A 54333-nucleotide genomic window follows, 5' to 3' on the forward strand; every position below is an offset into this window, starting at 1 on the left:
TACCCCACGTCGCGCCCGGCCAGCTGGCGATCCAGCCAGTCCGGGTCCATCTCCGGCACCGAGGCCAGCAAGCGCGCCGTGTATTCGTGGTGTGGCGGCGCGAACACCGCATCGCGCGGACCCTGCTCGACGATGCGCCCCTGGTGCATCACCACTACCTGATCGGCCACGCTGCGCACCGTGGCCAGGTCGTGGGTGATGAACAGGTAAGCCAGGCCCATGTCGCGCTGCAGGCGCTCCAGCAATTGCAGGATGCCCTTGGCCACCACCTGGTCGAGGGCCGAAGTCACCTCGTCGCAGATGATCAGCCGCGGCTCGGCGGCCAGCGCGCGGGCGATGCAGATGCGCTGCTTCTGCCCGCCGGACAGCTCACCGGGCAGGCGGTCCAGGTACTGCGCCGGGGGCAGCTCGATCTGCTCCAGCAGCTCGCACAGCCGCGCGTCGCGCGCCTCGCCCCTCAGCCCCAGGTAGAAACCGAGGGCCCGGCCGAGGATCTCGCGCACCCGCTGGCGCGGGTTCAGCGCGGTGTCCGGCATCTGGTAGACCATCTGGATGTGGCGCAGGGTCTCGCGGCTGCGCTGGCGATAGTCCGGCGCCAGGCGCTCGCCCTGGAAGCGCAGCTCGCCCCGGCTGGCCGGCAGCAGGCCGGTGAGCACGCGGGCCAGGGTCGACTTGCCCGAACCGGACTCGCCGACCACCGCCACCGTGCTGCCGCGCGGCACCACCAGGTCGATGCCCTGCAGCACCTTGAGCGGCCCGTAGCCGGCGTCGACCCCGGCCAGGCTCACCACCGGCGTCTCGCTCGACGGCGCGCGCGGCTCGTGGCGCAGCGAACGTACCGACCACAGGGTGCGGGTGTACTCCTGCTGCGGCGCGGCGAGCATGCGCCGGGTCGGCGCCTCCTCCACCGCCTGGCCATGGCGCAGCACCAGGATGCGGTCGGCCATCTGCGCCACCACCGCCAGGTCGTGGGTGATGTAGATGGCCGCGGTGCCGAACTGGCGCACCAGCTCGCGGATGGTCGCCAGCACTTCCAGCTGGGTGGTCACGTCCAGCGCCGTGGTCGGTTCGTCGAAGACGATCAGGTCCGGCCGGCAGGCCATCGCCATGGCGGTCATGGCCCGCTGCAGCTGGCCGCCGGAAACCTGGTGCGGGTAGCGCAGGCCGATGCTTTCCGGCTCCGGCAGGCGCATGCGTCCGTACATCTGCACGGCGTCCCGGCGCGCCTGTTCGACGCTCGCCACGCGGTGCAGGCGCGGCCCCTCGACGTACTGGTCGAGCAGGCGCTGCGCCGGGTTGAAGGACGCCGCCGCCGACTGCGCGACATAAGCCAGGCGCGAGCCCCAGAGGTGGCGCTTGCGCGCCTCGGGCAGGCGCGCCAGGTCCTGGCCGTCGAACGCCACGCTGCCGGCGCTGATCCGGCAACCCGGGCGCTCGTAGCCCATGGCCGCCAGGCCCAGGGTCGACTTGCCGGCGCCGGACTCGCCGATCAGCCCGAGGACTTCGCCGCGATGCAGGTCCAGGTCGATGCCCTTGACGATCTCCTGCCAGCCCTCGTCGCCCTGCGCCTCGATGCGCAGCCCACGGATGCGCAGCAGCGGCGCCGCGTCTCGCTGTTCTCGTTCAATGCTCATCGCGCAGTCCACTCGTCAGGTGCAGGAACCAGTCCACCACGAAGTTCACCCCGATGGTCAGCAAGGCGATAGCTGCCGCCGGCAGCAGCGGGGTGGCGTCGCCGTAGGTAATCAGCGTGGCGTTGTCGCGCACCATCGAGCCCCAGTCGGCGGTGGGCGGCTGGATGCCCAGGCCGAGGAAGCTCAGCGCGCTGATGAACAGGAAGGTGAAGCAGAAGCGCAGGCCGAACTCGGCCACCAGCGGCGGCAGGATGTTCGGCAGCACCTCACGGAACATGATCCAGGCCGTGCCTTCGCCGCGCAGGCGCGCCGCCTCGACGAAGTCCAGGGCCACCACGCCGCTGGCCACCGCGCGGGTCAGGCGGAACACCCGGGTGGAGTCGAGCACGGCGATGATGGCGATCAGCATGGGGATGCTGGTGCCGAAGAAAGTCAGCAGCAGGAGCGCGAAGATCAGCTGCGGGATGGCCATCAGCACATCCACCAGGCGCGACAGCAGCTGGTCGGTCCAGCCGCCGCGCACCGCCGCGAGCAGGCCGGCGACGCCGCCCAGGACGAACGCCAGGCAGGTTGCCAGCAGCACGATGCCGAGGGTGTTGCGGCCGCCGTAGAGCAAGCGCGTGAGCATGTCGCGGCCGAGGTTGTCGGTGCCCAGCAGGAAGCTGGCGCCCCAGGGCTCGAACTCGCTGCCGACGATCTGCGATTCGCCGTAGGGCGCGAGCCAGGGCGCGAAGAGCGCCGCCAGGCCGAACGCCACTATCACCAGCAGGCCGAAGCGGGCGCTCCAGGGCGCCTTGCGCAGGCCGTGCCAGAGACGCCGGCAGAGGCCGGAGCGGCGCCGCGCGGGCAGAGTGCGCGAGGCTTCCAGGGTCAGGCTCGAATCGCTCATCGTGGGTGCCTCAGGCGCGGGTTGCTGAGCACCGACAGCAGGTCGGCGGTGAGGTTGAGCAGGATGTAGGTGGCGGCGAACACCAGGCTGCAGGCCTGCACCACCGGCAGGTCGCGTTTCTTCACCGAGTCGACCATCAACTGGCCCATGCCCGGGTAGACGAACACCGCCTCGACCACCACCACGCCCACCACCAGGTAGGCCAGGTTGATCACCACCACGTTGATGATCGGCGCCCAGGCGTTGGGCAGCGCGTGGCGCAGGATCACCCGCCAGCGCGGAACGCCCTTGAGCCGGGCCATCTCGATGTAGGGGCTGGCCAGCAGGTTGATCAGCGCGGCGCGGGTCATGCGCATCATGTGCGCCACCACCACCAGGGTCAGGGTCAGCGCCGGCAGGGCCATCTGCAACAGCCGCTCGGACAGCGGCTGCGCGGGGTCGACGCTGGCCAGGCTGGGCAGCCAGCCGGCCTTCACCGAGAACGCCAGGATCAGCAGGTAGGCGAGGAAGAACTCCGGGAAGGAAATGAAGCTCAGGGTCAGCACGTTGATGCAGCGGTCGAACACCCCGTTGCGCCAGATCGCCGCCAGGAAGCCCAGGCCCAGCGCCAGCGGCACCGCCACCACGGCGGCCAGCGCCGCCAGCCAGAGGGTGTTCGGCAGGCGCACGGAGAGCAGCTCGGCGATCGCCCGGCCGTTGGCCAGGGACTGGCCGAAATCGCCATGCAGCAGCGCCGCCAACCAGTGGAAGTAACGCAGGTAGAGCGGCTGATCGAGCCCCAGGGACTCGCGCAGAGCCGCCACCGCCTGGGGCGTGGCCGACTGGCCGAGGATCTCGGTGGCGATGTCCCCCGGCAGGAAGGACACGCCCAGGAGGATGATCAGCGACACCGCCAGCAGGCTCAGGCCGCCGAGGGCCAGGCGTTGCAGGAGCATCTTGGTCAGGGTCTGTTGCATCGCGAGCTACCTCCGCGGCGACGTCAGGCGAACCACCAGCGTTCGGCGGCGCGCAGGCCGTCCAGGTCCCAGTTGTTGCCCAGCTTGTCGTGGCCGATCTGGGTGGAGATACCGTCGACGTAGTTGGCGAACAGCGGGATCAGCGCGCCGCCTTCGTCGCGCAGCAGGCCCTGCATCTCGCCGTACATCTGCCTGCGCTTGGCCTCGTCCAGTTCCGAGCGCGCGCCGAGCAGCAGCTGGTTGAAGCGCGGGTTGTCCCAGAAGGTCTCGTTCCAGCTGGCGCCCTTGCCGTAGACCAGGGAGAAGGCCCAGTCCTCGGTGGGCTTGCCGCCCCAGTAGTCCATGCACCAAGGCTTCTTCATCCATACGTTCTTCCAGTAGCCGTCGTTGGGCTCGCGCACCACGTTGACCTCGATACCGGCCTTGGCCGCGTGCTCCCTGACCAGCACGGCGGTGTCCACCGCGCCGGCGAAGGCGGCGTCGGCGGCGCTGAGATCGACCTTGAGGCTGCTCAGGCCGGCCTGCTTGAGGTAGAAGCGGGCCTTGTCCGGGTCGTACTCGCGCTGCGGCAGGTCGGCGGCGAAGAAGCGGTAGCCGGGGCTGATCGGGTGGTCGTTGGCCACCTCGCCGTGGCCACGCAAAATGGTCTGCAGCAGGGCCTTGCGGTCCACCGCGTGCTTCAGCGCCAGGCGCACGTTGTTGTCGCGGAACAGCTCGGCGCGGGTGTCCATCGGCAGGCTGTAGTGCTGGCCGCCCTTGATCGAGGAAATCTCCAGCCGGGGGTTGCGCTTGAGCAGGTGCAGGGTCTTCAGGTCGCAGCCGTTCATGGCATGAATCTCGCCGGTGTTCAGCGCGTTGGTGCGCGCGCCGACGTCGGCGATGACCAGGAACTCCACCGAGTCGAACCAGCCGCGGTCGCGCTTCCAATAGTTCGGGTTGCGCTTGACCACGGTCTTCACTCCCGGGTCGAAGCTCTCGCGGATGTAGGCGCCGCAGCCGACGCCGGAGGTCGCGTCGACCTTGCCATCCTGCGAGGGCATCACCGGCAGGTGGTAGTCGGAGACCAGGTAGGGGAAGTCGGCGTTGCCGCCGTTGAGGGTGACGACCACGGTGTCCTTGCCGTCGGCGCGGATGTCCGCGATGGGGGCCAGGATGCTGCTGGCGGCGGACTTCGAGTCAGGCCCGCGATGGTGGTTGAGCGAGGCCACCACGTCGGCGGCTTCCAGGCTCTTGCCGTTGTGGAAGGTCACGCCCTGGCGCAGCTTGAAGGTCCACACCCGCGCGTCCGGCGAGGGTTCCCAGCTCTCGGCCAGCTCACCGACCAGCTCGCCGCTGTTGCTCACCTCGGTGAGGAAGTTGTGCACCGAGTGGCCGACCGACTGCATGTAGTTGTCGCCGTAGGTGCCGGGATCGAAGGAGTCGGTGGTCGAGCCGCTGGCGATGCCCAGCTTGAAGTGCCCGCCGCGCTTGGGCGCCGCCAGCGGCGTGCCGTCGGCGGCGAGGACGCGGCCGGCGTAGCTGCCGGCCAGGGCGGCGGAAGCGCCGACGGCGAGCATGCCGAACATGAATCCGCGGCGGTCGATGCGACCCTGGCGCAGTTGCTCCAGGAGCTTGTCGATGTCTTTGCTCATGAGGTTCCCCGTTATTGGAAGTCTTATCAGGTGGTGTCTCAGAACAGCGGCGCGCAGCCTCGCCGCGCGCCGGTACGCTGGTGCTCTCCCTCGCCGCTCAGAGGCGCGCGGTCACCGCCTTGACGCTGCAGTAGGCGCGCAGTCCCTCCAGTCCCTTTTCCCGGCCGAAGCCGGAGAGTCGGTTGCCGCCGAAGGGGGTTTCCACCCCGCCGGCGAAGTATTCGTTGATGTAGACCTGGCCGGCGACCAGATCGCGGGCCAAGCCTAAGGCCTTGCGCACATCCTGGGTATAGAGGCCCGCGGCCAGCCCGAAGGGCGTGGCGTTGGCCAGTTCCAGGGCCTGCTCGGGCGAGTCGGCGACCTGCACCGCCAGCACCGGGCCGAAGATTTCCTCCTGCACCAGGCGGTCGTCCGGCGCCAGGTCGTCCACCAGGGTCGGCTGGAAGAACCAGCCGGCGCCGCCGTGCGGATCGCCGACCACCGATCCGCCGGCCAGCACGCGACAGCCACGGGCGTTGGCGTCGTCGACGAAGGCGTGGATCTTCAGCAACTGCTCCATCGAGGTGATCGCGCCCACCTGCGGATTGCGCAGGCCGTGGCCCAGGCGCAACTGCCCGGCGCGTTCGGCCAGGCGCTCGACGAAGCGCGCATGGATCGAGCGCTCGATCACCAGCCGCGAACCGGCCGAGCAGATCTGCCCGGCGTTGGAATAGATGGCCCAGAGCACGTCTTCCAGGGTGGCCTCGAAGTCGCAGTCGGCGAGCACCACGGCCGGCGACTTGCCGCCCAGCTCCAGGGTCACGCTGGTAACGTTGCGCGCCGCCGCCTGCATCACCCGGCAGCCGGTGGCCACCGAGCCGGTGAAGGTCACGTGGCGCACCTTCGGGTGCGCTACCAGTGGCGCGCCAGCCTCCGCGCCGGTGCCGTTGAGCACGTTGCACACCCCCGCCGGCAGGCCCGCACGGTGCAGGATCTCGGCCAGCAGCAAGGCGCTCAGCGGGGTCTGCTCGGCGGCCTTGAGCACCGCCGTGCAGCCAGCCGCCAGGGCCGGCGCCAGGCTGCGCGCGGCGGTGGAGATCGGGTAGTTCCAGGGCACCACGTGGGCGGTCACCCCGACCGGCTCCAGGCAGGTGTAGGACACGTAGTCCGGCCCCAGCGGGATGCTCTCGCCCTGCAGCTTGTCGGCCGCCCCGGCGTAGTACTCGAACAGCCGCGCGGCGCTGCGCACGTCGGCCTGGGCCTCGGCCAGGGCCTTGCCGTTGTCCAGGGTCTCGATCACCGCCAGGCGCTCGGCGTTGGCGCGGATGCCCTCGGCGGCGCGCAGCAGGATGCGCCCGCGCTCGGCCGGCAGGCTGCGCCGCCATTCGCCACGCATGGCCGCGTCGGCGGCGCGCACGGCGAGTTCGACATCCTCGGCGTCGGCGGCGGCGACCCGGGCGAAGGGCTGGCCAAGGCCGGGGTCGAAGGTTTCCAGTTCGCTGCCATTGACCGAGGCGCGCCAGGCGCCGTCGATGAAGTGCCGCGACGGTAGCCCGGCCAGGGTGCCGCTGGCGAAGTATTCCTCGACCAGGCGTTGGGTCAGCTCGCTCATGCCGGCACCTCGCTGACCTGGTAGCGCGACTTCTCCAGCCACTGCGGGGCGATCTCCACGCCCCAGCCGGGCGCGTCGGAAACCCACAGGCGACCGTCCTCGATGCGGTACGGCGACTCCACGAACAGGCCGTCCTGCCAGGGGTAGTAGTCCGGTCCCTCGATGGAGAATTCCAGGTACTTGCCGGCGTTGGGCAGGGCCTTGAGGAAGTGCATAGTGAACAGCGTCACCAGCGACAGGTTGGCGCTGTGCGGGGTGCACGGCAGGCCGGCGTCGGCGGCCATGCGCGCGACGCGCAGCGAACGGCAGATGCCGCCGAGGTAGAGCAGGTCGGGTTGCACCACGTCCACCGCGCGCATCTCGATCATCCGCTTCCAGGTGCCCAGGTCGCAGTCCTGCTCGCCGCCGGTGACGTCGAGATCCAGCGCGCGGGTGACCTCGCGGGTCTGCTCCAGCTCCCAGTACGGGCAGGGTTCCTCGAAGTGCTCGACGCCGTGCTGCTCCAGCATGCGCCCGACCTCGATGGCCCGCGCCGGCGAATAGCAGGAGTTGCCGTCCACCAGCAGCGCCACGTCCTCGCCCAGGGCGCGGCGCATACAGGGCACTATTTCCTCGGTGCGCCCCGGCCACTCGTCGCGGTCGTGGCCGCATTCGCTGCCGACGCGGAACTTGAAGGCGTCGAAGCCGAATTCGTCGCGCAGCCGCGCCAGGCGCGAGGCCTCGCCCTGCGGGGTGATGTCGCGGCGCATCGACGAGGCGTAGGCGCGCAACCAGCCGGACTGGCCACCGAGCAGCTCGACCACCGGCTTGCCTTCCAGCTTGCCGCGCAGGTCCCAGAGGGCGGTGTCCAGGCCGGCGATGGCGCGGCACAGGTAGCTGCCGGGAAACTTGTGCTCGCGCTCGGGGATCAGCCTCACCAGCGCCTCGATGTCCAGGGCGTCGGCGCCCAGCGCCCAGGGCGCCACCTGGCGGTGGAAGATTTCCGCGGTGATGTCCGCGTGGTAGGTGGACAGCTGCCCCCAGCCCACCGCGCCGCTGTCGCTGGTCACCCGGACGAAACCGACGAACCCGTTGCAGAACGTCTCCAGTCGCTTGATGCGCATCATGCCCCTACCTTTGCTTGGTGGTCCGCCAGGATCATGTCCGCGGCCTTCTGCGCGACCATGATGGTCGGCGCGTTGGTGTTGCCCGAGGTGATGCTCGGGAAGATCGACGCATCCACCACCCGCAGCCCCTGCAGGCCGTGCACCCGTAGCCGTGGATCGACCACCGCGTGGCGCGAGTCGGGCCCCATGGCGCAGGTGCCGACCGGGTGGAACACCGAGCCGCAGCGCAGGCGGAAGTCGTCGAGGATCTGCGCGTCGTCCATGCCGTCCAGGTCCGGGGCGATCGCCTCGCGCACCAACGCGCGCAGGGCCCGGGTGCGCATCAGACGCTGGATCAGGCGGCCGCCGGCGACCACCGCGGCAAGGTCCTCGGCGGTAGCCAGGTAGTTGGGCTCGATGCGCGGCGGCTGGCGCGGGTCGGCCGATTGGATGGCGATGCGCCCGCGGCTGCTCGGCCGGCATGGCTGGAAGGAGATGATGAAACCGGAGAACGGGTCCGGGTTCATCAGCGGCCGCTTGCCCTCGGGCGCGGTGGAATAGGTCACCGGGTTGAAATACAGCTGCATGTCCGGCGCGGCGCTGTCCGCGCACGCGCGCACGAAACCGCCGGACTGGTTGACGCTCACGCTCAGCGGGCCGCGCCGGGTCAGCACGTAGCGCAGGCCGGCGGCGAGCTTGCCATGCAGCGGGTGCAGCAGGTCGTTCAGAGTCGGCTCGTTGGAGCGGTAGAAGTAGTTGATGCCGAGGTGGTCCTGCAGCTGCGCGCCGACCATTTCCTGCTCCAGCACCGGGGCGATGCCCAGGTCGGCCAACAGCCGCGCCGGGCCGACGCCGGAGAGTTGCAGCAACTGCGGCGAATTCACCGCGCCGGCGCTGAGGATCACCTCGCGGCGGGCGCGGGCACTGAGCAGCTGACCGCCCTTCTCGAACTCCACGCCCACCGCGCGGCGTCCTTCGAACTGCACCTTGCGCACCAGCGCGTGGGTCAGCAAGCGCAGGTTGCGCCGTTGCAGCGCCGGGCGCAGGAATGCGTCGGCCGCCGAGCAGCGTACGCCGTTGCGCGTGTTGATCTGGTAGACCCCGACACCTTCCGGGTTCGGCCCGTTGAAGTCGTCGCTGTAGGGCAGCCCGGCTTCCTCGGCGGCGGCGAAGAAGTGCTGGCGCAGCGGATGCAGTTCGGCGCTGACGTCGGACACGTAGAGCGGGCCGCCGGCCGCGGCGCGGCCCTCGGCGTCCACCCGGCGCTCGGAACGGCGGAAGTACGGCTGCACGTCGTCCCAGCCCCAGCCGGCGTTGCCACGCTCGCGCCAGCCGTCGAAGTCCACCGGCAGTCCGCGGCAGTAGACCATGGCGTTGATCGAACTGGAGCCGCCGATCACCTTGCCGCGCGGCCAGTAGCTGCGCCGCGAGGCGGTGGCCCGGTCGGGTTCGGTCTGGTATTTCCAGTTGACCCGCTCGTCGAAGAAGGTGCGGCCGTAGCCGATCGGCATGCGAATCCAGAAACGCCGGTCGCTGCCGCCGGCCTCCAGGACCAGGACGCTGGCCTGGCCGTCGGCGGAGAGGCGGTCGGCGAGAACCGAACCGGCCGAGCCACTGCCGACGATGATGTAGTCGAACTCCCCCAACAGCGCCATCTGCCACGCTCCGTAGCCGGTTGTGGAGTGCGACCTTTCGCCGCCCCCTTGTGCGTGGTCAAGATTCCGGTAACCCTTCCTTCAATACAAACAACAAAAACCGCGCCTTTGGGGCGAAAAAACTTAAGGCTTGAACATGGGCTACCACCTCCCCCACCTGCCCTGGCTGCGCGCATTCGAAGCCGCCGCCCGGCACCTGAATTTCTCCGCAGCGGCCCACGAACTGCACCTCACCCCGGCGGCGATCAGCCAGCAGATCCGCGCCCTGGAGCACTACCTGGGGTTCCAGCTGTTCGAACGCCTGGCGCGCGGCGTGCGCCTCACCGACATGGGCAAGGCCTACCTGCCGTCGGTGCGCAAGGCCTTCGACGACCTGTCGATGTCCACCGTCGGGCTGTTCGGCAATCGCGGCGACCGCGCCCTCACCGTGCGCTCCACCGCCGCCTTCGCGGTGCTCTGGCTGGCGCCGCGCCTGCAGGGTTTCCTCGACGCCCAGCCGCACATCGAAGTGCGCCTGCTCGCCGACATCTGGGCCGACGCCCTGGGCGCCGACCAGAACGCCATCGACATCCGCTTCGGCGACGGCCAGTGGGAGGGCTTCGATGTCGAACGAATCCGCAAGGAAGGCTCCATCCCGCTGTGCAGCCCGCAGTGGCTGGACCGCGCCGCCTCGCCGGAAGCCCTGGCGCGCCTGGCCCAGGACAACCCGATCCACATCATGGGCTGCGAGGACCTCTGGAGCCGCTGGTTCCGCGCCGCCGGGCACAGCGACTTCCGCGCCGGCAAGGGCATCCAGGTGGACACTTCGCTCACCGCCCTGGAACTGGCCAGTGCCGGTTCCGGCTTCGCCCTGGTGCTGCGCAGCCTGGCCCAGCCGTACCTGGACAGTGGGCGCCTGGTGGCGGCCTTCCCCGGCGAGCTGCCGATCGACCAGGCGCACTACCTCCTGCTGCCGCGCGGCGGCAAGCCGCCGAGCCCGGAGGTGCTGCTGTTCCGCCAGTGGCTGCTGGCCACGGCCAACGCCTGAGACGCCTCAGGAAGGCTGCAGCGCGCGGCGCGTCCGGTCTTCCGCTTGCGCCTCGGAACCCGGCTGCCGCACCCAGTGCGACGTGCGCAGGCCGATGTCGGCGGACACGAAGGGCGCGCCGCCGGTGGCGCGGTAGTGCGCCAGCGCCTTGTACACCCAGGGCCCGCCCAGCAACAGGATCGGCACGTTGAGCAGCACCATCACGATGTTCGACAGGTCCGACAGGCTCCACAGGTTGCCCAGCTCCAGCCCGGCGAGCACGGTGAGCGTGCCGAAGGGCACGAATACCAGGGCGCCGAGCGCGCGCACGGCGAAGATGAAGCGCGGCGAGCGGGAGATGAAGTTGGCGGATATCTCGGCGAACGACAGCATGCCCAGCAGCGTGGTGAAGGCGAACAGGCCGTAGCACAGGCACATCAGCACCCGCACCGCGTCGGCCAACGCCGCCGGCACCAGGCTGTGCACCGAGCCCAGGTAGAGGTTGATCTTCGAGGCGCGCAGCGAATCCCAGGCGGCGCCGTCGGTGGCGCCGGTCCACAGGTGCGCCATGACCACGATGAAACCGGTCAGGGTGCAGATCACCATGGTGTCGAAGAACACCCCCAGGCTCTGCACGAAGCCCTGCTCGCAGGGGTGGCGGTTATCGGCCACGGCGGCGGCCATGGTGATGGTGCCCTGCCCTGCCTCGTTGGACATCAGCCCGCGCTTGACCCCCTGGGCCAGCGCCGTGCCCATCGCCCCGCCGAACAGCGCGTGGGGCGCGAAGGCGCCGACCAGCACCTCGTGGAAGAAATACGGAACCAGCGGCAGGTTGATCAGGATGATCAGCAGCGACAGGCCGCAGAACAGCGCCGCCTTGAGCGGCACCAGCACGTCGGCGTAGGCCGCCACCCGGCGGATGCCGCCGAAGCAGATGAAGGCGCAGGCAGCCACCAGGCACACGGCGATGCCGTAGTACAGCGGCGACTGCCGCGGCGCCGGCGCGCCGTTCAGGGTGTCGGCGATGGTGCCGATGGCGGTGAACACGTTGAAGGTCTGCGGCGGCACGTTGAACAGCGCGTAGGTGATGAACGCCAGCGACAGCAGGATGCCGATCCAGCGGCGGTCGCCGAGCACGCGACGGCCGTAGAACGGCAGGCCGCCGACGAACTCGGTGCCCTTCTGCTCCTTGAACAGCTGCGCCAGCACCGACTCGACGAAGGCCGTGGCCATGCCGAAGAACGCCGCCACCCACATCCAGAACAGCGCCCCCGGCCCGCCCACGGCGATGGCCCCGGTGATACCGACGATGTTGCCGGGCCCGGCGCGCATGGCCAGGCCGAGCATGAACGCGGTCAGCGCGCTGACCCCGCCGCGGCGCTCCTGCTGGCGCAGCATCAGCCCGACGATGCGCCGCGGGCTCGCGCCCTGGATGAAGCCGGTGCGCAAAGTGAAGTAGATACCCACGCCCACCAGCAGCAACACCGCGAAGGAAATCTGCCCGAGCAGCGGAATACCGTTGTAGAACGCGAACTGGGTCGGAAAGGCCCAGAAGAAGTCGGCCACCGGGCCGAGGAAAGCGAAGAACGCATTGATCGACTGCAACAGCGCCTGCATGGAGCCGCACTCCCGTCTGAATGGTTCCTTACCCTCGCCCCGCCCGGGCACGCGGACAATTGCCCGAAAGCGTGAGCGGGGTATGTCATACCCCGCCCACTACGGCTCACTGCAGCACGGTGAACTCGATGCGCCGATTGCGCGCCTTGCCTTCCTCGGTGGCGTTGTCGGCGACCGGACGGCTGCGCCCGTAGCCCTTGGCGAGCAGTTGCGCGGGGTCCACGCCCAGCTCCTGCAGGCGTGCCACCACCGCGTCGGCGCGCGCCTGGGAGACCTGCTGGTTGGTCCGCTCGTCGCCGCTGTCGTCGGTGTGCCCGCCCACTTCCACGCGGGTACCGGCCGGCGCATGGCGGATCGCCTCGGCGGCCTGCGCCAGCACCTCGTCGCTGTCGCGGCTGATGCTGTTGGAGTTAGTGTCGAAGGTGATCCCCAGCTGGTTCAGCGCGCCCACCAGCTGGCCCCCGGTAAAACCCGGCTTGAGCTCGGCCAGGGCGGCCAGGGCGCGGTTCCACAGCCCGAGGAACTCGAAGCCACCGAAGCTGGCGCGGAGCTTTTCCGAGATGTCGATGCGCTGCGAATCGGTCAGCGCGGTGCTGTCCACGCGGATGCGCTCGCCGTTGAAACCCAGCTTGAGGCCGTCGACCTTGAGCTGCGGCAGCAACGCGAGCAGGCCGTCGAGCCAGGCGGCTGGCGAGGTGCCACCCTTCACGCTGACGTCACCGCTGATGTTCTCGGCGCCGTAGGCGGCCTTCAGGCCCTCCAGCAGGCGGGCACGCTCGTCGATGCTGGCGAGCTGGCCATTGATGACGACCTTGCCGGCACGGTTGTCGAGCATCAGCCGCGGCAGCTCCTTGGCCACCTCCGCCGGCGCTTCGTTCTTGACCGGCGGGGCCGCCACCACCTCGGCAGGCTGATGATTGCCGATGCACTGGCGCAGCAGCAGCGAAGCCGCCACCAGCAACAACAGCAGCAGCAACCACCACCAGCGCCTGGCCCCGGACTTGCGGGCGGCAACGACCGGCGCCGACGCGCCGCGCAGGGTCGGCAGCAGCGCGCTGACACCGGCCATCGTGCCCAGCAGGCCGGCCGGTGCGGCGTCGATCAGGCTGCCGTTCGCGTTGAAGCCGGCGAACAGTTTCGGCAGCAGGCTGCCGATGGCCGCGGCGGGCTTGCCGGCCGGCAGATCGAGTACCCGTCCGATGGCGTCCAGCGTGCCGGAGCCCAGCACACGCTCGACCTGGGCGCCGTCCAGTTCCTGGCGGCTGTCGCCGCTGAGCCAGCCCTGCACCAGGCCGCCCAGGCCCTTATCGTGCAGGCGCTGCACGAAGCCGAGCACACCGCCCTGGCCCTCATCGAAGATCAGGTGGCCGAGAATACCGAGCAACTTGCCCGAAGCATCCGCACTCATGGCGAAGCGACGGGAAACTTCCTCGACAAGTTGCCCCACGAACTCGTTTTGCATGATCGAATAATCCACAGAAATACGGCTAGAACCCGTGCCCAGGCTTGCACCAGGCACGCTGTCGCCCCGCTCGCCGCCTTGCGCGGCGCCCTTGCGGAAGCCCGGCCATGACAGCAAAGGGCCCCCACCGCGACCTATAGGGACAATCCGAATCGCCGCTCCACGCGCCCTGAAAACGCCCCTCCAGGCAGCCGCAGCCCGAGCGCGGAAGCGTCCCACAGCCGCTGGCGGCACCCCCTCATTCCCCTTCGGGCAGCGGCCTGCGAGCCTCGCCCAGGTACCTTCCGCCGCTTCCGCAAGGACCTCCCATGCAGCGCAGCCGCCCGGCGACACCCGCCCCCACCGGAAAACCGTGGCGACCTGTCGTCGCCCTGGCGCTGCTGCTGCTTACCGATCTGGCCACGGCTGGCCCGAGCGATAGCGCGGCAATAAAGGCGTCGGTGGAAGGCTTCGTCCGCCAGCTGTATCGCGGCTACCGCCTGAACGGCAAACCTCCGCGCCTGCACGAAGCGCGCGCCGGCGCCTGGCTGAGCGATGCGCTGCGCAAGGCGATTGCCGACAACCGCGTGGCGTTGCACGGCGAGCCGGGGCTGCTGCAGGTGGACCCGCTGTGCGCCTGCCAGCAGCACGACCTCAGGCTCGAAACCCTGGATGTCAGCGCCGAAGGTCCGGGACGCGCCAGGGCCAGCGTCACCTTCGTCAACCAGGAGTGGCGGCGGACCGTGCAGCTACGCCTGCAGAAAAGCGGCGGCAGCTGGCGCCTGGACGACCTCGCGCAGCCGACCATGCCGAGCCTGCGCCAGGCGCTGGAGCGGGAGACCCGGCAGGCCATCTCGGCCGACTACGTCTGCGGCAGGGGCGCGCACTGAGCGGGGAGTGTTCCCCGGAAACGAAAAAAGGCTGCCCTGAGGCAGCCTTTTTTCTGGGGTCCACCGTGGTGAACCGGATTGGAGCGGGAAACGAGACTCGAACTCGCGACCCCGACCTTGGCAAGGTCGTGCTCTACCAACTGAGCTATTCCCGCATCGACTCTTTTGCCCCCTTCGACTGGCGCCGAAGGCAAACGAAACGCTGAAACGAAAGAAGGCTGCCCTGCGGCAACCTTCTTCCCGTGGCCCACCGAGGTGGGCCGAATTGGAGCGGGAAACGAGACTCGAACTCGCGACCCCGACCTTGGCAAGGTCGTGCTCTACCAACTGAGCTATTCCCGCATCAACTTTCTTGCAACCTCTGGCTTGCGCCGGAGGATAACGCCATTTCATCTTTCGCTCACCGCCTGGGCGATGAACGAGAATTTGGAGCGGGAAACGAGACTCGAACTCGCGACCCCGACCTTGGCAAGGTCGTGCTCTACCAACTGAGCTATTCCCGCAATGGCGTCCCCTAGGGGACTCGAACCCCTGTTACCGCCGTGAAAGGGCGGTGTCCTAGGCCACTAGACGAAGGGGACGTGGCTCGGAACTTACAACGTTCTTACCGCTTCTTCGCGCCGCCTTTCAGCTTTCGCGTCGAAGTGGCGCGCATTCTAGGGAGCCTTTGGAGGGGCGTCAACCCTTCTGGAAAATATTTTTTAAATCAAAGACTTCTGGTCAAAATTTACGCCCCCGCTATGAGCAGTGTCAGCAAGCCATTACACTCGGGAAAAATCCTTCAGGGAGTTTCCAAGGTGTCGCCACTCGTCATCACCGCCCTGGTCGTCGCCGGCATCGTAATCCTGATAGCCATCGTCTTCATCAACCAGCAGCTGGAAAACCGCAAGTTGGAGAAGGCCCGGGAGAAGGCCGACCTGCAGGATCGCTTCCGCCGCTGCGGCGCCATCGCCGAAAGCCTGCCGGGCCAGTTCATCTCCGCCGACCTCAAGCTGCTGCTCAGCCGCTTCGAGCTGGGCCTGGGCGAGCGCCTGCTGAAACTGGAGAAGACGCCCCAGGTCGCCGAGCGCGTCGCCGAACTCCGGCAACTGGTCGGCCAGGGCAGCGCCATCCCGGTACGCAACGCCCCGCAACTGATCCTCACCGAAGCCAAGGCCAAGGAAGTGCGTTTCCTCTTCGAAGGCCTGCACGCGCAGATCACCCGCTTCGCCCAGGACGGCGAGCTGCCGCGCAACGACGCCCAGCGCTGGCTGAAGGAAATCCGCCACCTGCTCACCCAGCTACATATAGAGTTCTTCACCAACATCGGCCAGCAGGCCCTGCAGCAGGGGCAGGCGCGCCAGGCCCGACTGGCCTTCGAGCGCGGCGTGCAGTACCTGCAGAAGCAACCGGACCTGGGGCGCTACCAGGCGCAGCTGCAACAGATGGAGCAACAGCTCAACCGCGCCAACGCCCTGGTGCTGGAAACCAGCGCGCCCTCCCCGGAGGAGCACACCGAGCTGACCGACGGTCTGAGCGCCCTGGAAACCGACGACATCTGGAAGAAGAAGAATCTCTACGACTGAGGAGACCCGCATGAGCCTGACCCTCTACGGTGCCGCGCTTTCCCCCTTCGTCCGCAAGGTCCGCCTGTTCCTCGGCGAGAAAGGCCTGGACTACCAACTGGAGAACGTCGACCCGTTCAACCAGCCGGACTGGTATGCCGAGCTCAACCCGCTGCGACGCATTCCGGCGCTGCGCGACGGTGACATCGCCCTGGCCGACTCCAGCGTCATCTGCCACTACCTGGAAGAACGCGACCCCGGGCTCGCCCCCCTCTGCGGACAGGGCGCGCTGTCCCGCGCACGGGTCAACTGGCTGGAAAAGTACGCCGACTATGAAGTGGCCCCTCTGGCCACCTTCACCGTGTTCCGCAACCGCCTGCTGAAACCGCTGATGGGCAAGCTGTGCGACGAGGCTGCGGTGAAAGGCGCGATGCTGGAGAAACTGCCGCAGCACTTCGACTACCTGGAAGGTTGCCTGGCCGGCGTGGACTATTTCGTCGACGACAGTTTCAGCCTGGCCGACATCGCCGTCGCCAGCCAACTGGTGAACATGCGCCACGGCGGCGAGGGCCTGGACGCACAGCGCTGGCCGCGCCTGGCCGCGCACTTCGAGCGGGTGCTGCAACGCCCTGCCCTGCTGGGCATCCTCGAAGGCGAAGGACGGATCATCGACAAGATTCGCGCGCGCATCGCCCAAACCCCGGCCTGAGCCCAGCCACCCAAACGAAAACGCCGCTTCCCCGGCCGGGGAAACGGCGTTTTTTCATGCAGTCCGCCTGTAGGAGCGCGCCGCCCGCGATCGCGGGCATGGCCCGCGTCCACGCAGCGATCACACCATCAGCAATCGCTCAGGCGCAGGAAGATCGCCGCCAGGCGCTCGATGCCGGCCTGGTCCTCGGCGCTGAAGCGGCCGACGCTCGGGCTGTCGAGATCGAGCACGCCGATCAGCCGGCCGTCCTTGAGCAGCGGCACCACCAGCTCGCTGTTGGAAGCGCTGTCGCAGGCGATGTGCCCGGGGAAGGCGTGCACATCTTCCACCCGCTGGGTCTCGCGGGTACGCGCGGCGGCGCCGCAGACGCCCTTGCTGAACGGAATCCGCACACAGGCGACCTTGCCCTGGAACGGGCCGAGCACCAGCTCCTCATTCTTGTTCAGGTAGAAGCCGGCCCAGTTCAGGTCGCCCAGCTCATGGAACAGGAAAGCGGAAAACTGCGAGGCGTTGGCGATGAAGTCGCGTTCGTCGGCGAACAGCGCTTCGGCCTGCGCCGCCAGCAGCGCGTAGCCATCCAGCCCGGCGCCGGTTTGTTGCAGATCGATCATGGTTGTTTTCCTTCGAGCAATTGTCGGCCCACCCAGTAGCGGGCGAATTGATAGGCGCAACGGCCGTTGCGGTTGCCGCGCCCAAGGGCCCAGCGGATGGCTTCCCTCTCCAGCGCCTCGTCCCAGGCGTACGCCAGGCCGGACTTGCCGGCCAGCACCTGTACCCAGTGCCGCACCACGTCGAGGAAGTGCTCCTGGGTGAAGGGGTAGAAGGACAGCCACAGGCCAAAGCGGTCGGACAGGGCGATCTTGTCCTCCACCGCCTCGCTGGGATGCAGCTCGCCATCGACCGTCTTCCAGTTGTCGTTGTCGCTCTGCTTCTCCGAGACCAGGTGGCGGCGGTTGGAGGTGGCGTACAGCAGCACGTTGTCCGGGGCCTGCTCCAGCGAGCCGTCAAGCACGCTCTTGAGCACCCGGTAGTCGCCCTCGCCGGCGTCGAACGAAAGGTCGTCGCAGAACAGCACGAAGCGCTGCGGCAAGCCCTGCAGCTGCTCCACCACGCGCGGCAGGTCGGCCAGGTGGTCGCGCTCGATCTCGATCAGGCGCAACCCGGCGCCAGCCAGCTCGGCCAGCAGCGCACGCACCAGCGACGACTTGCCGGTACCGCGCGCGCCCCACAGCAAGGCGTGGTTGGCCGGTTGGCTGGCGACGAACTGACGGGTGTTGCGAGCCAGCTGCTCGCGCTGCTTGTCCACCCCGAGCAGATCGTCCAGGCGCAGGTCGAGGCTCACCTGCAGCGCCTGCAGGTAGCCGCTGCGACCGTCACGGTGCCAGCGCGCGGCCAGGCAGCGCTGCCAGTCGATGGGCGAACGCACGGCCGGCAGCAACGGCTCCAGGCGGGCCAGCACGCTTTCGGCGCGGGCCAGGAAATCATTCAGTCGGGAATCCACCGCACTCTCCATCCTCGGTACCGGCCCAGGAATATTCAGCCTGCGCACGCAGTTTTCCAGTCATATCACACAGATGGCACGCCCCCTGCCGACAGCTCATCGGCTTGGGCTATGCTAGGCGCCAGGAAAGCCCCTTCGAGGCGAAGTACCGCACCTCATGGATATTGCGCTCACCCATCGCCTCTCGTTCAAGCAGGCCAGCCTCACGGTGCTGGTCGCCTTCATCCTCGGCACCCTGCTCAGCCTCATCCAGGTGGGCGCCGATTATGCCAGCCAGGACGCCTCCATCAACCGCGAAGTGCGCGCCCTGCTGGACGTCAGCCACAACCCGGCGGCGCGCATCGCCTACAACATCGACGCCGAACTGGCCCAGGAGCTGGTGGTGGGCCTGCTGCGCTCGCCGGCGGTGATCCGCGCGGAAATCATCGACAGCGCCGACGTCGCCCTGGCCAGCGCCGCGCGCCCGGCCGCGGAAAGCAGCCTGCGCCCGCTCAGCGACTTCCTCTTCGGCCACATGCGGGTCTACGAGGAACCACTGTTCATCGAGCACCAGCCGCGCGAATCGCTCGGCGTGTTGCGCCTGGAGATCGACACCTTCGTCTTCGGCAACGACTTCCTGCGCCGCGCCGGCATGACCCTGATCTCCGGCTTCGTCCGCAGCCTGCTGCTGTCGCTGATCCTGCTGGTGCTGTTCTACGGCCTGCTGACCAAGCCACTGGTCAGCCTGATCCAGGTCCTCGCCCGCCACGATCCGCGCTCCTCGACGCGCCTGCGCCTGCCCTGCCCCCACGGCCACGAGCGCGACGAGATCGGCGTACTGGTGGAGGTGACCAACCGCCAGCTCAGCCACATCGCCGTGGAAATGGAGCAACGCCGCGAAGCCGAGGACCGCCTGACCCGCTACCTGGCCGAGCTGGAGAACATAGTCGCGGCGCGCACTGCCGAGCTCAAGGCGGCCAACGCGCGCCTGACCCTGTCCAACCAGGAGCTGGAGCGCGCCCGCCAGACCGCGCTGGACATGGCCCAGGCCCGCTCCAACTTCCTGGCCAACATGAGCCACGAGATCCGCACCCCGCTCAACGGCCTGCTGGGCATGCTCGGCCTGGCCCTGGACGGCCCGCTGAACCCCGAGCAGCGCCAGCAGCTGTCCATCGCCCACGACTCCGGCAAGGTGCTGGTTGACCTGCTCAACGACGTGCTCGACCTGTCCAAGTTCGAATCCGGCCAGCTCGAACTGGAACGCATCCCCTTCGACCTCGCCACCCTGGTCGAGGACACCGCCAGCCTGCTCTCGCAGAACGCCGCCCCGGCGGTGGAACTGACCTGCCTGATCAGCCCGGAGCTGCCGGCACAGCTGCAGGGCGACCCGACGCGGGTGCGCCAGGTGGTCAGCAACCTGCTGTCCAACGCCCTCAAGTTCACCCGCCTGGGCCGCGTCGACCTGCGCGTCGAACCCTGGCCCGGCGGCGTGCGCATCAGCGTCCGCGACACCGGCATCGGCATCGCCCCGGACGCCCTGCAGCGCATCTTCCAGCCCTTCACCCAGGCCGACGCCGGCATCACCCGGCAGTTCGGCGGCACCGGCCTGGGCCTGGCGCTGACCCGCAAGCTGTGCGAGGCCATGGACGGCGAACTGAGCGTCACCTCGCAGCCCGGCCTGGGCAGCGAATTCAGCGCCACCCTGCCGCTGCCGGCGCTCACCCCGGCCATCGCGCAGGCGCCGCTGAGCGGCCGCGTACTGGTGCAATGCGCCGCCGGCAGCGGCCTGGCCGAACTGCTGCAAACCTGGCTGCCACAATGGGGCCTGGAATACCGTCGGCTGGACATCGACGCCAGCCTGGCCGGCGTCGAGCTGGAAGTGCTGGTTTCCGACTGCCCGGACTGCGTGCTCGGCCTGCGCCAGCTGTTCAAGGAACGCCCGGTGCTGCTGGTCACCGCCTACGGCAGCTTCCTCGACACCGAGGTGGCGCAGCGCCTGGCGCCCTTGCGCCAACTGGCCCGCCCGCTCGGCCGCGCCGGCCTCTACCAGGCGCTGCAACAGGCGCTCAAGCACCCGCCCGCGCAGGCCCCGCGGCTACAACCGGGCACTGGGCGCGGGCAGTTCGCCGCGCGGGTCCTGCTGGTGGAGGACAACCCGGTCAACCAGTTGGTCGCCCGTGGCCTGCTGCAGAAGCTCGGCTGCCAGGTGAGCGTGGCAGCCAATGGCGAGGAAGCCCTCGCCGCGCTGGAGCGGGAAGACTTCGAACTGGTGCTGATGGATTGCAACATGCCGGTGATGGACGGCTACGAGGCGACCCGGCGCATCCGCCTCCAGCCGCGCTGGCGCGACCTGCCGGTGATCGCCCTGACCGCCAACGCCCTGCCCGACGAGCGCGAGCGCTGCCGCCTGGCGGGCATGGACGACTACCTGGCCAAGCCCTTCCACCGCGACGAGATGGCCGCCGTGCTGGAGCGCTGGGGCCAGCCGCGGGTGAACGCCTAGCCTTCGAGCGCGAGCAGTTGCCCGAGCAGCTCGTCGAGCCCCTCGCGCAGCTCGCCCATGGCGTCCAGGTCCAGCCCGCTGGCGCACAGCAGCGCCTCGCGCAGCGGCCCGACCCGGTCGCGCAGGGCGACGCCCGCCTCGCTCAGGCCCAGGTGCACCTCGCGCTCGTCGTGGCTGGCGCGCCGGCGCAGCACCAGGCCCAGCTGTTCCAGGCGCTTGAGCAGCGGGGTCAGGGTCCCGGAATCGAGCATCAGCCGCTCGCCCAGCGCCTTCACCGTCGGCTGCTCGGGCGCCCTGCCCTGCCACTCCCACAGCACCAGCATCACCAGGTACTGCGGGTAGGTCAGGCCGAGTTCGTCGAGCATCGGCCGGTAACCACGGATGATCGCCCGCGAGGCGGCGTAGAGGCGGAAGCACAGCTGGTTGTCCAGCAGCAGCGCCTGCTGGCTGGCGACGTCGCTCATCGCAGCAGCGCTTCGATCTCGGCGGACAGCTCTTCCGGCTTGGTCAGCGGGGCGAAGCGCTTGATCTGCTTACCGTCGCGGCTGACCAGGAACTTGGTGAAGTTCCACTTGATGCCCTGGCTGCCCAGCACCCCCGGCGCGCGCTTTTTCAGCTGCACGTAGAGCGGGTGGGCCTCGGCGCCGTTGACGTCGATCTTCTTGAACAGCGGGAAGCTGACGCCGAAGTTCAGCTCGCAGAACTGCGAGATTTCGCCCTCGTCGCCCGGTTCCTGCTTGCCGAACTGGTTGCAGGGGAAGCCCAGCACCACCAGGCCCTGGTCGCGATACTTCTCCCAGAGCTCCTCCAGCCCCTTGTACTGCGGGGTGAAACCGCACTTGCTGGCGGTGTTCACCACCAGCAGGGCCTTGCCGCCGAAATCGGCCAGGGTCTTCTGTTCGCCCTTGATGGTCGTGCAAGGGATGTCCAGCAGTGCGTCGCTCATGGGAAATGACTCCGGGAAAGTGGGGTGACAACAAAATAGCGCGCAATTAGATTGCACACAATCTATCAACCGATAAAAAAGGCCCGCCGGCGATCGGCGGGCCTTCCCGTCCTGCGGGCTCAGCCGCGCGGCACCAGCTTCAGCGACGCCGAGTTGATGCAGTAGCGCAGCCCGGTGGGACGCGGGCCATCCGGGAACACGTGCCCCAGATGCGCCTCGCAGGCCGCGCAGCGCACCTCGATGCGGTGCATGCCGTGGCTGAAGTCCTCCAGTTCGGCGATGGCCTCCTTCGATACCGGCTGGAAGTAGCTGGGCCAGCCGCTGCCGGAGTCGTACTTGGCGTCCGAGTCGAACAGCGGCACGCCGCAGCACACGCAGTGGTATACGCCCGGCGTCTTGGTCGCGTAGTACTCGCCGGTGAAGGCGCGCTCGGTGCCGCCCAGGCGGCAGACATGGAACTGCTGCTCGTCGAGCTCCTCGCGCCAGGTTTCCAGGGGCTTCTCGATCTTTTCCATCTCGGTACCTCGCAAGCTTGAAAAAAGCCCGACCGCGCCCTTTCGCGGGAATCGGGCCGCACGTATGATGCGTGACGTCATCGGCAATGCAGAATCTGCCGCGCAAGAGGGTTATGGCGGTAAAAACGCCTTTTTACGGGCAAGTTTTCGCTCATATCTCTTTCAACCAGGCGATTTTTCAGTTTCACAGCCCGGTCGCGCGATATTCCGCACCCTGTATTGACGCCAGTCTGTCACCCGCGTTACAGCCTGCCAAGCCGGGCACCGCACGCGGGACTCTTCATTTCGGGAACGCCACATCATGCAGGTCAGCAAATCGAACAAGCTCGCCAACGTCTGCTACGACATCCGCGGGCCGGTGCTCAAGCACGCCAAACGCCTGGAAGAGGAAGGCCATCGCATCCTCAAGCTGAACATCGGCAACCCGGCGCCGTTCGGTTTCGAAGCCCCCGACGAAATCCTCCAGGACGTCATCCGCAACCTGCCGACCGCCCAGGGCTACAGCGACTCCAAGGGCCTGTTCAGCGCGCGCAAGGCGGTGATGCAGTACTACCAGCAGAAGCAGGTGGAAGGCGTCGGCATCGAGGACATCTACCTCGGCAACGGCGTTTCCGAGCTGATCGTCATGGCCCTGCAGGCGCTGCTCAACAACGGTGACGAAGTGCTGATCCCGGCGCCCGACTACCCGCTGTGGACCGCCTCGGTGTCGCTGGCCGGCGGCAAGCCGGTGCACTACCTGTGCGACGAGCAGGCCGGCTGGTTCCCCGACATCGCCGACATGAAGGCAAAGATCACCAGCAACACCAAGGCGCTGGTGCTGATCAACCCGAACAACCCCACCGGCGCCGTCTACTCGAAGGAAGTGCTGCTGGACATCGTCGAACTGGCGCGCCAGCACAACCTGGTGATCTTCTCCGACGAAATCTACGACAAGATCCTCTACGACGAGGCCGTACACATCTCCACCGCCTCGCTGGCCCCGGACGTGCTCTGCCTGACCTTCAACGGCCTGTCCAAGTCCTACCGGGTGGCCGGCTTCCGCTCCGGCTGGATCGCCATCTCCGGGCCCAAGCACAAGGCGCAGAGCTACATCGAGGGCCTGGATATCCTCGCCAACATGCGCCTGTGCGCCAACGTGCCCAGCCAGCACGCGATCCAGACCGCGCTGGGCGGCTACCAGAGCATCAACGACCTGGTACTTCCCGGCGGCCGCCTGCTGGAGCAGCGCAACCGCGCCTGGGAACTGCTCAACGACATCCCCGGCGTCAGCTGCGTGAAGCCGATGGGCGCGCTCTACGCCTTCCCGCGTATCGACCCGAAGGTCTGCCCGATCCACAACGACGAGAAGTTCGTGCTCGACCTGCTGCTTTCGGAGAAACTGCTGGTCGTCCAGGGCACCGCCTTCAACTGGCCCTGGCCGGACCACTTCCGCGTGGTCACCCTGCCCCGCGTCGACGACCTGGAACAGGCCATCGGGCGCATCGGCAACTTCCTCAAGGGCTACCGCCAGTAATCGACTCCCGGCGACGGACGCGACCATGGACCTGCAGATCGACGACTTCTACAAGGACGCCGCCACCGGGATGCTCCTGCTGTACCAGGTATTCCCGCGCAAGATCGCCCTCTACGTCGAGGACCTGATCGGCCGCGAGGATGTCGACGAGTTCGGCCTGCCCAGCACCCGCCACCAGGCGTGCCTGAGCGCGCTGCTGTGGCTCGGAGAGGAAGGCTATCTGCGTTACGACAGCGCCATCCGCCACGAAGCGCTGGACCAGGCGGTGCTCAGCGAGAAGGGCTTCCTGCGCCTGAGCCGGGGCGTTCCCCGCGCCGTCGGCGACGAGCCCGAGCTGCCACCCAGCGTGCGTCGGCAGCAGGCAAGCCTGGCGCAGCAACTGCGCCAGGCGCTCGCCGAAGGCCATGGCGAGCGCACCGCGCGCCTGGCCCGGCTACTCTTCGAAGGGTAAGCGGGCCGCCAGGGGACATAGTTTGAAATAGACCTGAGTTGAATCGGCTCGGGCTCAACCGTATATACCCGGCATACTTGTCACCAATCCCGGACAGTCACGTCCTACAGCATTCGAAAAACCGCCCGCGTCGGCGGTTTTCCGTGTCTCAAGCCTCGAGGAGAAGCTTTTCGCCATGATGCGCATCCTGTTGTTCCTGGCCACCAACCTGGCAGTCCTGGTGATCGCCAGCATCACCCTGAAGCTGCTCGGGGTGGACCGATTCACCGGCCAGAATTACGGCAGCCTGCTGGTCTTCTGCGCCGTGTTCGGTTTCGCCGGCTCGCTGGTCTCGCTGTTCATCTCCAAGTGGATGGCGAAGATGAGCACCGGCACCGAAATCATCAGCCAGCCGCGCACCCGCCATGAACAGTGGCTGCTGCAGACCGTAGAGGAACTGTCCCGCGAGGCCGGCATCAAGATGCCGGAAGTGGGCATCTTCCCGGCCTACGAGGCCAACGCCTTCGCCACCGGCTGGAACCGCAACGACGCCCTGGTGGCCGTCAGCCAGGGCCTGCTGGAACGCTTCTCGCCCGAAGAAGTGAAGGCCGTGCTGGCCCACGAGATCGGCCACGTGGCCAACGGTGACATGGTCACCCTGGCGCTGATCCAGGGCGTGGTGAACACCTTCGTCATGTTCTTCGCGCGGATCTTCGGCAACTTCGTCGACAAGGTCATCCTGAAGAACGAGGAAGGCCAGGGCATCGGCTACTTCGTCGCGACCATCTTCGCCGAACTGGTGCTCGGCATCCTCGCCAGCATCATCGTCATGTGGTTCTCGCGCCGTCGCGAATACCGCGCCGACGCCGCCGGCGCCCACCTGGCCGGCACCAGCGCGATGATCGCCGCGCTGCAGCGCCTGCGCGCCGAACAGGGCGTGCCGGTGCAGATGCCCGACAGCCTGACCGCCTTCGGCATCAACGGCGGCCTGAAGCACGGCCTGGCCGGCCTGCTGATGAGCCACCCGCCGCTGGAAGACCGCATCGAGGCGCTGCGCAACGCACGCTGATCGCGCGACCGGCAAGCAAAAAGGGCGACCCTCGGGTCGCCCTTTTTCGTTGTTCAGTCCCGGCGCAGGCGGAACACCACCTCTTCCAGGCGGGTCACCCCGCTCTTGAGGAACTTCCAGTTCTCGCCCAGCACGTCCAGGCGCTCGCGCTCCTCCACGATCCAACCGGCGAAACGCTCGCGCACTTCGGCCGCCAGTACCGAGAATGGCGGGCCGGACATTTCCTGCTGCGGGTATTCCAGGGTGACCAGCAGCCCATCCTGCGGCCGCGGCAGGACGCCGTCGAGGTGCCTGGCGTAGTCCGCGCGCATGTCCGGCGGCAGCGCGATGAGCGCGGCGCGATCGTAGAGCGCCTGGCAACCCGCCAGGTGCTCGGGCGCCAGGTCGAAGAAGTCGCCCTGCAGAATCTCCAACGCGCCGTATCGATAGCTGAGCAGCGCCCCGCGCTGCTCCACTTGCGGCTCCCAACCGCGCTCGGAGAAGAAGTCGCGCACGGCACGCTCGGCCAGCTCGACACCCAGCACGCGGTAGCCCTGCTCCGCCAGCCAGACCAGATCGTGCGACTTGCCGCACAGCGGCACCAGCACGCAGGCACCCGCCGCGACACCCAGTGTCGGCCAGTGCCGGATCAGATAGGGGTTGACCTCGGCGAGGTGGAAGCCGATTTCATTGCGCGACCAGCGCGCCTGCCAGAAGTCTTCGTGCATGGGCTCCATTCCTGCGGCTGGCAGCGCAGGTACGCCACCGGGCCCTCCATGATCGCGCAGCGACGCGCCAATCGCCAGCCATCGACACAGCGGATGGTTATGGTCGAAAACCTATACTGGATTTCGATCTATCGCGGCGGGAACATAGCCTCATCCCGCTAGCGAGGTGTTCCATGCTGCCTACCCTGTTCATCTCCCATGGCTCCCCCATGCTCGCGCTGGAGCCCGGCGCCAGCGAGGCGCCGCTCAAGCGCCTGGCCGCCGAGTTGCCGCGTCCACGGGCGATCCTGGTGGTTTCCGCGCACTGGGAAACTCCCGACCTCAAGGTCACCGCCAGCCCACGTCCGGACACCTGGCACGACTTCTACGGCTTCCCCAAGGCGCTCTACGAAGTGCAGTACCCGGCCCCTGGCGCCCCCGAACTGGCGCAACGCGTGGTCGAGCAACTGGCCTCCGAGCAGATTCCGGCCAGCCTCGACCCCGAGCGACCGCTGGACCACGGCGCCTGGGTGCCGCTGAGCCTGATGTACCCGGCAGCGGACATCCCGGTGCTGCAACTGTCGCTGCCGACGCGCTTCGGGCCGCGCCTGCAGGACCGCATCGGCAAGGCGCTGCTGCGCCTGCGCGAAGAAGGCTTCCTGCTGATCGGCTCGGGCAGCATCACCCACAACCTCGGCGAGCTGGACTGGCGCGCCGGCCCCGACGCGGTCGAGCCCTGGGCCCGCGACTTCCGTGACTGGATGGTGGAAAAACTGGCGGCCAACGACGACGAGGCGCTGTTCGACTATCGCCGGCAAGCGCCTTCGGCGGTGCGCAGCCATCCCAGCGACGAACACCTGCTGCCGCTGTACTTCGCCCGCAGCGCCGGCGGCGGGCACCTGCACATCGAGCACGCCGGCTTCACCCTCGGCGCGCTGGGCATGGACATCTACCGTTTCGACTGAAAGACCGCGCAAAGAAAAAGGGCCGCATGAGCGGCCCTTTTTCGTTGCAGCGAAGGATCAGTACTTCTCTACCTTCGCCTGGTCCTGCAGCTGGCGACGGTAGGCCGAGAAGTCTTCCTGGCCACTGCGCGAGGCAAGGAACTGGCGGTACATGGCCTTTTCCTGGTCGTTCAGGGCCGCCGTCGGCTCGCTGACGCCGTTCAGGCGTACCAGCGCGTAGTCGCCGTTGCCCAGGGTCACGCCGGTGAAGGTCGGTTGCTCGGCCTTGGCCGGACGCGCCATACGGAACACTTCCTGGAGCAGCTGCGGATCGACGCCTTCCTGGCCACGGGATGCGGCTTCCACCACTTTCCAGGTCTGGCCGTTCTGCGCCTGGGCCAGCGGGGTCTTGCCATCGCGCAGGCTGGCCAGCAAGGCTTCGCCCTGGGCCTTGGCGGCGTCGGCGGCATGCTGGCGCTGCAGCACATCGCGGATCGACGCGGTGGCTTCTTCCTGGGTCAGCTGTTGCGGCTTGCGATGCTCCTTGACGCGCAGCACCACCACGGTCTCCGGGTCCAGCTCGATGGCGCCGCTGTTGGCGCCGTCTTCCAGCACTTCGGTGCTGAACGCCGACTGGATCACCTGGCGGTTGGCGGTCACGCCCTCGCCGCCTTCGCGACCGAAGGGTTTGCTGGTCTCGACCTTCAGGCCCAGTTCCTGGGCCGGCTGGGCCAGGTCGGAAGCCTCGTAGGCGGAGCTTTCCAGCTGCTTGGTGGCGTCGACGAAACGCTGCTCCACCAGTTGGCTCTTCAGGTCCTGCTCCAGCTTCGGCTTCAGGCTGGCGAAGCTCGGAACGTCCGGTGCCTGCACGCCCAGCAGCTTGATCAGGTGCCAGCCGTACTGGGTGCGCACCGGCGCGGAGACGTCGCCTTTGGCCTTCAGGCCATACAGCGCGTCTTCGAAGGCCTGGTCGTAGACACCGCGACCGGCGTAACCGAGGTCACCACCGTTGTTGGCGGAACCGACATCGTTGGACTGCTCCTTGGCCAGCTTGGCGAAGTCCTCGCCCTTGGCCAGGCGCGCCTTGATCTCTTCGATCTTGGCCTTGGCCTGGGCGTCGGTCTGCTTGGCGTTGACCTCGACGAGGATGTGCGCGGCGTCGCGCTGCTCGGAGAGGCCGGCGATTTCCTTCTGGTACTGGGCCTGCAGGTCCTCGTCCTTGGCGCTGACCTGGTTGAAGAAGGACGACTTCTTCAGTTGGATGAAATCGATCACCACCTGGTCGGGGCTCATGAACTCGGCCTTGTGGGCGTCGTAGTAGGCCTTGATGTCGGCGTCCTCGACCTTGGCCTTGGCCGGGTCGGCCTTGAAGGTCAGGGTGGCGAAGTCGCGGGTCTGCTTCTCCAGGCGGGCGAAGGCCTGCAGCTCGCCGTCGGTGACGAAGCCGGAACCGGCGATGCCGGCGCGCAGTTGGCCGATGAGCATCTCCTGCTCGAGCATCTGGCGGAACTGCATGCGGGTGTAGCCGTTCTGACGCAGCGCCTGGTCGAACTTGTCGGCGTTGAATTTGCCGTCGAGCTGGAATTCAGGGGTCTGCAGGATCAGTTGGTCGACCTGCTGCTGGGAGAAGGCGAATTTGTCGGACTGGGCGGCCTGGAGCAGCAGCTTGCGCTCGATCAGGCCCTTGAGTGCGGCGTCCTTGAGCAGTTTGTCGTCCAGGGTCGAGGCGTCGAAGTCCTTGCCCAGGCGTTGCTGCAGTTGGCGGCGCTGCATTTCCTGAGCCTGCTGCAGCTCGGGGATGCCGATGTCGTCGCCGTTGACCTTGGCAGCGACATTCTCGTGATGGGTCGCGCGAATGATGGCATCGAATCCGGTCAGCGCCATCAGAACGACGATGACACCGATGATGGTCTTGGCGATCCAGCCTTGGGAATTGTCCCTGATGTTTTGCAGCATGCGGCCCCCAAAAGCGGCCACGGCCTGCCGTCAGTGGCGGCGCGGCGTGGGTTATTTAATAGGCGGATATGAGAAAGGCGCATCCGAGGATGCGCCTTCTCGTAATTGGCGGAGCTAGCGAGCCTTGGCTCGCGACCCCCGGCGATGCGGGATGGTAACCCATCCTGAGCGCCGCTCCGCGGCCGACCCGACGCTAGGCCGGATCGGACAGGTCAAGTCCGGAAAGACGCTTAGTTGACAGCGTCTTTCAGGGCTTTACCGGCTTTGAAGCCCGGGATCTTAGCGGCAGCGATCTTGATCGGCTTGCCGGTTTGCGGGTTGCGACCGGTGCGGGCAGCACGCTCTTTGACAGCGAAGGTGCCGAAGCCAACCAGTACGACAGAGTCACCCGCCTTCAGGGCGCCAGTGACGGACTCGATTACCGCGTCCAGAGCGCGACCGGCAACAGCTTTCGGGATATCAGCAGATGCGGCAATTGCATCGATCAGTTCCGACTTGTTCACTCTAAGTCCCCTTATTTCTGTTGAGTATGTTTCTATGTGTTAGGTGTAAGCAAAAGCAGGTGCTGGTTTGCCAACTGACAAAGCAAGTGCCGCTTTATAACAAGGGCCCAAAAACAGTGTCAAGAAAGCCCCCCGGCTAATGCGTGCTGATTCGCTCCTTGGAATCAGACTCGCGTTTTTCATCCTTTGCAACCATCTCGGGAGCCGCATCGGGCAAGGGCTCCGGCGTGTATTGCAGCGCAATTTGCAGGACCTCGTCAATCCATTTAACCGGTTTAATAACGAGATCCGCCTTAATGTTATCCGGAATTTCCTTCAGATCACGGACGTTTTCTTCCGGAATGATCACAGTCTTGATTCCGCCACGGTGCGCCGCCAGAAGTTTTTCCTTCAGCCCGCCGATGGCCAGCACCTGGCCGCGCAAGGTGATCTCGCCGGTCATGGCGACGTCCGCGCGCACCGGGATCTGGGTGATGGCCGAGACCAGCGCGGTGCACATGCCGATGCCGGCGCTGGGGCCGTCCTTGGGCGTGGCGCCCTCCGGCACGTGGATGTGGATGTCGTGCTTTTCATGGAAGTCCGCCGGAATTCCCAGGCTTTTCGCGCGACTACGCACCACGGTCAGTGCGGCGGTAATCGACTCGGCCATGACGTCGCCCAGCGAACCGGTCTTGGTCAGCGCGCCCTTGCCGGGAACGATGGCCGACTCGATGGTCAGCAGTTCGCCGCCCACCTGGGTCCAGGCGAGACCGGTAACCTGACCGATCTGATCCTGCTGCTCGGCGAGGCCATAACGGAATTTGCGTACGCCCAGGTAGTCTTCCAGGGTCTCGACGGTCACCTTGGCTTCGATGCGCTTGGCCTTGGCGCCCTCCTTCACCGCCTTGCGGCAAACCTTGGCGATCTGCCGCTCGAGGCTACGCACGCCGGCTTCGCGGGTGTAGTAGCGGATGATGTCGCGGATCGCACCCTCTTCGAAGGTCAGCTCGCCCTTCTTGAGACCATTGGCCGCAGTCTGTTTCGGCACAAGATATTTCGAGGCGATGTTGACCTTCTCGTCCTCGGTGTAACCCGGCAGACGAATCACCTCCATGCGGTCCAGCAGCGCCGCCGGGATGTTCATGGAGTTGGCGGTGCAGAGGAACATCACGTCCGAGAGGTCGTAATCGACTTCCAGGTAGTGGTCGTTGAAGTTGTGGTTCTGTTCCGGGTCCAGCACTTCCAGCAGCGCCGAGGCCGGGTCGCCGCGCATGTCGCTGCCCATCTTGTCGATCTCGTCGAGCAGGAACAGCGGGTTGCGCACGCCCACCTTGGTCATCTTCTGGATCAGGCGACCGGGCATGGAGCCGATGTAGGTGCGGCGGTGGCCACGAATCTCGGCCTCGTCACGCACGCCGCCGAGCGCCATGCGCACGAACTTGCGGTTGGTGGCGCGAGCGATCGACTCGGCCAGCGAAGTCTTGCCCACGCCAGGCGGGCCGACCAGGCAGAGCACCGGGCCCTTGAGTTTCTTCACGCGCTTCTGCACGGCGAGGTACTCGAGGATGCGTTCCTTGACCTCGTCCAGGCCGTAGTGGTCGGTGTCGAGAATGTCCTCGGCCTTCTCCAGGTCGTGGCGCACCTTGCTCTCGGCCTTCCACGGCACGTTCACCAGCCAGTCGATGTAGGAACGCACCACGGTGGCCTCGGCGGACATCGGCGACATCTGCTTGAGCTTGTTCAGCTCGGCGTTCGCCTTGGCCATGGCCTCCTTGGTCAGGCCGGCGGCATCGATGCGCTTCTTCAGCTCGTCGACCTCGTTGTGGCCTTCGTCGATGTCGCCCAGTTCCTTCTGGATGGCCTTCATCTGCTCGTTCAGGTAGTACTCGCGCTGGCTGCGCTCCATCTGTTTCTTGACGCGGCCACGGATGCGCTTCTCGACCTGCAGCAAGTCGATTTCGGCGTCCAGCATGGCCAGCACGTGTTCGACACGGGCAGCCAGCTCGGTGATCTCGAGGATTTCCTGCTTCTGCTCGATCTTCAGCGCCATGTGCGCGGCCATGGTATCCACCAGGCGGCCGGGCTCGTCGATGCTGTTCAGCGAGGACAGCACTTCCGCCGGGACCTTCTTGCCCAGCTGCACGTACTGCTCGAACTGGCTCAGCAGGCTGCGGATGAAGACTTCCGACTCGCGCTCGGCGACCGGCGCCTCGTCGATGATCGACACTTCGGCGCGGCAATGCGCGTCGTCATCGATGAAACGCTCGACATGGCCACGCTGCTCACCCTCCACCAGCACCTTGACGGTGCCGTCGGGCAGCTTCAGCAGCTGCAGGACGGTGGCCACGGTACCCATGCGGTACAGGCCGTCTTCGCCCGGATCGTCATCGGCGGGGTTCTTCTGGGCCAGCAGGAGGATCTGCTTGTCGCTGGTCATCGCGGCCTCCAGGGCCTCGATGGATTTCTCGCGCCCCACGAACAGCGGGATGACCATGTGCGGATAGACCACTACGTCACGCAGGGGAAGCAGGGGCAACTCGACGAGTGTTTTCATGATATTCGGCTCTACAGCGGCACTTGGCCAAAAAGACGGGTCAGACCCTTGGACCTAAGATGGGGTTAGGCCAGGGAAAAAACAAGCGCGGTAGACGGGGAAAGAAAAAGGGGCCTTGCGGCCCCCTTATTCATGCATCAGGCGCAGCCTTGGCAGGCTGCTCGCTGTTCTCGTAGATCAGCAGAGGCTGCGACGAACCGTCGATGACGCTCTCGTCGATGACCACCTTGCTGACGTCGGTCTGCGAGGGGATTTCGTACATGGTGTCGAGCAGGATGCCTTCGAGGATCGAGCGCAGGCCACGGGCGCCAGTCTTGCGCTCCAGGGCGCGACGGGCGACGGCCTTGAGCGCGTCGGGACGGAACTCGAGGTCCACGCCTTCCATGTCGAACAGCTTGGCGTACTGCTTGGTGAGCGCGTTCTTCGGCTCGGTCAGGATCTGCATCAGCGCCGCCTCGTCGAGCTCGTCGAGGGTGGCGATGATCGGCAGGCGACCGACGAATTCCGGGATCAGGCCGAACTTGACCAGGTCCTCGGGCTCCACTTCGCGCAGGGCGTCACCGACCTTGCGACCCATCTCCTGGCTGCGCACTTCGGCGTTGAAGCCGATGCCGCCCTTGGTGGAACGGTTCTGGATGACCTTTTCCAGGCCGGCGAACGCGCCACCGCAGATGAACAGGATGTTGCGGGTATCGACCTGCAGGAACTCCTGCTGCGGGTGCTTGCGGCCGCCCTGCGGCGGCACCGAGGCAACGGTGCCTTCGATGAGCTTCAGCAGCGCCTGCTGCACGCCTTCGCCGGACACGTCGCGGGTGATCGACGGGTTGTCCGACTTGCGCGAGATCTTGTCGATTTCGTCGATATAGACGATGCCCATCTGGGCCTTCTCGACGTCGTAGTCGCACTTCTGCAGAAGTTTCTGAATGATATTCTCGACGTCCTCACCCACGTAACCGGCTTCGGTCAGGGTGGTGGCGTCGGCAATGGTGAACGGCACGTTCAGCAGGCGCGCGAGGGTCTCGGCCAGCAGGGTCTTGCCCGAGCCGGTGGGGCCGATGAGCAGGATGTTGCTCTTGCCCAGCTCGACGTCGTCCTTGCGCTCGCGCTGATTCAGGCGCTTGTAGTGGTTGTAGACCGCTACCGCCAGGGTTTTCTTCGCACGTTCCTGACCGATCACGTACTGATCGAGGATGGAACGGATCTCTTTCGGCGCCGGAAGCTTGTGCGCGCTGCTCTCCGCCTGTGCCTCCTGCACCTCCTCGCGGATGATGTCGTTGCACAGGTCCACGCACTCGTCGCAGATAAAGACCGAGGGGCCGGCAATCAACTTGCGCACTTCGTGCTGGCTCTTGCCGCAGAAGGAGCAATACAGCAGCTTGCCGTTGTCCTCGCCGTTGCGGGTGTCAGTCATTAGATCGTTCCAGTCGGATAGGCTTGAAACACAAGATGAAGGCAAATGCGGGCATTTTCAAGCCCGCGAAACGGCCGGTCGCCCGGCCGTGGTTCGAGCGGAGGGACTCAGGCTGCCGAAGGGCGCTGAGTGAAAACCTGATCGATCAGACCGTACTGCACCGCCTCTGCACCGCTCATGAAACGGTCGCGGTCGGTATCGCGGGCGATCACGTCCAGCGGCTGGCCGGTGTGGTGCGCCAGCACCTGGTTCAGGCGCTCCTTGATGAAAAGGATTTCCTTGGCGTGGATCTCGATGTCCGAGGCCTGGCCCTGGAAGCCGCCCAGCGGCTGGTGGATCATCATCCGCGAGTGCGGCAGGCAATAACGCTTGCCGGCGGCGCCGCCCGCGAGGAGCAGAGCGCCCATGCTGCAGGCCTGGCCAACGCAGATGGTCGACACGTCGGGCTTGATGAACTGCATGGTGTCGTAGATCGACATGCCGGCGGTCACCGAACCACCCGGCGAGTTGATGTACAGGTGGATGTCCTTGTCCGGGTTCTCGGCTTCGAGGAACAGCAGCTGGGCAACCACCAGGTTGGCCATGTAGTCCTCGACCTGGCCGACCAGGAAGATGATCCGCTCCTTCAGCAGGCGCGAATAGATGTCGTAGGAACGCTCACCGCGGGCGGACTGCTCCACCACCATCGGCACCAGACCACCGGCGGCCTGGATGTTCGGAACTTGCGGCATGAAAGTATTCGGCATGTCCGACGATCACTCCCTTATGAAAATAGATATGTCTCAAAGACATAAGCCAGCCCGAAGGCTGGCTTATGACGATCGAACGAGGCGTTGGATCAGGCCGCTGCAGGCGCTTCAGCAGGCTTGACCGCGTCTTCGTAAGATACCTGCTTATCGGTCACTTTGGCCTTCTGCAGGACAGTATCTACAACTTGTTCTTCCAGTACAACCGAGCGGACTTCGTTCAGTTGCTGGTCGTTCTTGTAGTACCAGGCGACCACTTGCTCGGGCTCCTGGTAGGCCGAAGCCATTTCCTCGATCATTTCGCGAACGCGGGCTTCGTCGGCCTTCAGCTCGTGCTGCTTGACCAGCTCGGCGACGATCAGGCCCAGGACCACGCGGCGCTTGGCCTGCTCTTCGAACAGTTCGGCCGGCAGTTGCTCGGGCTTGATGTTGCCGCCGAACTGCTGGACGGCCTGCACGCGCAGACGGTTCACTTCGTTGGAGATCAGAGCCTTCGGCACTTCGATCGGGTTGGCGGTCACCAGACCTTCCATCACCTGATTCTTCACCTTGGACTTGATGGCCTGGCGCAGCTCACGCTCCATGTTCTTGCGAACTTCGGTGCGGAAGCCTTCCAGGGTGCTTTCCTTGATGCCGAACAGGGCGAAGAAGGCCTCGTTCAGTTCCGGCAGCTTGGGCTCGCTGACGCCGTTCACGGTAACGGTGAACTCGGCGGCTTTGCCGGCCAGGTCGAGGTTCTGGTAGTCCTCGGGGAAGCTCAGGCTGAGCACGCGCTCTTCACCGGCCTTGGCGCCGACCAGGCCTTCTTCGAAGCCCGGGATCATGCGGCCGGAGCCCAGCACCAGCAGGGTGCCCTTGGCCGAACCGCCAGCGAAGGCTTCGCCGTCGATCTTGCCGACGAAGTCGATGTTCAGCTGGTCGTCGTTCTGCGCGGCGCGCTCGACGGCTTCGAAACGGGTGTTCTGCTTGCGCAGGATTTCCAGCATGTTGTCGACGTCGGCGTCGGCCACGTCGGCCTGCAGGCGCTCGACCTCGATGCCGTCGAAGCCGGCAACCTGGAATTCGGGGAAGACTTCGAAGGTGGCCACGTACTCCAGACCCTTCTCCTTCTCGAACACTTTCGGCTCGACGGACGGCGCGCCGGCCGGGTTCAGCTTCTGCTCGACCACGGCTTCGTAGAAGGTTTCCTGGATCAGGTCACCGAGGGCTTCCTGACGAGCGGAGGCTTCGTAGCGCTGACGGATCACGCTCATCGGCACCTTGCCGGGACGGAAGCCAGGAACCTTGGCGCGACGAGCGGTCTGCTGCAGACGCTTGTTGACTTCGGTCTCGATACGCTCGGCCGGCACGCCAACGGTCATGCGGCGCTCAAGAGCGGAGGTGCTTTCAACGGAAACTTGCATGGATATTCCTCGTGGCACAGACGTAAGCCGGTCCTTCCGGCTCCCAGAATCAAGGGCAAGCATTCTAGTCACAAGAAATGCAGAAGTCACCCAGGCTGGAAGCTACGGAATTCGCGGATGCGAGAGCTTCTGGACAAAAAAGATGGTGCGGACGGAGAGACTCGAACTCTCACAGCTTGCGCCACCGGAACCTAAATCCGGCGTGTCTACCAATTTCACCACGTCCGCAGGAACCGCAGAAACGAAAACGCCAGGCACTAGGCCTGGCGCTTCGGAATATGGGGTGGACGATGGGAATCGAACCCACGACACCAGGAGCCACAATCCTGTGCTCTACCAACTGAGCTACGCCCACCATATTACATGCTTGTTACCGAACGCCATTTGGCGCACCCGGCAGGACTCGAACCTGCGACCATCCGCTTAGAAGGCGGATGCTCTATCCAGCTGAGCTACGGGCGCTTTAGTGGCGGCAACCCTTGCTAAGCAGAACCAGTGGAAACCACTGAACCGGTTTGCACTGCCTTCTTGTCTTGCTTCAGGCTGTGCTCGGCAAGCGGGGCGCATGTTATCGATGAGCCCTAACCCCGTCAACGTTTTTTTTAAAAAAATTTCAAAGAGATAAAGGAGTTACGGCAAATCGGGGGCAGCCCGCCTTTGCCTTATCTGGGCGGCGTGCGAAAATGCGCGTCCTTTTTTCCCCGTCTCTATGGTTGCTTCTCCGACATGACCGCACAACTGATCGACGGCAAAGCGATCGCCGCCAGCCTCCGCCAGCAGATAGCCCAACGCGTCGCCGAGCGCCGCCAGCAAGGGCTGCGCATTCCCGGCCTGGCGGTGATCCTGGTCGGCAGCGATCCGGCCTCCCAAGTCTACGTGGCGCACAAGCGCAAGGACTGCGAGGAAGTCGGCTTCCTCTCCCAGGCCTTCGACCTGCCGGAAAGCACCACCCAGGAAGAACTGCTGGGGCTGATCGACCGCCTCAACGCCGACCCGGCGATCGACGGCATCCTGGTGCAGCTGCCCCTGCCCGCCCACCTCGACGCCTCGCAGCTGCTGGAGCGAATCAATCCGGACAAGGACGTCGACGGCTTCCATCCGTTCAACGTCGGCCGCCTGGCCCAGCGCATCCCGCTGCTGCGCCCATGCACCCCGAAAGGCATCATGACCCTGCTGCAGAGCACCGGCGTCGACCTTTACGGCCTCGACGCAGTGGTAGTGGGCGCCTCCAACATCGTCGGCCGCCCGATGGCGCTGGAGCTGCTGCTGGCCGGCTGCACCGTGACCGTCACCCACCGCTTCACCCGCGACCTGGCCGAGCACGTGCGCCGCGCCGACCTGGTAGTGGTGGCTGCCGGCAAGCCGGGCCTGGTCAAGGGCGAGTGGATCAAGGAAGGCGCCATCGTCATCGACGTCGGCATCAACCGCCAGGCCGACGGCAAGCTGGTGGGCGACGTGGAATACGCCGTGGCCGCCGAGCGCGCCAGCTGGATCACCCCGGTACCGGGCGGCGTCGGCCCGATGACCCGCGCCTGCCTGCTGGAGAACACCCTGTACGCGGCGGAAGAGCTGCACGCGTAAACAGCGCGCTCCGACACGAAAAAGGCCGCATCAGCGGCCTTTTTTCATGCTGGAGCAAGACAATACGTAGGGCGCATAACGCCTCAAGCGTTATCCGCCGCAACCCTCGGCACCGAAAACTTCGGCGGATAACCGCGAACGGTTATGCGCCCTACGGGAAATGCCCGGGCCGCGCGCAGGCAGAAAAAAGGCCGCATCAGCGGCCTTTTTCATTTCAGCGCGGGATCACTCGGCCAGGCGCCAGGTGGTGCCGCCCTTGCCGTCTTCGAGCACCACGCCCATGGCGGTGATCTCGTCGCGGATGCGGTCGGATTCCGCCCAGTTCTTCGCCGCGCGGGCTTCCAGGCGGGCCTGGATCAGCGCCTCGACCTTGTTCGCGTCGACCTTGCCGGTGGCGCCGGCCTGGAGGAAGGCGTCCGGCTCGAGCTGCAGCACACCGAGCAGGCCGGCCAGCTCGCGCAGCTTCGCCGCCAGGAGCGCAGCGGCCTGCAGGTCGGATTCGCGCAGGCGGTTCACTTCACGGGCCATCTCGAACAGCACCGCGACTGCTTCCGGCGTATTGAAGTCATCGTCCATCGCCGCGGTGAAACGCTCGGCAAAGGCCTCGCCACCGGCCGCCTCGACCTCGGGAAGACCGCGCAGCGCGGTGTAGAAACGCTCCAGCGCGCCTTTGGCTTCCTTGAGGTTGTCCTCGGAGTAGTTGATCGGGCTGCGGTAGTGGCTGGAAACCAGCAGGAAGCGCACCACCTCGGGGTGGTACTTCTCCAGCACCTCACGGATGGTGAAGAAGTTGCCCAGGGACTTGGACATCTTCTCGCCGTCCACGCGTACCGCGCCGGCGTGCATCCAGGTCGCCGCGTAGAGCTTGCCGGTGGCCGCTTCGCTCTGCGCGATCTCGTTCTCGTGGTGCGGGAACACCAGGTCCGGGCCGCCGCCGTGGATGTCGAAGGTCTCACCCAGGCAGCAGGTCGACATCACCGAGCATTCGATGTGCCAGCCCGGACGCCCGGCGCCCCAGGGCGACTCCCAGCTCGGCTCACCGGGCTTGGCCGCTTTCCACAGAACGAAGTCCAGCGGGTCTTCCTTGGACTCGTCGACCTCGATGCGTGCGCCGATGCGCAGGTCTTCGATCTTCTTGCGCGACAGCTTGCCGTAACCGACGAACTTGCCGACCCGGTAGTAGACGTCGCCGTTGCCCGGAGCGTAGGCGAAGCCCTTGTCGATCAGGGTCTGGATCATCGCGTGCATGCCGGCGATGTGGCCGGTGGCGCGCGGCTCGATGTCCGGGCGCAGCACCGACAGGCGCGCCTCGTCCTCGTGCATCGCGGCGATCATGCGTTCGGTCAGGGCGTCGAACGGCTCGCCGTTGTCCTGGGCGCGACGAATGATCTTGTCGTCGATGTCGGTGATGTTGCGCACGTAGGTCAGGTCATAGCCGCGCTGGCGCAGCCAGCGGGCGATGACGTCGAAGGCGACCATGACGCGGGCGTGGCCGATGTGGCAGAAGTCGTACACGGTCATGCCGCACACGTACATGCGCACCTGGTTGCCCACCAGTGGCTGGAAGGGTTCCTTGACCTTGCTCAGGGTGTTGTAGACGGAAAGCGCCATTTACTGCCCCCAGGAATCGCGCAGGGTCACGGTACGGTTGAAGACCAGGGCGCCGGCCTTGGAGTCCTTGCTGTCGGCGCAGAAGTAGCCTTCGCGCTCGAACTGGAAGCGATCCTCGGCGCTGGCGCTGGCCAGCGACGGCTCGGCGCGGCAACCCTTGAGCACCACCAGGGAGTCGGGGTTGATGTTGTCGAGGAAGCTGCCGCCCTCTTCCGACTTCTCCGGGTTGGCGGAACGGAACAGGCGGTCGTACAGGCGCACTTCGCACTCGACGCTCTCGGCGGCCGGCACCCAGTGGATCACACCCTTGACCTTGCGACCCTCGGGATTCTTGCCCAGGGTGTTCTCGTCGTAGCTGCAGCGCAGTTCGACGATGTTGCCGGCGGCGTCCTTGATCGCCTCGTCGGCGCGGATCACATAGCTGCCGCGCAGGCGCACTTCGCCACCGGGGATCAGGCGCTTGTAGCCGGCCGGCGGGACTTCCTCGAAGTCACCGGCGTCGATGTAGATCTCGCGGCTGAACGGCAGCACACGCACGCCCATGTCCTGCTTCGGATGGCGCGGCAGCTCGAGGTTCTCGACCTGGCCTTGCGGGTAGTTGGTGATGACCACTTTCAGCGGTTTGAGCACGCACATGGCGCGCGCGGCATTGGCGTCCAGGTCATCGCGAATGGCGAATTCCAGCATGCCGATGTCGACCAGGCCGCCGGCGCGGTTGACGCCGATCATGTCGCAGAAGCTGCGGATCGAGGCCGGGGTGTAGCCGCGGCGGCGATAACCGGAAAGGGTCGACATGCGCGGGTCGTCCCAGCCGTCGACGTGTTTCTCGTCAACCAGTTGCTTGAGCTTGCGCTTGCTGGTGATGGTGTAGTTCAGGTTCAGCCGGGCGAATTCGTACTGGCGCGGCTGCGCCGGCACCGGCAGGTTGGCCAGGAACCACTCGTACAGCGGGCGGTGATCCTCGAACTCCAGGGTGCAGATGGAGTGGGTGATGCCCTCGATGGCGTCGGACTGGCCGTGGGTGAAGTCGTAGCTGGGGTAGATACACCACTTGTCGCCGGTCTGGTGGTGATGGGCGTGGCGGATGCGGTAGAGGATCGGGTCGCGCAGGTTGATGTTCGGCGAGGCCATGTCGATCTTCGCGCGCAGCGAACGGGCGCCGTCGGCGAATTCGCCGGCCTTCATGCGGGCGAACAGGTCCAGGTTCTCTTCCACCGAACGCTCGCGGTACGGGCTGTTGCGGCCCGGCTCGGTCAGGCTGCCACGGTACTCGCGCATTTCCTCGGCGTTGAGGTCGCAGACGAACGCCTTGCCGGCCTTGATCAGGTCGACGGCCCAGGCGTGCAGCTGGTCGAAGTAGTTGGAGGCGTAGCGCACCTCGCCGGCCCACTGGAAGCCCAGCCACTTGACGTCGGCTTCGATGGCGTCGATGTATTCCTGGTCTTCCTTCGCCGGGTTGGTGTCGTCGAAGCGCAGGTGGCAGTCGCCGCCGAAGTCACGGGCCAGGCCGAAGTTCAGGCAGATCGACTTGGCGTGGCCGATGTGCAGGTAGCCGTTGGGCTCCGGCGGGAAGCGGGTGACGATCTTCTGGTGCTTGCCGCTGTCCAGGTCTGCCTGGACGATGGGGCGCAGGAAGTTGGCGGCGACAGTGGCTTCTTTCGAATCGGCGGTGGGCTTGCTCATGGTGTCCTTGATCGTTTCCGTCGTTCGGCCAGGGTAGGCCGGCCAAACCAAAGCGCTTATCATAGCCGAAGCTGTCAACCCCCTGACAGGCCTTCGATTTTCCCGACAGAGCGGAATTCCTCATGATCAAGCTGCACACCAACCATGGCGTCATCACCCTGGAACTCTTCGAAGACAAGGCCCCGGAAACCGTGGCCAACTTCAAGGAGTACGTGAAGAGCGGTCATTACGACAACACCGTGTTCCACCGCGTGATCAACAACTTCATGATCCAGGGCGGCGGTTTCGAGCCGGGCATGAAGCAGAAGAGCACCCGCGCGCCGATCAAGAACGAAGCCAATAATGGCGTCGGCAACAAGGTCGGCACCGTCGCCATGGCCCGCACCATGGAACCGCATTCGGCTAGCGCGCAGTTCTTCATCAACGTCGCCGACAACGACTTCCTCAACCACAGCGCGCCGACCGTGCAGGGCTGGGGCTACTGCGTATTCGGCCAGGTGGTCGATGGCATGGACGTGGTCAACAAGATCAAGGGCGTCTCCACCACCATGCGCGCCGGCCACCAGGACGTGCCGAGCGAAGACGTGATCATCGAGAAGGCCGAAATCGTCGAGTGAGTCGATGAGCGTCCTGTTCATATCGGACCTGCATCTCGAAGCGGAACGCCCGGACATCACCCGGGCGTTCTTGCATTTCCTGAGCACCCGCGCCCGCCAGGCCGAAGCGCTGTACATCCTCGGCGACTTCTTCGAAGCCTGGATCGGCGACGACGGCATGGACGAGTTCCAGCACGCCATCGCCCGCGCCCTGCGCGAAGTGGCCGACGGCGGCACGCGCATCTACCTGATGCACGGCAACCGCGACTTCCTCATCGGCAAGGCGTTCTGCCGCGAAGCCGGCTGCACCCTGCTACGCGACCCCAGCGTCATCCAGCTGAACGGTGAAAAGGTCCTGCTGATGCACGGCGACAGCCTGTGTACCCTGGACGTCGGCTACATGAAGCTGCGCCGCTGGCTGCGCAACCCGCTGTCGCTGTTCATCCTGCGCAGCCTGCCATTGGCCAAGCGCCACCAGCTGGCGCGCAAGCTGCGCAAGGAAAGCCGTGCGCAGACGCGTATGAAGGCCAGCGAAATCGTCGACGTGACCCCTGACGAAGTGCTCGCGGTCATGCGCCGTTACGGCGTACGCACACTGATCCATGGCCATACCCACCGCCCGGCCGTGCATGAACTGCAGCTCGACGGCAAGCCCGCGCGGCGCATCGTCCTCGGTGACTGGGACCGTCAAGGCTGGGCCCTGCAGGCCGACGCGAACGGTCTGCAGCAGGCGCCCTTCGCGTTGCAGGGCGAGCCTTCGGCGGGCTGACCCGGATCAATCTCATGGCCCCGGGCCAGCAGCTATGCTCAGTGCGTCGCCACCTGCGCACCCCGGGGACCACCATGAAAAACCACCTGCTGCTCGCCGCCTGCCTGCTGGCACTGGCCGGCTGCTCCAGCCACTACATCATCACCACCGCCGACGGCCAGATGATCACCACCGACAACAAGCCGCGCCTGGACAAGGACAGCGGCATGGTGCGTTTCGAGGACTCCGAGGGTAAGGAGCAGATGATCCCGCAGACGCAGATCCGCCAGATCATCGAGCGCTGAGGCGCCAAGAAGAACGGTCGGGCGTGGCGTTCCAGGGCCTCCCTGCAGGAGCGGGCCACGCCCGCGATCGCGCGCATGGCGCGCTCCTACCCAGAAAGACAACGCGTCAGGCGGCCTGCGGAATGCCGCTGTGGAAGCGAAACTCTTCGTCCGGCGAGCTGATCAGCTGCGCCTCGACCTCACGGATGTGCGCCACCCGCCGCTGGATGTCGGCCTCATCGCCATAACGCCGGGCCAGCGCCAGGTAGCCCTGGAAATGCCGCGCCTCGGACTTGAGCAGCGAGCCGTAGAACTTCGCCAGGTCGGCGTCCAGGTGATCGACCAGGGCGGCGAAGCGCTCGCAGCTGCGGCACTCGATGAAGGCGCCGACGATCAGGGTATCGACCAGCTTGTGCGGTTCATGGTTGCGCACCGCCGCGCGCAGGCCCGAGGCGTAGCGCCCGGCGGAGATCGGGCGCAGGCCGATGCCGCGCTTCTTGAGGATCGCCAGCACCTGCTCGTGGTGGCGCAGTTCCTCGCGCGCCAGGCGCGACATGAAATTCACCAGATCTTCATGGGCGCTGTATTTGGCGATCAGCGCCAGGGCCGTGCTGGCGGCCTTGAACTCGTTGTTCTTGTGGTCGATCAGCAGAACCTCCTGGTCCCGCAGCGCGGCCTCGACCCAGGCGTCGGGCGTGGCGCAACCAAGAAATTCGCGGATTTCGGACAACATGACGGGCTCCAATGGCTCATGGCCGGGCGCACGAAGGGTTCGCCAGCGGCCTGAAAGGCGGAGCATTATACGAATGCGCCGGCGCTCGGCCAGTTCCACTGTTGATATGCCTCAAGATCGGCAGTGCCGGAACCCGACTACAGTTGTTGCACATATACAAGCCACGCGCGCCAGGGAGACGACCATGCAAGCCATCCGCAGCATTCTCGTAGTAGTGGACCCCGACCAGCCCGACGGCCTGGCGCTCAAGCGCGCCAAGCTGATCGCCAGCGTCACCCAATCCCACCTGCACCTGCTGGCCTGCGCGAAGCAGGGCGACGCCAGCGCCCGCCTCGAGGAGCTGACCGCCAGCCTGCGCGAGGAAGGCTACAGCAGCAGCTGCCGGCAGGCCTGGCACGACAACCTGCACACCAGCATCATCACCGAACAGCAGGCCGAGGGCTGCGGCCTGGTGGTCAAGCAGCACGTGCCGGACAGCCCGCTGAAGAAAGCGCTGCTCACTCCGGACGACTGGAAACTGCTGCGCTACTGCCCATCCCCGGTGCTGCTGGTGAAGAGCGCGGCGCCCTGGGCCGGGCGCACAATTCTGGCGGCGGTCGATGTCGGCAACAACGACGCGGAGCACCGCGCGCTGCACGCCAGCATCGTCAGCCACGCCTACGACATCGCCGGGCTGACCCACGGACAGCTGCACGTAATCAGCGCCCACCCCTCGCCGATGCTCTCGGCGGCCGACCCGTCCTTCCAGCTCAGCGAAACCATCGAGGCCCGCTACCGCGAGGCGTGCAAGGCGTTCCAGGCCGAGTACGGGGTGGACGACGAACACCTGCACATCGAGGAAGGCCCAGCGGACGTACTCATCCCGCGCACCGCGCACCAGCTGGAAGCGGCGGTGACGGTGATCGGCACCGTGGCGCGCACCGGCTTCTCCGGCGCGCTGATCGGCAACACCGCCGAAGTGGTGCTCGACGCCCTGGAGAGCGACGTGCTGGTACTCAAGCCGGACGAGGTCATCGCCCACCTCGAGGAGCTGGCGGCGAAGGTCTGACCTAGGCGGCGGCGCCCGCCTCCAGCAACGCCCGCAGGCGGAGCCCCTCCGCCTTGCGGCAACCCACGTGCACCCGCTCCAGGCCGAGCCAGTCGGCCATCTCGCGCAACTGCCCGGCCAGCGCGCGCAGCCCTTCTTCGCCCAGCGGCAATTGCTCCTCGTGTACCGCATGCACGGCCAGGCGCCCGGCCGCCCGCTCGGCGCGCAGGTCGATACGCGCCGCGAGGCGTTCGTCGTACAGGAACGGCAGCACGTAGTAGCCATAGACCCGTTTGTGCTGCGGCGTGTAGATCTCCAGGCGGTAGCGGAAGTCGAACAGCCGCTCGGTGCGCGCGCGCTCCCAGACCAACGAGTCGAAGGGCGACAGCAGCGCGCTGGCCTTCACCTTGCGCGGCAACAGCGGCTCGCCGGCGACGTAGGCCGACTGCGACCAACCCTGCACCGCCACCTCACGCAACGCGCCCTCCTCCACCAACTCGGCCAGGCGCGCCTTGCTGTCGGCCGGGTCCAGGCGGAAGTAGTCGCGCAGGTCGGTCTCGCTGGCCACGCCCAGCGCGTTGGCGGCGTGCAGCAGCAGGCCGCGCTGGGCCTGCTCGGCGTCGGGCTCCGGCTGCGCCAGCAGGGCCGCCGGCAGCACGCGCTCGGGCAGGTCGTAGAGCCGTTCGAAACCACGGCGCCCGGCCACGGTCACCTCGCCGGCGGCGAACAACCATTCCAGCGCGTGTTTCTCGTCGCTCCAGTCCCACCAGGGCCCGGCGCGTTCGCTGCGCGTGGTGAGGCTGCCGGCGCCCAGCGCCCCTTGCTCGCGCACCGCCTGCAGCACCCGTTCGAGCACCTCGCGGTGCTCTTCGCCGAAGCGCGCCAGCTGCTTGTAGATACCCTGCCCCGCCGCCGCCCGACGCATGCGCCAGCGCATCAGCGGGTACAGCTCCAGCGGCAGCAACGAAGCCTCGTGGCCCCAGTATTCGAACATGCGCCGGTGCCGCCCGGCGCTCCAGGCGGCCTCGTCCAGCAGCGCCTGGGAGTAGTTGCCCAGGCGCGAGAACAGCGGCAGGTAGTGCGAGCGCACCAGCGCGTTGACCGAGTCGATCTGCACCACGCCCAGGCGCTCCAGCACCTGCTGCAGGTGCCGGCGCTGCACCTGCGCGCGCGGCTTGCGGGCGGCGAAACCCTGGGCCGCGAGGGCCAGGCGCCGGGCTTGCTTGAGGGACAGGCTATCGGTCATGCGGCGCGCTTCCTCGGCGGATCGAGGTTCGATCCTACGCCAAAGCCGCCAGCGCTGGCATCAAACGGACAAGGCTGCGGCGACGGGGGCGGGAAATGGCCGGGCGATGTTGAACGCTTCGGCGCTCGGCCCGCGCTCTTCGAGGCGTCGCAAGGCAGCCTGGGCGTCGGCAAGGGTCGGCAGCTGCCCCGCCGGCAACCACCAGAGCGCCAAAGTCGGGCCCGGCAGCTTGTCCATCCACTCCTTGCGCCGGCGCAGCACGGCGAGATGCTCGCCGCCATAGACGTAGTCGCGCAGCGCCTCCAGGGATTCCCAGAGCGACAGGTTGACGATGATCCGCGGATCGGCGAAGGCCTGGATGGCGGTGGCGTCACCGGCCTCGTCCTGCAGGCGCCAGACGAAGCCGGGGCTGGCTTCGGCGAGGGCGTTCACCGGGGCGAGTTGCTCGACGAAACCGCTCATCTGCGGGTGATCCAGAGCGAACCTGGCCCGGGCTATGTTGACCTGGGCCAGGTGGTAGCGTTGCGGCATGAGCTGTCCTTGGCGCGCATCAGCGACGCAGATGGTCGATCCAGAAGGGTTTCTCGGCTTCCTGCAGGATGTCGGCGCGGCTGAGGCCGATATCCTTGAGCGCCGAGTCACTGAGGCTGGCCAGCTGTTCGCGCTGCCGCGCCAGTTCCCGCCAGCGCCGGATGCGCATCAGCGCCAGGCGCCAGATCGGCGCGCCGGGGTGCAGCCAGTCACGTACCAGGGGTGCCGCTACGAATCCGAATTGAGCTTTCATGGTGCCGTCCTCCCTGTGGGGTTGGCGCCAGTCTCGCGCCGGGCGTAAGATCAATCCAACGAATCATTCTTATGCATCCCATCTCGGAGATTGATGTATGAGCAGCTTCCCCAGCATCGACAGCGAACTGCTGCGCACCTTCGTCGCCATCGCCGACCACGGCGGTTTCACCCGCGCCGCCGAGATGGTCAACCGCACCCAGTCGGCGGTGAGCATGCAGATGAAGCGCCTGGAGGAAGACGTGCTCGAACGCACCCTGTTCGAGCGCGATGGCCGCCAGGTGCGCCTCACCCCCGAGGGCCAGGTGCTGCTGGGCTACGCGCGGCGCATCCTGCGGCTGCAGGGCGAGGTGTTCAACACCCTGCGCCAGCCGCACATGGTCGGCGCGGTGCGCATCGGCACCCCGGACGACTACGTGATGCGCTTCCTGCCGGAGATCCTCTCGCGCTTCGCCCAGGCCTACCCGCTGGTGCAAGTGGAAGTGCATTGCGAGACCTCGTCGCAACTGCTCACCCGCAACGACCTGGACCTGACCATCGTCACCCGCGAACCGGGCACCGAGATCGGCCAGCTACTGCGCCAGGAGCCATTCGTCTGGATGGCCGCGGAAAGCTTCTGTCCGCAGGAGCAGCGCCCGCTGCCACTGGCGATGTTCAACACCAGCTGCTTCTGCCGAGCCTGGGCCTGCAACGCCCTCGAAGCCCTGGAGATCGACTACCGCATCGCCTACAGCAGCCCCAGCCTGTCGGCGCTGTTCGCCGTGGCCAGCGCGGGCCTGGCGGTCACCGCGCAGCTGCGCAGCCTGCTGACCGGCAACCTGCGCATCATCGGCGAGGAAGAAGGCCTGCCGACGCTGCCCTCGGCGAGCATCGTGCTGCTGCGCAATCCGCCGCGGCAGTCGCCGATCACCGACAAGCTGGCCGAATACATCGTCGAAGGTTTCGGTGGCTGAGGGGCGTCACTGACGCATCAGGAGCAGCGCGCAAACCACCAGGAACAAGCTGAAGGCCATGCGCAGGGCGCGCTCGGGCAAGGCGTGCGCCAGCTTCACCCCCCAGGAAATGCTCAGCAAGCCACCAGCCGCGAGGCAGGCGCCGATGCGCCAGTCGACGTGCCCGTGCAGCGCATAGGTGCCCAGCGCCACCGCCGTGCTGGGCGCGGCCAGGGACAACGCCAGACCCTGCGCCACCACCTGGCTGAAGCCGAACAGCGAGGTCAGCACAGGCGTAGCCAGCACCCCGCCGCCCACGCCGAAGAGCCCGCCCAGGGAGCCGGCACCGAGACCCAGCGCGGCGAACCAGGGTAGCCCCGGCGCGCTTTCCCGGGGCCGCTCGGCGAAACGCTGGCGCAGCAGCAGGTACACGGCCAGGGCCAGCAGAAACACCACGAAGGCCGTGCGCATGTGCGCCGCGTCGATGCGCAGCGCCAGGCTGGAAGCGAGGAAGGCGCAGAGCAGGCCGGTCACCGCCAGCACCGCCGCCCGCGCCGGGTCGATACGGTTGCGCCGGTGGTAGCTGCGCAAGGCCAGGAAGGCGTTGGGCACCACCATCACCAGCGCCGTGCCCTGGGCCAGTTGCTGGTCGAGGCCGAACAGCACGCCCAGCGCGGGAATCGCCAGCAGCCCGCCGCCGATGCCGAACAGGCCGCCGAGGCAACCCAGCACCAGCCCAAGAAGAAAATCCAAGCCCATTTCCAGCATGCGTACCTCCAGCATTCGGACGCCATGCTAGAAAACCGTCGCTGGATGGGAAACGCAAAGCCCAGCACAATAGCTTTGCGTTTCAAGCACAGGTATTTGCCATGACTCCGACCGCCCTGGAAGACCAGCTGGACCTGTTCCTCGACGTGCTCGACAGCGGCAGCTTTTCCGCCGCCGCCCGCCTGCGCCAGCTCACCCCGTCGGCGGTGGCGCGGCGCATGGACGCCCTCGAGCAAGGCCTGGGCAGCCCGCTGCTGGCGCGCACCACCCACGCGGTACGCGCCACCCCGGCCGGCCTGGCCTTCGCCGAACGCGCGCGGCGCATCGTCGAGGAACTGCGCCAGGCCCGCGCCGAGGCGGTGTCGCTGAGCACCGCCCCGGAAGGCCTGATCCGCATCGACGCGCCGGTGCCGTTCGGCCGCCGCCACCTGGCGCCGGCCCTGGCCGACTTCCTGCGGCTCAATCCCGGACTGGACGTGCAGCTGCGCCTGATCGACAGCTTCACCGACCAGCAGGGCGACAACCTCGGCCAGGTCGACCTGGTGCTGCGCATCGGCCCGCTGCCCGACAGCCGCCTGGTGGGAACCCTGCTCGCGCCCATGCGGCGTATCGTCTGCGCCAGCCCCGACTACCTGGCCCGGCATGGCCGGCCGACGTCGCCCCGGCAGCTGCCCGAGCACGTCGGCCTCGACTGGGAAGGCCTGGCGCCGCCGCTGGTCTGGCGTTTCGCTGTCGACGGGCGCCTGCAGCACCTGCGTCCCCGGCGCCTGCGGCTGACCACCAACAATGGCGAGACGCTGGTCGAAGGCGCCTTGCAGGGCCTGGGCCTGGCGCACCTGCCAACCTGGATGTGCAGCGAGTACCTGGTGCGCGGTGAACTGCTGCCATTGTTCTGCGAGCAGGGCCTGCCGGAGCCCGAGCCCGGCGGGATCCACGCTCTGCGCCTGGAGCGCGGCCCCCACCCGCGCAGCCAGCGCCTGCTGGCGTTCCTCGCCCAGCGCTTCGGCTTCCCGCCGCCCTGGGATCGCGACCTGGCGGAGCATCTCGGACAGGCGCAACTGGCCAAGAAATAGCCAGCGCGCTAAATTAATGTGCAATCACCTATTCCGGAGGCCGCCATGAACTCCCCCCTGGCCAACTGCGAAGCGCTCAAGCTCGACAACCAGCTGTGCTTCGCCCTGTACTCCACCTCGCTGCAGATGACCAAGGTCTACAAGCCGTTGCTGCAGGCATTGGGCCTGACCTACCCGCAGTACATCGCCATGCTGGTGCTATGGGAGCAGGACGGCATCACCGTCGGCGAGATCAGCTCGCGCATGCTCACCGACCCCGGCTCCCTCACCCCGCTGCTCAAGCGCCTGGAAGGCGAAGGCCTGATCACTCGCACGCGCAGCGCCAGCGACGAGCGCGTGGTGGAACTGCGTCTCACCGACAAAGGTCGCGACCTGCGCCAGCAGGCCGAGAGCATTCCCGCCTGCATCCTCACCGCCAGCGGGCTCGACCTGGAACAGCTGGGCGAGCTGAAGAAAGAGCTGGTGGGCCTGCGCGGCAGCCTGCAAGGCTCGAACTAGGCGCTTATTCCCGAATTCGCACAGATTTATCGCGAATTCTTCCGACAAATATCTTGCGCACAAAATAACTCGGCACTAATCTCTGCCTCACGCACTTACTTATCGCGCAAAACATTAACGAGCAAACAGAATCCCGGAGAGACCGCCATGCAAACCATCAAAGCCCTCTACACCGCCACCGCTACCGCCACCGGAGGCCGTGACGGCCGCGCCATCTCCTCCGACGGCATCCTCGACGTGAAGCTGAGCACCCCGCGCGAACTGGGCGGCCAGGGCGGCAACGCGACCAACCCCGAACAACTGTTCGCCGCCGGCTACTCGGCCTGCTTCATCGGCGCCCTGAAATTCGTCGCCGGCCAGAGCAAGCGCCAGCTTCCCGCCGACGCCTCGATCACCGGCAAGGTCGGCATCGGGCAGATTCCCGGCGGCTTCGGCCTGGAAGTGGAACTGAACATCAGCCTGCCGGGCCTGGACCGCGCCGTCGCCGAAGAGCTGGTCGCCGCGGCCCACCAGGTCTGCCCGTACTCCAACGCCACTCGCGGCAATATCGACGTGCGCCTGAACGTCGCCGTCTGACCCCACCCTCGCCCACGGAGAACATGCACATGAAAGCGTTCGGCAAGACTCTGCTCGGCAGCCTGCTGGCCCTGGCCATCGGCAACGCCTTCGGCGCCGGCAGCCCCGGCGTCCAGCACGATACCCAGGCGTTCCTCGAAGTCCTGGAAGCCGGCGGCGGCAAGCCCCTGGAAACCCTCGCGCCGAAAGACGCCCGCGCGGTCCTGACCGGCGCCCAGGCCTCGGTCAAGGTCGACCTGTCCGGCACCACGATCAGCGAGAAGACCATCCAGGCCGACGGCCAGCGCATCAAGCTGACCATCGTCCGCCCGGCCAACGCCAAGGGCAGCCTGCCGGTGTTCATGTTCTTCCATGGCGGCGGCTGGGTGCTGGGCGACTATCCGACCCACGCCCGGCTGATCCACGACCTGGTGATCAGCTCCGGCGCGGCGGCGGTCTACGTCGACTACACGCCCTCCCCCGAGGCGCACTACCCGGTAGCCATCAACCAGGCCTACGCGGCGACGAAATGGGTGGCCGAACACGGCAAGGACATCGACGTCGACGGCACACGCCTGGCGGTGGCCGGCAACAGCGTCGGCGGCAACATGGCCGCGGTGGTCGCGCTGATGGCCAAGGACAAGGGCACGCCCAAGCTGCGCTTCCAGGCCCTGCTCTGGCCGGTGACCGACGCCAGCTTCGAGACCGCCTCGTACAACCAGTTCGCCCAGGGCCACTTCCTCACCAAGCCGATGATGCAGTGGTTCTGGAACAGCTACACCACCGACCCGAAACAGCGCGCCGAGATCTATGCCTCGCCGCTGCGCGCTACCAGCGCACAGTTGCAGGGCCTGCCGCCGGCGCTGGTGCAGACCGCCGAGTTCGACGTGCTGCGCGACGAAGGCGAAGCCTACGCCCGCAAGCTCGACGCCGCCGGCGTGGCGGTCACCGCCGTGCGCTACAACGGCATGATCCACGACTACGGCCTGCTCAACCCGCTGGCCCAGGTCCCCGCCGTGCAGGCCGCCCTGCGCCAGGCCGGGGAAGAGTTGAAGGTGCACCTGAAATAACACCTTCGGAAAAAACAGTAGGCGGAAACGAAAAAGCCCGGCATCTGCCGGGCTTTTTCTGTCACACGAAGGCTTAGGCCTTGACGCGGGACTTGTACTCGCCGGTGCGGGTATCGATCTCGATGGAGTCGCCGATTTCGCAGAACGCGGAAACCTGCACCTCGGCACCGTTCTTCAGGCGGGCGGTCTTCATGACCTTGCCGGAAGTGTCGCCACGGACGGCCGGCTCGGTGTAGACGATTTCACGAACGATGGTGGTCGGCAGTTCGACGGAGATCACCTTGTCGTTGTAGAAGACCGCTTCGCAGACGTCGGTCATGCCGTCTTCGATGAAGGTCAGCACGCCTTCCAGATCGTCTTTCTCGATCTCGTACTGGTTGAACTCGTTGTCCATGAAGACGTAGAGCGGGTCCGCGAAGTAGGTGTAGGTCACTTCCTTGCGGTCGAGGATGATCGGCTCCAGCTTGTCGTCGGCCTTGAACACGGTCTCGGTACCGGCGCCGGTCAGCAGGTTCTTCAGCTTCATCTTGACGACGGCGCTGTTGCGGCCGGATTTGTTGAACTCGGCCTTCTGGATGACCCAGGGGGCGCCATTGATGTTGGCAACCTGGCCTGCGCGGAACTCTTGAGCGGTTTTCATACGAATATCCGATTTGGATGGGTGACAAAAAACAGGGGACGTATCATAGCCAATTTGTATAAAAACGCACCAGCCCCGTGGCGAGATCCGCCTCCGCCGCCCGCTCGGCGCTCCAGCGCGCGGCCCAATCCCGCCAGCCAGGCGCCTGGCGTTCCAGCCCGGCCCAGGCCGTGGCCAGGTCGCCACGCCCGTTCCAGGCTTCCCAGAACCGCACGAGCGCACCCCTGAGCGCCTCGTCCATACCCTCGGTGTAGAGAGCCAGGAAGGCTTCCAGCTTGTCCAGGTGAACGCCCTCCTCCTGTTCATAGATGTGCCAGACGAACGGCTTGCCCGCCCAGAGCGCGCGAACGAACGAATCCTCGCCGCGCACGGCGTTGAAATCGCAGCTCCACAGCAGCAGGTCATAGTCCTCCTGGCGGACGAACGGCAGCACCTGGACGCGCAGGTGGCCGCGCCGCAGGCATTCGCCCACCGTCAGACCCGGCACGCCGAGCCAGCGGGCGACGTCGCCGAGCACTCGCCCTTCGGGCACCAACAGCAGCGTAGCGCGCGCGGCGCCGGCCAAGGCGTCCAGCCACGACGGCAGCGCCGCGTTCTCATAGGCGAACAGCGAGAACAGGCGCTCGCCCTCCTCTACCTGCACGCCCTGGGCGGCGAGAAACGCCCCGGCTCGCGCCGGATCGGCCTGGAAGGCGTCGCGTCGCTCGATCAGCCGCGCCTCGCGCAGCAAGCCGCCGACGCCCTGGCCGAAACCGGGAAAATAGAAGAACTTCTGCAGCCCGCCGGGCTGCAGCGACGGCAAGCCATGGCAGGAGGCGACCCAGCCCTCGGCGCTGAGGTATTCCAGGTTGAGCCACAGCGACGGCCGCGGTCGCCGCTGCATCGCCTCTACATAGGCCGGCGGCAACGGGCAGGCGAAGGCCTCGATGACCACGTCGGCGGCCGGCGTGTCCTGCCAGAGGGCCGGCCACAGGCGAACGTCGACGCCCGCCTGGACCTGCCGCGCCGCGCCGACGTCGGCCTGCGGGCACAGGCGCGCGAAGGAATGCAGATCGTCGACCCACAGGCGCACGTCCTGGCCGTGCTCGCCGGCCAGCTGGCGCGCCAGGCGCCAGGTCACGCCTATGTCACCGTAGTTGTCCACCACGCAGCAGAATATGTCCCAGCTCGCCATCGCACTCGCCTGTCCAGGTAAGCCGCCAGTGTAACAAGGCGGACGCCCGCGATTTCCCCCCGGCCACCTTAAGCCGATGAATCCGTTGAAAAAACATTTGCCTTTAGGAAAGCCTTTGAGTAAAGTGCGCGCCTCGACAGACACAGCGCTGTCGAAACACGGTGAGGTGTCCGAGTGGCTGAAGGAGCACGCCTGGAAAGTGTGTATACGGGAGACCGTATCGAGGGTTCGAATCCCTCCCTCACCGCCACATCTAAAAGCCCGGTTGACTGATGAAGTTAACCGGGCTTTTTCGTTTCCGCTCGACGCAGCTGCAATGTCCTCTCAATTGGCGACCGGTGTAACCCGCCAATAGTTCCCCCAGACTTTCGTCCTATCGCGATTAAGCATTAGTTCGACGCGCTATACTCAAGCACCTTGTCCACCTCCTGACTATCTCCGTCAGCCCCGGCGCAGGGGCACCCGAGACAGTTTGCACATTTTTTGCACAACTTCCGTGACAATTAACTGTTCAACCGGGTCAGGCATAAAAAAAAAGTGCCGTACTTGCGCTTGGTCAGTTTACTTACTACAAGTAATGAGTACTATGTAGGCCGGCTAATTTCCCAGTCCCATGGGAAATTGCTTTAATGGAAATGTCCACCTTAAGGGGAACACGATGAACAACGTTCTGAAATTCTCTGCTCTGGCTCTGGCTGCTGTTCTGGCCACCGGTTGCAGCAGCCACTCGAAAGAAACCGAAGCCCGTCTGACCGCTACTGAAGACGCCGCTGCTCGCGCTCAAGCCCGTGCTGACGAAGCCTACCGTCACGCTGACGAAGCGCTGGCCGCTGCTCAGAAAGCCCAGCAGACTGCTGACGAGGCTAACGAGCGCGCTCTGCGTATGCTGGACAAAGCCAGCCGCAAGTAATAGATCTTCGGATCTGTTGGAAAGCCGACCTTTCGAGGTCGGCTTTTTTATTGCCTGGTGTTTTCCCCGGGCAAGAAAAAACCCGCGGACCTTCGGCCAGCGGGTTCTTCGTTACGACGCAGAAGCGATCAGGGCAGTTGGGTCGGCTCGCTGGCCGCCATCGAGGCCGGCGCCGGCTGCTGCGGCTGGGCGATGGCCACCGGCAGGCCGTCTTCGGCGGCCACCACTTCACGCACCACGTTCCAGTCCATCTGCATCTGGTTGGCGATGTCTTCGCGCTTGAGCAGGGCGTTGATCACCGCGGTGTGCTTGTCCACCACCGACGGGTTGCCGTGGTCGTCGATCGGGGTGTGGGCCTCGAGGTAGATCTTGCCCTCGCTGCGACCGAACTTGTACGGCTCGTTGATGATGCGCACCGACGTGCCGACCGGCACCAGCGGGAACAGCTCGGTCACGTCGCCGTTGTACATGCGGAAGCAGCCGTGGCTGGTGCGGGTGCCGATGCCGAACTTCTTGTTCGAACCGTGGATCAGGTAGCCCGGCACGCCCAGAGCCATCTTGTACGGCCCCAGCGGGTTGTCCGGGCCCGGCGGGATGACGGTCGGCAGCGGGTCGCCGTCGGCGGCGTGCTCGGCGCGGATCGAGGCCGGCGGATACCAGGCCGGATCCTTGGTCTTGGCGACGATGCTGGTGTGAGCGATCGGCGAACCCCAGCCCTCGCGACCGATACCCAGCGGGTAGGTGTAGACGACGTTCTTGCCTTTCGGGAAGTAGTACAGGCGGTACTCGGCAATGTTGATCACGATGCCTTCGCGCGGACCCGGCGGCAGGATGAAGCGGGTCGGAATGATGACCTCGGTGCCCACGCCCGGCAGCCAGGCGTCGACGCCCGGGTTGGCGGCGATCATTTCCTGGTAGCCCAGGTCATAGGTCTGGCCAAGGTCGGCGAAGGTATCTTCGTACTTGGCCTTGATTACCTGCACCTGGCCGACGATATCTTCGCCGGGCGCCGGCAACGGCAGCTCGAGGGCAGAAACGGGGCCGGCCGAAAGCAGCGCGGCGAAAGACAGCGAGCAGGCGGCAATTACGCGCGACAACATCCGAGGATCCTTGACGAGAACAGTTGGCTGAGGGG

At 66.5% G+C, this 54333-nt stretch carries 51 protein-coding genes, 8 tRNA genes and 1 pseudogene; 22 read left to right on the forward strand and 38 right to left on the reverse strand.

Features of this window, described 5'->3' with window-relative positions; genetic code table 11:
* The 7 genes from P3W75_RS25700 to P3W75_RS25730 all read right to left on the reverse strand — a co-directional run.
* On the reverse strand, nt 1-1634 hold a 1634-nt coding region (locus P3W75_RS25700), incomplete at its 3' end, for an ABC transporter ATP-binding protein (RefSeq protein ID WP_276230139.1).
* On the reverse strand, nt 1624-2523 hold the full coding sequence (locus P3W75_RS25705; RefSeq protein ID WP_276230140.1) for an ABC transporter permease: 900 nt from the start codon (nt 2521-2523) through the stop codon (nt 1624-1626). The genes P3W75_RS25705 and P3W75_RS25700, both read right to left, overlap by 11 nt.
* Nucleotides 2520-3479: an ABC transporter permease gene (locus P3W75_RS25710; RefSeq protein WP_276230141.1), complete on the reverse strand. Its 960-nt coding sequence runs from the start codon at nt 3477-3479 to the stop codon at nt 2520-2522. Before P3W75_RS25710 ends, P3W75_RS25705 begins: the two co-directional genes overlap by 4 nt.
* A gap of 23 nt (nt 3480-3502) precedes the next feature.
* Nucleotides 3503-5110, reverse strand: a complete 1608-nt coding sequence (locus P3W75_RS25715) for an ABC transporter substrate-binding protein (RefSeq protein WP_276230142.1) — start codon at nt 5108-5110, stop codon at nt 3503-3505.
* A 97-nt stretch (nt 5111-5207) separates the two neighbouring features.
* Entirely contained in the window at nt 5208-6701 is a 1494-nt protein-coding gene (locus tag P3W75_RS25720) for an aldehyde dehydrogenase family protein (protein WP_276230143.1), read from the reverse strand.
* A complete protein-coding gene (locus tag P3W75_RS25725) occupies nt 6698-7807 on the reverse strand; it encodes a mandelate racemase/muconate lactonizing enzyme family protein (protein ID WP_276230144.1) in 1110 nt (369 codons plus the stop codon). The genes P3W75_RS25720 and P3W75_RS25725 overlap by 4 nt, the downstream gene beginning before the upstream one ends.
* Nucleotides 7804-9441 carry a GMC family oxidoreductase gene (locus P3W75_RS25730; RefSeq protein ID WP_276230145.1) on the reverse strand — a complete coding sequence of 546 codons (1638 nt, stop codon included), beginning with the start codon at nt 9439-9441 and terminating at the stop codon, nt 7804-7806. The genes P3W75_RS25725 and P3W75_RS25730 overlap by 4 nt, the downstream gene beginning before the upstream one ends.
* A gap of 136 nt (nt 9442-9577) precedes the next feature.
* On the opposite strand from P3W75_RS25730, the gene P3W75_RS25735 reads away from it, so the two are divergent.
* Nucleotides 9578-10468 carry a LysR substrate-binding domain-containing protein gene (locus P3W75_RS25735; protein ID WP_276230146.1) on the forward strand — a complete coding sequence of 297 codons (891 nt, stop codon included), beginning with the start codon at nt 9578-9580 and terminating at the stop codon, nt 10466-10468.
* A 6-nt stretch (nt 10469-10474) separates the two neighbouring features.
* Here P3W75_RS25735 and P3W75_RS25740 read toward each other — a convergent pair whose 3' ends face one another.
* Together P3W75_RS25740 and P3W75_RS25745 are read right to left on the reverse strand one after the other, a co-directional pair.
* Entirely contained in the window at nt 10475-12064 is a 1590-nt protein-coding gene (locus tag P3W75_RS25740; protein WP_276230147.1) for an alanine/glycine:cation symporter family protein, read from the reverse strand.
* Between the two features lie 106 nt (nt 12065-12170).
* Nucleotides 12171-13526, reverse strand: coding sequence for an OmpA family protein (locus tag P3W75_RS25745; protein ID WP_276230148.1), 1356 nt, complete (start codon nt 13524-13526; stop codon nt 12171-12173).
* A 308-nt stretch (nt 13527-13834) separates the two neighbouring features.
* Here P3W75_RS25745 and P3W75_RS25750 point away from each other — a divergent pair, with 308 nt between their 5' ends.
* Nucleotides 13835-14395: a DUF3828 domain-containing protein gene (locus P3W75_RS25750; RefSeq protein WP_276230149.1), complete on the forward strand. Its 561-nt coding sequence runs from the start codon at nt 13835-13837 to the stop codon at nt 14393-14395.
* A gap of 79 nt (nt 14396-14474) precedes the next feature.
* Here the strand turns inward: P3W75_RS25750 and P3W75_RS25755 are convergent.
* The 4 genes from P3W75_RS25755 to P3W75_RS25770 all read right to left on the reverse strand — a co-directional run bounded on the left by P3W75_RS25755 (nt 14475) and on the right by P3W75_RS25770 (nt 14976).
* Nucleotides 14475-14550 (reverse strand) — tRNA-Gly (locus P3W75_RS25755).
* Between the two features lie 111 nt (nt 14551-14661).
* Nucleotides 14662-14737: transfer RNA gene (locus P3W75_RS25760), tRNA-Gly, on the reverse strand.
* An 85-nt stretch (nt 14738-14822) separates the two neighbouring features.
* Nucleotides 14823-14898, reverse strand: a tRNA-Gly gene (locus P3W75_RS25765).
* Between the two features lie 2 nt (nt 14899-14900).
* A tRNA-Glu gene (locus tag P3W75_RS25770) sits at nt 14901-14976 on the reverse strand.
* Nucleotides 14977-15192: 216 nt separating this feature from the next.
* Between P3W75_RS25770 and P3W75_RS25775 the strand changes: the two genes are divergently transcribed.
* Together P3W75_RS25775 and P3W75_RS25780 are read left to right on the forward strand one after the other, a co-directional pair.
* A complete protein-coding gene (locus tag P3W75_RS25775) occupies nt 15193-15960 on the forward strand; it encodes a hypothetical protein (protein WP_276230150.1) in 768 nt (255 codons plus the stop codon).
* Between the two features lie 10 nt (nt 15961-15970).
* Nucleotides 15971-16648, forward strand: coding sequence for a glutathione S-transferase family protein (locus P3W75_RS25780; protein WP_276230151.1), 678 nt, complete (start codon nt 15971-15973; stop codon nt 16646-16648).
* Between the two features lie 128 nt (nt 16649-16776).
* Here P3W75_RS25780 and P3W75_RS25785 read toward each other — a convergent pair whose 3' ends face one another.
* Both P3W75_RS25785 and P3W75_RS25790 read right to left on the reverse strand, forming a co-directional pair.
* The gene (locus P3W75_RS25785; protein WP_276230152.1) at nt 16777-17259 is read right to left on the reverse strand and encodes a GAF domain-containing protein; all 483 of its coding nucleotides are present in this window, start codon (nt 17257-17259) and stop codon (nt 16777-16779) included.
* Nucleotides 17256-18149 carry an ATP-binding protein gene (locus P3W75_RS25790; protein ID WP_276230153.1) on the reverse strand — a complete coding sequence of 298 codons (894 nt, stop codon included), beginning with the start codon at nt 18147-18149 and terminating at the stop codon, nt 17256-17258. The genes P3W75_RS25785 and P3W75_RS25790 overlap by 4 nt, the downstream gene beginning before the upstream one ends.
* Nucleotides 18150-18260: 111 nt before the next feature.
* On the opposite strand from P3W75_RS25790, the pseudogene P3W75_RS25795 reads away from it, so the two are divergent.
* A pseudogene (locus tag P3W75_RS25795) lies at nt 18261-20631 on the forward strand (ATP-binding protein).
* Here P3W75_RS25795 and P3W75_RS25800 read toward each other — a convergent pair.
* The 3 genes from P3W75_RS25800 to msrB all read right to left on the reverse strand — a co-directional run bounded on the left by P3W75_RS25800 (nt 20628) and on the right by msrB (nt 22092).
* Nucleotides 20628-21095, reverse strand: coding sequence for a MarR family winged helix-turn-helix transcriptional regulator (locus P3W75_RS25800; protein ID WP_276230155.1), 468 nt, complete (start codon nt 21093-21095; stop codon nt 20628-20630). The pseudogene P3W75_RS25795 and the gene P3W75_RS25800 overlap by 4 nt on opposite strands.
* Nucleotides 21092-21577, reverse strand: coding sequence for a glutathione peroxidase (locus P3W75_RS25805; RefSeq protein ID WP_276230156.1), 486 nt, complete (start codon nt 21575-21577; stop codon nt 21092-21094). The genes P3W75_RS25800 and P3W75_RS25805 overlap by 4 nt, the downstream gene beginning before the upstream one ends.
* A 119-nt stretch (nt 21578-21696) precedes the next feature.
* Nucleotides 21697-22092 (reverse strand): peptide-methionine (R)-S-oxide reductase MsrB, encoded by a 396-nt coding sequence (gene msrB / locus P3W75_RS25810; protein WP_276230157.1) that lies wholly within the window; start codon nt 22090-22092, stop codon nt 21697-21699.
* 64 nt (nt 22093-22156) lie between these two features.
* Between msrB and P3W75_RS25815 the strand changes: the two genes are divergently transcribed.
* The 4 genes from P3W75_RS25815 to htpX all read left to right on the forward strand — a co-directional run bounded on the left by P3W75_RS25815 (nt 22157) and on the right by htpX (nt 25104).
* Nucleotides 22157-22315: a hypothetical protein gene (locus P3W75_RS25815; RefSeq protein WP_276230158.1), complete on the forward strand. Its 159-nt coding sequence runs from the start codon at nt 22157-22159 to the stop codon at nt 22313-22315.
* Between the two features lie 78 nt (nt 22316-22393).
* Nucleotides 22394-23605, forward strand: a complete 1212-nt coding sequence (locus P3W75_RS25820) for a pyridoxal phosphate-dependent aminotransferase (protein WP_276230159.1) — start codon at nt 22394-22396, stop codon at nt 23603-23605.
* Between the two features lie 25 nt (nt 23606-23630).
* Complete coding sequence (locus P3W75_RS25825) at nt 23631-24056, forward strand: hypothetical protein (RefSeq protein ID WP_276230160.1); 426 nt, start codon at nt 23631-23633, stop codon at nt 24054-24056.
* A gap of 175 nt (nt 24057-24231) precedes the next feature.
* On the forward strand, nt 24232-25104 hold the full coding sequence (htpX, locus tag P3W75_RS25830) for a protease HtpX (protein WP_276230161.1): 873 nt from the start codon (nt 24232-24234) through the stop codon (nt 25102-25104).
* 53 nt (nt 25105-25157) lie between these two features.
* On the opposite strand, the gene P3W75_RS25835 is transcribed toward htpX, so the two are convergent.
* The gene (locus P3W75_RS25835; RefSeq protein WP_276230162.1) at nt 25158-25811 is read right to left on the reverse strand and encodes a thiopurine S-methyltransferase; all 654 of its coding nucleotides are present in this window, start codon (nt 25809-25811) and stop codon (nt 25158-25160) included.
* Nucleotides 25812-25984: 173 nt separating this feature from the next.
* Between P3W75_RS25835 and P3W75_RS25840 the strand changes: the two genes are divergently transcribed.
* The gene (locus P3W75_RS25840) at nt 25985-26755 is read left to right on the forward strand and encodes a DODA-type extradiol aromatic ring-opening family dioxygenase (protein ID WP_276230163.1); all 771 of its coding nucleotides are present in this window, start codon (nt 25985-25987) and stop codon (nt 26753-26755) included.
* Between the two features lie 57 nt (nt 26756-26812).
* On the opposite strand, the gene P3W75_RS25845 is transcribed toward P3W75_RS25840, so the two are convergent.
* The 9 genes from P3W75_RS25845 to P3W75_RS25885 form a co-directional block, all read right to left on the reverse strand.
* Nucleotides 26813-28690: a SurA N-terminal domain-containing protein gene (locus tag P3W75_RS25845; protein ID WP_276230164.1), complete on the reverse strand. Its 1878-nt coding sequence runs from the start codon at nt 28688-28690 to the stop codon at nt 26813-26815.
* Between the two features lie 230 nt (nt 28691-28920).
* Nucleotides 28921-29193: a nucleoid-associated protein HU-beta gene (gene hupB / locus P3W75_RS25850; protein ID WP_003087931.1), complete on the reverse strand. Its 273-nt coding sequence runs from the start codon at nt 29191-29193 to the stop codon at nt 28921-28923.
* A gap of 136 nt (nt 29194-29329) precedes the next feature.
* Nucleotides 29330-31726: an endopeptidase La gene (gene lon / locus P3W75_RS25855; protein ID WP_276230165.1), complete on the reverse strand. Its 2397-nt coding sequence runs from the start codon at nt 31724-31726 to the stop codon at nt 29330-29332.
* 130 nt (nt 31727-31856) lie between these two features.
* Entirely contained in the window at nt 31857-33137 is a 1281-nt protein-coding gene (gene clpX, locus P3W75_RS25860) for an ATP-dependent Clp protease ATP-binding subunit ClpX (RefSeq protein ID WP_276230166.1), read from the reverse strand.
* A gap of 107 nt (nt 33138-33244) precedes the next feature.
* The gene (gene clpP / locus P3W75_RS25865) at nt 33245-33883 is read right to left on the reverse strand and encodes an ATP-dependent Clp endopeptidase proteolytic subunit ClpP (RefSeq protein WP_276230167.1); all 639 of its coding nucleotides are present in this window, start codon (nt 33881-33883) and stop codon (nt 33245-33247) included.
* 92 nt (nt 33884-33975) lie between these two features.
* Nucleotides 33976-35286: a trigger factor gene (gene tig, locus P3W75_RS25870; protein WP_276230168.1), complete on the reverse strand. Its 1311-nt coding sequence runs from the start codon at nt 35284-35286 to the stop codon at nt 33976-33978.
* Between the two features lie 143 nt (nt 35287-35429).
* A tRNA-Leu gene (locus P3W75_RS25875) sits at nt 35430-35514 on the reverse strand.
* A 51-nt stretch (nt 35515-35565) separates the two neighbouring features.
* Nucleotides 35566-35641: transfer RNA gene (locus P3W75_RS25880), tRNA-His, on the reverse strand.
* Between the two features lie 30 nt (nt 35642-35671).
* Nucleotides 35672-35748, reverse strand: a tRNA-Arg gene (locus P3W75_RS25885).
* A gap of 264 nt (nt 35749-36012) precedes the next feature.
* On the opposite strand from P3W75_RS25885, the gene folD reads away from it, so the two are divergent.
* Nucleotides 36013-36867, forward strand: a complete 855-nt coding sequence (gene folD / locus P3W75_RS25890; RefSeq protein ID WP_276230169.1) for a bifunctional methylenetetrahydrofolate dehydrogenase/methenyltetrahydrofolate cyclohydrolase FolD — start codon at nt 36013-36015, stop codon at nt 36865-36867.
* Between the two features lie 225 nt (nt 36868-37092).
* On the opposite strand, the gene cysS is transcribed toward folD, so the two are convergent.
* Complete coding sequence (cysS, locus tag P3W75_RS25895; protein ID WP_276230170.1) at nt 37093-38478, reverse strand: cysteine--tRNA ligase; 1386 nt, start codon at nt 38476-38478, stop codon at nt 37093-37095.
* Nucleotides 38479-40161 carry a glutamine--tRNA ligase/YqeY domain fusion protein gene (locus P3W75_RS25900; RefSeq protein WP_276230171.1) on the reverse strand — a complete coding sequence of 561 codons (1683 nt, stop codon included), beginning with the start codon at nt 40159-40161 and terminating at the stop codon, nt 38479-38481. It lies immediately after the preceding gene.
* A gap of 122 nt (nt 40162-40283) precedes the next feature.
* Here P3W75_RS25900 and P3W75_RS25905 point away from each other — a divergent pair, with 122 nt between their 5' ends.
* From P3W75_RS25905 to P3W75_RS25915, 3 genes are all read left to right on the forward strand, one after another.
* Complete coding sequence (locus P3W75_RS25905; protein WP_276230172.1) at nt 40284-40778, forward strand: peptidylprolyl isomerase; 495 nt, start codon at nt 40284-40286, stop codon at nt 40776-40778.
* A gap of 4 nt (nt 40779-40782) precedes the next feature.
* Complete coding sequence (gene lpxH / locus P3W75_RS25910; protein ID WP_276230173.1) at nt 40783-41526, forward strand: UDP-2,3-diacylglucosamine diphosphatase; 744 nt, start codon at nt 40783-40785, stop codon at nt 41524-41526.
* Between the two features lie 74 nt (nt 41527-41600).
* Entirely contained in the window at nt 41601-41810 is a 210-nt protein-coding gene (locus P3W75_RS25915) for a YgdI/YgdR family lipoprotein (protein WP_276230174.1), read from the forward strand.
* Nucleotides 41811-41916: 106 nt separating this feature from the next.
* Here P3W75_RS25915 and P3W75_RS25920 read toward each other — a convergent pair whose 3' ends face one another.
* Nucleotides 41917-42522, reverse strand: coding sequence for a tRNA-(ms[2]io[6]A)-hydroxylase (locus P3W75_RS25920; RefSeq protein ID WP_276230175.1), 606 nt, complete (start codon nt 42520-42522; stop codon nt 41917-41919).
* Between the two features lie 184 nt (nt 42523-42706).
* On the opposite strand from P3W75_RS25920, the gene P3W75_RS25925 reads away from it, so the two are divergent.
* Nucleotides 42707-43570, forward strand: a complete 864-nt coding sequence (locus P3W75_RS25925; protein ID WP_276230176.1) for a universal stress protein — start codon at nt 42707-42709, stop codon at nt 43568-43570.
* A gap of 1 nt (nt 43571) precedes the next feature.
* On the opposite strand, the gene P3W75_RS25930 is transcribed toward P3W75_RS25925, so the two are convergent.
* Genes P3W75_RS25930 through P3W75_RS25940 form a run of 3 tightly spaced genes read right to left on the reverse strand, consistent with a single transcriptional unit; the run spans nt 43572 to nt 45579 of the window.
* Entirely contained in the window at nt 43572-44795 is a 1224-nt protein-coding gene (locus tag P3W75_RS25930; RefSeq protein WP_276230177.1) for a winged helix-turn-helix domain-containing protein, read from the reverse strand.
* Nucleotides 44796-44855: 60 nt separating this feature from the next.
* Nucleotides 44856-45326: a DUF3291 domain-containing protein gene (locus P3W75_RS25935; protein WP_276230178.1), complete on the reverse strand. Its 471-nt coding sequence runs from the start codon at nt 45324-45326 to the stop codon at nt 44856-44858.
* Between the two features lie 19 nt (nt 45327-45345).
* Nucleotides 45346-45579, reverse strand: a complete 234-nt coding sequence (locus P3W75_RS25940) for a DUF1127 domain-containing protein (protein ID WP_276230179.1) — start codon at nt 45577-45579, stop codon at nt 45346-45348.
* Nucleotides 45580-45676: 97 nt separating this feature from the next.
* On the opposite strand from P3W75_RS25940, the gene P3W75_RS25945 reads away from it, so the two are divergent.
* The gene (locus tag P3W75_RS25945) at nt 45677-46531 is read left to right on the forward strand and encodes a LysR substrate-binding domain-containing protein (protein ID WP_276230180.1); all 855 of its coding nucleotides are present in this window, start codon (nt 45677-45679) and stop codon (nt 46529-46531) included.
* Nucleotides 46532-46537: 6 nt separating this feature from the next.
* Here P3W75_RS25945 and P3W75_RS25950 read toward each other — a convergent pair whose 3' ends face one another.
* The gene (locus P3W75_RS25950; RefSeq protein ID WP_276230214.1) at nt 46538-47278 is read right to left on the reverse strand and encodes a sulfite exporter TauE/SafE family protein; all 741 of its coding nucleotides are present in this window, start codon (nt 47276-47278) and stop codon (nt 46538-46540) included.
* Between the two features lie 101 nt (nt 47279-47379).
* Between P3W75_RS25950 and P3W75_RS25955 the strand changes: the two genes are divergently transcribed.
* The 4 genes from P3W75_RS25955 to P3W75_RS25970 all read left to right on the forward strand — a co-directional run bounded on the left by P3W75_RS25955 (nt 47380) and on the right by P3W75_RS25970 (nt 50474).
* The gene (locus P3W75_RS25955; RefSeq protein WP_276230181.1) at nt 47380-48351 is read left to right on the forward strand and encodes a LysR family transcriptional regulator; all 972 of its coding nucleotides are present in this window, start codon (nt 47380-47382) and stop codon (nt 48349-48351) included.
* A gap of 45 nt (nt 48352-48396) precedes the next feature.
* Complete coding sequence (locus tag P3W75_RS25960; RefSeq protein WP_276230182.1) at nt 48397-48849, forward strand: MarR family winged helix-turn-helix transcriptional regulator; 453 nt, start codon at nt 48397-48399, stop codon at nt 48847-48849.
* 147 nt (nt 48850-48996) lie between these two features.
* Nucleotides 48997-49425 carry an organic hydroperoxide resistance protein gene (locus P3W75_RS25965; RefSeq protein ID WP_276230183.1) on the forward strand — a complete coding sequence of 143 codons (429 nt, stop codon included), beginning with the start codon at nt 48997-48999 and terminating at the stop codon, nt 49423-49425.
* Nucleotides 49426-49454: 29 nt separating this feature from the next.
* Nucleotides 49455-50474, forward strand: coding sequence for an alpha/beta hydrolase (locus P3W75_RS25970; RefSeq protein WP_276230215.1), 1020 nt, complete (start codon nt 49455-49457; stop codon nt 50472-50474).
* 73 nt (nt 50475-50547) lie between these two features.
* Here the strand turns inward: P3W75_RS25970 and efp are convergent, their stop codons facing one another.
* Together efp and earP are read right to left on the reverse strand one after the other, a co-directional pair.
* Nucleotides 50548-51114 carry an elongation factor P gene (gene efp / locus P3W75_RS25975; RefSeq protein ID WP_276230184.1) on the reverse strand — a complete coding sequence of 189 codons (567 nt, stop codon included), beginning with the start codon at nt 51112-51114 and terminating at the stop codon, nt 50548-50550.
* Between the two features lie 43 nt (nt 51115-51157).
* Nucleotides 51158-52288: an elongation factor P maturation arginine rhamnosyltransferase EarP gene (gene earP, locus P3W75_RS25980; protein ID WP_276230185.1), complete on the reverse strand. Its 1131-nt coding sequence runs from the start codon at nt 52286-52288 to the stop codon at nt 51158-51160.
* Nucleotides 52289-52448: 160 nt separating this feature from the next.
* Between earP and P3W75_RS25985 the strand changes: the two genes are divergently transcribed.
* Both P3W75_RS25985 and oprI read left to right on the forward strand, forming a co-directional pair.
* Nucleotides 52449-52538: transfer RNA gene (locus tag P3W75_RS25985), tRNA-Ser, on the forward strand.
* A 408-nt stretch (nt 52539-52946) separates the two neighbouring features.
* The gene (oprI, locus tag P3W75_RS25990) at nt 52947-53198 is read left to right on the forward strand and encodes an outer membrane lipoprotei OprI (protein ID WP_024128796.1); all 252 of its coding nucleotides are present in this window, start codon (nt 52947-52949) and stop codon (nt 53196-53198) included.
* A 128-nt stretch (nt 53199-53326) separates the two neighbouring features.
* On the opposite strand, the gene P3W75_RS25995 is transcribed toward oprI, so the two are convergent.
* Complete coding sequence (locus P3W75_RS25995) at nt 53327-54298, reverse strand: L,D-transpeptidase family protein (protein ID WP_276230186.1); 972 nt, start codon at nt 54296-54298, stop codon at nt 53327-53329.
* Between the last annotated feature and the right edge of the window lie 35 nt (nt 54299-54333).

This window comes from Pseudomonas citronellolis (assembly GCF_029335315.1).
GTDB classification, from domain to species: domain Bacteria; phylum Pseudomonadota; class Gammaproteobacteria; order Pseudomonadales; family Pseudomonadaceae; genus Pseudomonas; species Pseudomonas citronellolis_A.

What these genes read in the sequence shown, in the direction of transcription:
- tig (WP_276230168.1), bottom strand. Translation starts at nt 35,286, where the DNA reads ATGCAAGTTTCCGTTGAAAGCACCTCCGCTCTTGAGCGCCGCATGACC.
- P3W75_RS25715 (WP_276230142.1), bottom strand. Translation starts at nt 5,110, where the DNA reads ATGAGCAAAGACATCGACAAGCTCCTGGAGCAACTGCGCCAGGGTCGC.
- P3W75_RS25840 (WP_276230163.1), top strand. Translation starts at nt 25,985, where the DNA reads ATGCTGCCTACCCTGTTCATCTCCCATGGCTCCCCCATGCTCGCGCTG.
- P3W75_RS25965 (WP_276230183.1), top strand. Translation starts at nt 48,997, where the DNA reads ATGCAAACCATCAAAGCCCTCTACACCGCCACCGCTACCGCCACCGGA.
- P3W75_RS25835 (WP_276230162.1), bottom strand. Translation starts at nt 25,811, where the DNA reads ATGCACGAAGACTTCTGGCAGGCGCGCTGGTCGCGCAATGAAATCGGC.
- oprI (WP_024128796.1), top strand. Translation starts at nt 52,947, where the DNA reads ATGAACAACGTTCTGAAATTCTCTGCTCTGGCTCTGGCTGCTGTTCTG.
- P3W75_RS25735 (WP_276230146.1), top strand. Translation starts at nt 9,578, where the DNA reads ATGGGCTACCACCTCCCCCACCTGCCCTGGCTGCGCGCATTCGAAGCC.
- efp (WP_276230184.1), bottom strand. Translation starts at nt 51,114, where the DNA reads ATGAAAACCGCTCAAGAGTTCCGCGCAGGCCAGGTTGCCAACATCAAT.
- P3W75_RS25705 (WP_276230140.1), bottom strand. Translation starts at nt 2,523, where the DNA reads ATGAGCGATTCGAGCCTGACCCTGGAAGCCTCGCGCACTCTGCCCGCG.
- P3W75_RS25820 (WP_276230159.1), top strand. Translation starts at nt 22,394, where the DNA reads ATGCAGGTCAGCAAATCGAACAAGCTCGCCAACGTCTGCTACGACATC.
- P3W75_RS25900 (WP_276230171.1), bottom strand. Translation starts at nt 40,161, where the DNA reads ATGAGCAAGCCCACCGCCGATTCGAAAGAAGCCACTGTCGCCGCCAAC.
- P3W75_RS25825 (WP_276230160.1), top strand. Translation starts at nt 23,631, where the DNA reads ATGGACCTGCAGATCGACGACTTCTACAAGGACGCCGCCACCGGGATG.
- P3W75_RS25945 (WP_276230180.1), top strand. Translation starts at nt 45,677, where the DNA reads ATGAGCAGCTTCCCCAGCATCGACAGCGAACTGCTGCGCACCTTCGTC.
- lon (WP_276230165.1), bottom strand. Translation starts at nt 31,726, where the DNA reads ATGAAAACACTCGTCGAGTTGCCCCTGCTTCCCCTGCGTGACGTAGTG.
- msrB (WP_276230157.1), bottom strand. Translation starts at nt 22,092, where the DNA reads ATGGAAAAGATCGAGAAGCCCCTGGAAACCTGGCGCGAGGAGCTCGAC.
- P3W75_RS25995 (WP_276230186.1), bottom strand. Translation starts at nt 54,298, where the DNA reads ATGTTGTCGCGCGTAATTGCCGCCTGCTCGCTGTCTTTCGCCGCGCTG.
- P3W75_RS25970 (WP_276230215.1), top strand. Translation starts at nt 49,455, where the DNA reads ATGAAAGCGTTCGGCAAGACTCTGCTCGGCAGCCTGCTGGCCCTGGCC.
- P3W75_RS25740 (WP_276230147.1), bottom strand. Translation starts at nt 12,064, where the DNA reads ATGCAGGCGCTGTTGCAGTCGATCAATGCGTTCTTCGCTTTCCTCGGC.
- P3W75_RS25785 (WP_276230152.1), bottom strand. Translation starts at nt 17,259, where the DNA reads ATGATCGATCTGCAACAAACCGGCGCCGGGCTGGATGGCTACGCGCTG.
- P3W75_RS25780 (WP_276230151.1), top strand. Translation starts at nt 15,971, where the DNA reads ATGAGCCTGACCCTCTACGGTGCCGCGCTTTCCCCCTTCGTCCGCAAG.
- P3W75_RS25920 (WP_276230175.1), bottom strand. Translation starts at nt 42,522, where the DNA reads ATGTTGTCCGAAATCCGCGAATTTCTTGGTTGCGCCACGCCCGACGCC.
- P3W75_RS25950 (WP_276230214.1), bottom strand. Translation starts at nt 47,278, where the DNA reads ATGCTGGAAATGGGCTTGGATTTTCTTCTTGGGCTGGTGCTGGGTTGC.
- P3W75_RS25905 (WP_276230172.1), top strand. Translation starts at nt 40,284, where the DNA reads ATGATCAAGCTGCACACCAACCATGGCGTCATCACCCTGGAACTCTTC.
- P3W75_RS25745 (WP_276230148.1), bottom strand. Translation starts at nt 13,526, where the DNA reads ATGCAAAACGAGTTCGTGGGGCAACTTGTCGAGGAAGTTTCCCGTCGC.
- P3W75_RS25805 (WP_276230156.1), bottom strand. Translation starts at nt 21,577, where the DNA reads ATGAGCGACGCACTGCTGGACATCCCTTGCACGACCATCAAGGGCGAA.
- P3W75_RS25815 (WP_276230158.1), top strand. Translation starts at nt 22,157, where the DNA reads ATGATGCGTGACGTCATCGGCAATGCAGAATCTGCCGCGCAAGAGGGT.
- clpP (WP_276230167.1), bottom strand. Translation starts at nt 33,883, where the DNA reads ATGCCGAATACTTTCATGCCGCAAGTTCCGAACATCCAGGCCGCCGGT.
- P3W75_RS25720 (WP_276230143.1), bottom strand. Translation starts at nt 6,701, where the DNA reads ATGAGCGAGCTGACCCAACGCCTGGTCGAGGAATACTTCGCCAGCGGC.
- htpX (WP_276230161.1), top strand. Translation starts at nt 24,232, where the DNA reads ATGATGCGCATCCTGTTGTTCCTGGCCACCAACCTGGCAGTCCTGGTG.
- lpxH (WP_276230173.1), top strand. Translation starts at nt 40,783, where the DNA reads ATGAGCGTCCTGTTCATATCGGACCTGCATCTCGAAGCGGAACGCCCG.
- P3W75_RS25960 (WP_276230182.1), top strand. Translation starts at nt 48,397, where the DNA reads ATGAACTCCCCCCTGGCCAACTGCGAAGCGCTCAAGCTCGACAACCAG.
- cysS (WP_276230170.1), bottom strand. Translation starts at nt 38,478, where the DNA reads ATGGCGCTTTCCGTCTACAACACCCTGAGCAAGGTCAAGGAACCCTTC.
- P3W75_RS25930 (WP_276230177.1), bottom strand. Translation starts at nt 44,795, where the DNA reads ATGACCGATAGCCTGTCCCTCAAGCAAGCCCGGCGCCTGGCCCTCGCG.
- P3W75_RS25955 (WP_276230181.1), top strand. Translation starts at nt 47,380, where the DNA reads ATGACTCCGACCGCCCTGGAAGACCAGCTGGACCTGTTCCTCGACGTG.
- folD (WP_276230169.1), top strand. Translation starts at nt 36,013, where the DNA reads ATGACCGCACAACTGATCGACGGCAAAGCGATCGCCGCCAGCCTCCGC.
- P3W75_RS25750 (WP_276230149.1), top strand. Translation starts at nt 13,835, where the DNA reads ATGCAGCGCAGCCGCCCGGCGACACCCGCCCCCACCGGAAAACCGTGG.
- P3W75_RS25935 (WP_276230178.1), bottom strand. Translation starts at nt 45,326, where the DNA reads ATGCCGCAACGCTACCACCTGGCCCAGGTCAACATAGCCCGGGCCAGG.
- P3W75_RS25725 (WP_276230144.1), bottom strand. Translation starts at nt 7,807, where the DNA reads ATGATGCGCATCAAGCGACTGGAGACGTTCTGCAACGGGTTCGTCGGT.
- P3W75_RS25925 (WP_276230176.1), top strand. Translation starts at nt 42,707, where the DNA reads ATGCAAGCCATCCGCAGCATTCTCGTAGTAGTGGACCCCGACCAGCCC.
- P3W75_RS25730 (WP_276230145.1), bottom strand. Translation starts at nt 9,441, where the DNA reads ATGGCGCTGTTGGGGGAGTTCGACTACATCATCGTCGGCAGTGGCTCG.
- P3W75_RS25845 (WP_276230164.1), bottom strand. Translation starts at nt 28,690, where the DNA reads ATGCTGCAAAACATCAGGGACAATTCCCAAGGCTGGATCGCCAAGACC.
- P3W75_RS25915 (WP_276230174.1), top strand. Translation starts at nt 41,601, where the DNA reads ATGAAAAACCACCTGCTGCTCGCCGCCTGCCTGCTGGCACTGGCCGGC.
- earP (WP_276230185.1), bottom strand. Translation starts at nt 52,288, where the DNA reads ATGGCGAGCTGGGACATATTCTGCTGCGTGGTGGACAACTACGGTGAC.
- clpX (WP_276230166.1), bottom strand. Translation starts at nt 33,137, where the DNA reads ATGACTGACACCCGCAACGGCGAGGACAACGGCAAGCTGCTGTATTGC.
- P3W75_RS25710 (WP_276230141.1), bottom strand. Translation starts at nt 3,479, where the DNA reads ATGCAACAGACCCTGACCAAGATGCTCCTGCAACGCCTGGCCCTCGGC.
- P3W75_RS25940 (WP_276230179.1), bottom strand. Translation starts at nt 45,579, where the DNA reads ATGAAAGCTCAATTCGGATTCGTAGCGGCACCCCTGGTACGTGACTGG.
- P3W75_RS25800 (WP_276230155.1), bottom strand. Translation starts at nt 21,095, where the DNA reads ATGAGCGACGTCGCCAGCCAGCAGGCGCTGCTGCTGGACAACCAGCTG.